The organism is Rhizobium sp. UBA1881 (assembly GCF_002338015.1).
GTDB lineage: Bacteria > Pseudomonadota > Alphaproteobacteria > Rhizobiales > Rhizobiaceae > Rhizobium.
In genome coordinates this window covers 1-54158 of the sequence record NZ_DDHH01000092.1, presented here as the reverse complement: position 1 = coordinate 54158, position 54158 = coordinate 1, and the positions used below count along the sequence as shown (strand labels likewise).

Here is a 54158-nt window from a genome sequence, read left to right as displayed (position 1 = left end):
TACTTTAATGCGTGGATGGGTAGAGCGTGGCCAGGGCGGTGCCGATCAGTTCCTCGGCATAGGCCTGCGCGGTCGATGAGGCGTTGTCGGACAGACCCATCTCGTCGCATTTGTTGCCTACGGCCTCGCGGATGAGGTGCAGGATACCCCGCCCCATTTTCCCGCCATCCTCGCCGGATGTGTCCAGAACCAGCGCCAGCGAGGTCATCGCCACCACTTCAAGCACGAGCATGCGTCCTCTTATGTCGGACAGGCCTGGATCGGCCGGCCCTTTGTCCTTGGCATCTGGCATGGGGTTCCCTTCCTCTCAACGGAAAGTTTACCTAGTGCTAATATGCTCGAGGAGAAGACCCAAAGTTGAACAAAACCAAATCTCTTTCCTGATCTGTGGTTGGGCCCGCCCCGCTGATCTCGCAGGGGCGGCCCAACCTGTCAGAGGTTGTTCTCTCAGAGATTGGTCATCGCCAGCGATGCCTCGGAGTAGCGCTTGCCGGCGATCTCATCGAGCGGCATGATTGCGCTAAGCTGCGCGAGTTCCCTGGCCGAGAGCGCGATATCGGCGGCGGCCGCGTTCTGCTCGAGATGATTGACCTTGCGGGCGCCGGGGATCGGCACGATGTCCTCGCCCTGATGCAGAACCCAGGCGAGCGCCAGCTGCGCCGTGGTCACGCCCTTGTCCTTCGCCAGCGCCTCAAGCTTGGCCACAAGGGCGGCATTGGCATCGAAATTGTCGGCCTGGAAGCGTGGCAGCTGGCTGCGGAAATCGTCGGCGCCGAGATCATCAGGCTTGCGGATCGCCCCCGTCAGGAAGCCGCGGCCGAGCGGGCTGTATGGCACGAAGCCGATCGAAAGCTCCCGGCAAGTGGCGAGCACGTCATGCTCGGGATCGCGCGACCAGAGCGAATATTCGCTCTGCACCGCCGCGATCGGATGCACAGCATGCGCCCGACGGATCGTGGCGCTGCCGGCCTCCGAAAGCCCCAGCGCCCGCACCTTGCCCTCGCGCACCAGCTCGGCCATGGCGCCGACGGTCTCCTCGATCGGAACATTGGGATCGACGCGGTGCTGGTAATAGAGGTCGATGACATCGGTGCCGAGCCGCTTCAGCGACGCTTCCGCCACGCGCTTCACATTCTCCGGCCGGCTGTCGACGCCCGTCAGCGCCGCCGCGCCGGATTTCGAAGGATCGAACTTGAAGCCGAACTTGGTGGCGATGACGACGCGGTCGCGCACCGGCTTCAAGGCGCGGCCAAGCAGCTCCTCGTTGGTGTAGGGGCCGTACATTTCGGCCGTGTCGAAGAAGGTGATGCCGAGATCGACGGCGCGGTGAAGTGTGCGGATCGATTCATTTTCGTCGCTGGCGCCATAGGCGAAACTCATGCCCATGCAGCCGAGGCCGACGGCGGAGACTGCAAGGTCCTGTCCGAGTGTGCGGGTTTTCATGTCTGGCTCCCTTCGAGCAAATGGTGAGGCCGCGATTTGAGCGGCACGAGGCAAACCTAGCGCGCCGAGAGCTTTCAAAAAATACGTGCAATGCGGCACAGGCTGTTCTAACAAATAGATCAATGAACAGAACCCAGCTCGCCCAACTCGCCGTTCTCGCCACTGTCGCCGAGCACCGCAGCTTCCGCGCCGCCGCCAAGGAGCTGGAGATCGCGCCCTCGGCCGTCAGCCACGCCGTCTCCAGCCTTGAGGAGAGCCTGGGCATCCGGCTTCTGGCGCGCACGACGCGCAGCGTGGCGCCGACGGAGGAGGGGAGGCTGCTCTTGCAGCGGCTGAAGCCGGCGCTGGACGAGATCGGCATCGCGCTCGAAGCCGTCAGCGAGGCGGGAGGACGGCCGGCCGGCACGCTGCGGGTGACCGCACCGCGCTTTGCCTCCGATATCCTGCTCGCGCCGCGCCTAGGCGAATTCCTCAACCGCTATCCCGATATCACGCTCGAAATCGCCAACGAGGATGGCTTCATCGACATCGTCCGCGAGGGCTTTGACGCCGGCATCCGGCTGGAGGAAAGCCTCGAGGCTGACATGATCGCGGTGCGTGCCTCGCCGAACCTCACGACCGTGATCGCCGGCTCGCCAGATTATTTCAAACGCCACCCCAAACCGCTGCATCCCTCCGACCTCGTCGACCACCGCTGCATCAAGCGGCGCTTCACCAATGGCACGATCTACCGCTGGGAGTTCGAGAAGGACGGCCGCGAACTGGTGGTGCCCGTGGATGGCCCGCTGATCGTCAGCGAGGACAGGCTGGCGCTGATCGCGGCGCTGAACGGCGTCGGCCTCGCCTATCTCTTCGACCTGCGCGTCGAAGACGAGCTTGCAAGCGGCAATCTGGTGCGGGTCCTGGAGGATTGGTGCGCGCCCTATCCGGGCCCGTTCATCTACTATCCAAGCCGCCGCCAGATGCGCCCGGCCTTGCGCGCCTTCATCGATTTCTTCCGTTACACGGGGTGAGGCGGGAGCGGCCGATCATGGCGCTCCCGCCTGCGCCGCCGGTCAGGCCGCGGCCTTCTGGTTGGCCGCCGAGGTTGCGAGCTTCGACAAGGTCTTGTCGGTTGCGGCTTCTTCCTGCAGCGTCTGGTCGAGCAGCGTCACCACGTCCTTCTTGCCGAGCGTCTGCGCCCAGGTCTTCAGCGTGCCGTAGCGGGCCATCTCGTAATGCTCGACGGCCTGCGCCGAGGAGATCAGCCCGGCATCGATAGCCGGCGAACCCTTGAATTCCTCGATGATCTCTTCGCCTTCCGCGATGATCCCCTGGATCGCCTCGCAGGTCTTGCCCTGCGCCCGCTTGCCGATCAGCTCAAACACCTGCTGCAGCCGGTCGACATGGCCTTCCGTCTGTTCCTTGTGCGTCATGAATCCGGCTTTCAGCTCTTCCGATTGCGCCGCACGCGCCATTTTCGGCAGCGCCTTGAGGATCTGTTTTTCCGCGTAGTAGATGTCCTTGAGCGTATCGTAGAACAGATCGTCGAGGTTCTTTTCCTTTGCCATGTCCCTTGTCCTTTGTCCCTGGCTCGTGGAAGCCGCGTCATGCGGCTTCGCAGGGAGAAGCTGGACGAAGGCTAATGGTTCCGATCATTTCGGGTGGCCATTTGCGGCCGATGCTGCAAACTTGCCGTCAGCAGGGCAGGGAGGTCGCTTATGAAAAAGCCGGGATCAATGAAAGCATTGGAGGATTTGGGTCGGGCGAGGCTGTCGAAGAATTTCTTCCTGCGCGATTTCCTGCATTCCGAGATCGCCGATTTCTATCGCATCCCGAATATCCCCGACGATCCGGACCTTGCCATAGAGACCGGCAGAAGGCTGTGCGAGGAGCTGCTGGAACCCCTGCAGGAGACCTTCGGCCGCCTGCACATCCGCTCCGGCTACCGCTCGCCCGAGGTCAATCGCTTCGGTAACCAGAACAAGCTCAACTGCTCCACCAACGCCGCTACAGCAGCCCACCACATCTGGGACATGCGCGATGCCGATGGCTACATGGGGGCTGCCGCCTGCGTCGTCGTTCCCTGGGTGGTCGATCGCTATCACGCGCTGGAAGACTGGCAGCGGCTCGCCTGGTGGATCCACGACCACCTGCCCTATGCCTCGCTCTGCTTCTTCCCGAAATTATGGGCCTTCAACATCCAGTGGCATGAGCGCCCGCGCCGGGTGATCCAGAGCTACATCAGCCCGCGCGGAATCTTGACAAAGCCGGGGATGGAGAATTGGGAGGGTGATCATTCGCAGTGGTATGAGGGTTTTCCGCCGTTGCGGGGTGTTTGAGGGTGAATTGTCCGCGGGAGGGCGATCCACCCACGTTGAGCGAGTCGAGGCGTGCTTAGATGCTCGGGACGAGCCCGAGCATGACGTCGAGAATGGGGCGCTCGCCCACCAACCATAAGGGCGTGCCTCCGATTCTCCCCTCAGGCACCGGCCTTGTCGAGCAGCGCCATCGCCTCGTCGCTGAGCGCAAGCGTCGCCGATTTCGTCAGGCTGTCGAGCTGCGACAGGCTGGTGGCGCTGGCGATCGGGGCGGTGACGCCCTTCTTGCGCAGCAGCCAGGCAAGCGCGATCTCGGCGGGCTTGGCGCCGGTCTCGGTGGCCACCGTGTCGAGCGCCGCGAGGATCTTCAGGCCCTTGTCGTCGAGATAGCCGGCTGCCTTGCCGCCGCGTGCCTTGCCTTCGGTGTCGGCCTTGCTGCGGTACTTGCCCGACAGGAAGCCAGCCGCGAGGCTGAAATAGGTGATGACGCCGATATCCTCTTTCACGCAGAGATCGGCCAACGGTCCCTCGAAGGGGGCACGGTCGTAGAGGTTATATTCCGGCTGGATCACGTCATAGCGCGGCAGGCCGGCCTTTTCGGCGGCGTCGAAGGAGGCCTGCAGCTGCGTGGCGTCGAGGTTGGAGCATCCGATGGCGCGGATCTTGCCCTGCTGCTTCAGCTTGGCGAAGGCGCCCAGCGTTTCCTCGTAGGGCGTCTCTGCATCCGGCCAGTGCGAGAGGTAGAGGTCGATATAATCGGTCTGCAGCCGCTTCAGCGACGCCTCGACGGCCTCGAGGATATACTGCTCCTTCAGCCCCTTCTTGCCGGGACCCATTTCCGAGCCGACCTTGGTGATGATCACGGCCTTGTCGCGGGCGACCTTGTTCTGCTTCAGCCACTTGCCGATGATCTCTTCGCTATCGCCGCCCTTGTTGCCCGGCACCCAGGCCGAATAGACATCCGCCGTGTCGATGGTGTTGAAGCCGGCGTCGAAGAAGGCGTCGAGGATGTTGAAAGAGGTTTTCTCGTCGGCCGTCCAGCCAAACACATTGCCGCCGAACACGATCGGCGCGACCGAAAGGCCGGTTTTTCCAAGGCGACGCAATTCCATGAGATACTCCTGAAATCTTCAATCTATTGAAATTCGGACCGCGGCAGGACGCCGCTGCGATGTAACCTAGTGCGCATCCGGGCGGATGAAAACCTGCGCCGCGGCCAGCGCCGCGAATTGTGATCGCGCCATTGCGCCGCAGCCCGGCCGTCTCTAATCTCCCCTCAAAATCAGTAGAGGAGAGGAAATGACCATGCTGCGCTTCGGTATCATGTCGACCGCCAAGATCGGCCGCGAGCTCGTGGTTCCGGCCATCCAGGATGCGGAAAACTGCGTCGTCACGGCAATTGCCAGCCGCGATTTGTCCAAGGCGAGAGAGATGGCAGACCGTTTCTCGGTGCCGCACGCCTTCGGCTCCTACGAGGAAATGCTGGCCTCCGACAAGATCGACGCCGTCTATATCCCGCTGCCGACCGCCCAGCATGTCGAGTGGACGATCAAGGCGGCCGATGCCGGCAAGCACGTGCTTTGCGAAAAGCCGATCGCGCTGAAGGCAGACGAGATCGACAGCCTGATCGCCGCCCGCGACCGCAACAAGGTGCTGGTGACCGAGGCCTACATGGTCACCTACGCCCCGGTCTGGCTGAAGGTGCGCCAGCTGATCAAGGACGGCGCCATCGGTACGCTGCTGCATGTGCAGGGCGCCTTCACCTACTTCAACCGCGACCCCGGCAACATGCGCAATATTCCCGCACTCGGCGGCGGCGCTCTGCCCGATATCGGCGTCTACCCGACCATCACCACCCGCTTCGTCACCGGTGAGGAGCCGCGCCGCGTGCAGGCCGTCACCCGCCGCGATCCTGATTTCGGCACCGACATCTATTCCAGCGTCAAGGCGGATTTCGGCGGCTTCGAGCTCAGCTTCTACATCTCCACTCAAATGGCGAACCGCCAGGTCATGGTGTTCCACGGCTCCGAAGGCTTCATCGAGGTGAAGTCGCCCTTCAATGCAGATCGCTGGGGTGCGGAAGAGATCGAGCTCAGCAACCGCAGCCACAACGAATCCACGGTGTTCCGCTTCCCCGACAGCCGCCAGTACAAGCGCGAGGCCGAAGCTTTCGCGCGCGCCGCCAAAGGCGAGGAGCAGGAGATCGTGTCGCTGGAGAGCTCCAGGCTCAGCCAGGCGTTCATCGACGCGATCTATCGCGCCAGCGAGAAGGACGGCTGGGAGACGGTGTGATTATTTCTCGCGGAAGACGAAGCGCGAGTAGCCGAAAAAGCTGAAGACGGTTGCCGCGGCGGTGGCAAACACCATCGCCGCCAGCGGCTGCAGGTCGGGCATCGAGAGAAGCAACGCTGAATAGAGCCCGTAATTGACCAATGCGGCGGTGATCCCGACCGAGCCGTAGCGGAACCCTTCGGCGGCGAGAGAATCTCCCGAGCGTTCGAAGGTGAAGGTTCGGTTGAAGACGAATGTCGTCACCATGGCGAGCGCGATGGCGATCACCCGGGCGATGAAAGGCCCGATCGGCGTCGTGTGCAGCAGAAGCATGAGCACGCCGGCATCGACGATGAAGCCCAGCCCGCCGGCAATGCCGAAGCGCAGCAGTTTCTTCACGCCGCACCTGCTTGAGAGGTCTGCCGGCGAATGTCGATCTCTTCGAGCTCGGAGGCAAAGCCGTTGCCGAGAAGATGTGATGCCTCGAGCCGCATATATTCGATCCGCAGGTGCTCGGCGCGCGAGCGTGCGACCGAATCCAGGATCACGCCGGCGGTAAACATCATGAACGAGATCATCATCAGCGCCATCGACATGACCCAGGTCGGCATGCGGCTGACGAGGCCGGTCGCGAAATATTCCGCCAGAACCGGCGCCATGAAGCCGAGGCTCAGCGCCATGAACAGGCCGGTGATGATGCCGAAGAAGGCGAAGGGACGTGTTTCCTTCATCAGCATGGCGAACATCCAGAGGATCTTGGCGCCATCCTTGAAGGTCGAGAGCTTGGAATGCGAGCCCTCGGGTCGGCGGCCGTAGTCGAGCTCGAGCTCGCTGACAGGTAGCTTCAGCCGCGAGGCATGCACGGACATTTCCGTCTCGATCTCGAAGCCGGCCGAGACCGCGGGGAAGCTTTTCACGAAGCGGCGCGAAAACACCCGGTAGCCGGAGAAGATGTCGGTGAAATCCGGGCCGAAGATCGTGCGGTACAAGATGTTGAAGATGCGGTTGCCGAAGGCGTGGCCCTGGCGGCCAGCGTCGTCGTGCACGCCGCGGCGTGTGCCGACAACCATGTCGGCGCGCTCCGAGAGCAGCGTGCGGATGAGCTCCTCGGCGTCTTCAGGCGCATAGGTGCCGTCGCCATCGGCCATGATGTAGATGTCGGCGTCGATATCGGCAAACATGCGGCGCACCACATGGCCCTTGCCCTGGCGCCTTTCGCGCACGACATGGGCGCCCGCCAGCATGGCGTGGAGCGCAGTGCCGTCGGTGGAGTTGTTGTCGTAGACATGGATTGCCGCATCCGGCAGCGTCGCCTTGAAGCCGCGCACGACAGCGCCGATCGTCGCCGCCTCGTTGTAGCAGGGAAGCAAAACGGCAACGCCCAGATTGTCGACACGCGATCCGGTCATGATCACACCCATCAGGAGAAACTTGCGGCAAGTCTAAAGCAGGGCCGTTAACAAGTGCCTATGACGAGAGCGAAGGTCACTGATGGGGCCGCGAAGATACGTCCGCGCCGCTACTTTACGCTTTCTTGATACGCGCATCGTAAAGTCGCGCCGCAATCAATGACGAGATCTGCTTCATGGCGACTGTTGCCCCGATGACTGGTGAACCAACATCCATGTCCCTCCGCGAAAGGCTGCAATTGCAGGCGGCGCGGCTCTGGCCTTCCGTTTTCTTCTACAGCGTGCTGCTGATCATCGCGATCGTCGCGCTCCGTCTGCCGAACGCCAAGGACTATGTCGGCGCCGACAATGACGATGTCATGCGCCTCGTCGAGGTTCGCGATTTCCTGAACGGACAGGGCTGGTTCGATCTCATGCAGTACCGCATGGGCCTGGGCAACGGCACGCTGATGCACTGGTCCCGGCTGATCGACCTTCCGATCGCCACGCTGATCAAGTTCTTCTCGCTCTTCCTGCCGGAGCAGCGGGCAGAAGCTGCCGCATTGCTCGTCTGGCCGCTCTCGCTCGTCATTCCGAGCCTCTGGGGCATGGGCCTTGCCGGCCGGCGCGTCGGCGGCGTGTTCGGCATGCATATCGCGCTGGGGTTCACGGTCTTCCTGCTGCTTGCCAGCAACCGCTTCCTGCCTGGCTCCATCGATCATCACAATGTCCAGTTTGCCCTGGTCGCGATCATGACGGCCATGCTGCTCGATGAAGACTATCGGCCGCTGAGCTACGCGATCGCTGGCTTTTCCGCCGCGCTGGCGATTGCGATTGGCGCCGAGACCACGCCCTTCGTCGCCGGCGTCTGCCTCGTCGTTTCGCTGGCCTGGGCCTGGGAAGGAAAGCCCTTCGCGCCCGCCGCCAAGGCATTTGGCCTGACGCTCGCTCTGTCGATCAGCCTGTTCTTCTTCGGCACGGTACCGCCGAGGCTTTACCCGGCCGTCACCTGCGACAACCTCTCGCTCGGCTATTACAGCCTGGCGACCATCGGCGGCGGTCTGCTCCTGTTTGCCGCCGCTTTTGCCAGCGGCCTCGGCCGCGGCTTGCGCTTCGTGGTCCTTGCGGGCGTGGGGGCCGGCGTGCTCGCATCGGCGCTGATCATCGCGCCGCAATGCCTGCGCAATCCGCTCGCCGATCTCGACCCGATGCTGATCGATCTCTGGCTCAACAATGTCCAGGAAGCGCAGTCGATCTTTGGCGCAATGCGGCAGGATCCGTATACGCTCGGCTTCTTCTACGCGACGGGCCTGTTTGGCATCGCCGTCTGCGTCTTCCGGCTTTTCCATGCCGATCGTGTTCGTATCCATCTCATCCTGCTCTGCCTGCTCGGCATCAGCTTCGGGATTTCGCTTGTCCAGGTTCGCGGCTCGACCTTCGCCAACCAGCTGGCTGTTTTCCCGCTGGCGCTGCTGATCATCGACATGCGCCGCGTCTCAAATGCCGACAGCGAAAATGGCGCCGCCGCGCTGAGCTATATCCTGACCGTACTCCTGAGCGTTGCCTCGGTCTGGGGGCTGGTCGGCGGCTTCATCGGCTCGCGTCTGGACAACAACCAGGCCGAATTGGCCGAGGCCAAGGAGAAGCTCACCTGCGCCTCGCCCGAGGTGGTCGCGCCGCTGGCGTCGATCCCGCCGGGCCTCGTCTCAGCACCGTCGGACATGGGCGTCCATATCCTGCGCTTCACGCAGAACCGTATCCTCTCCGCGCCGTACCACCGCAACCAGGGCGGCATGCTCACCGAGCTGCATATCGGTCTCGCGACGCCTGCGGATGCGGAAGCCTTCATCCGCGGCACCGGCGTAACGACGCTCGCCTTCTGCCCCGATTTCGCGCAGACGCGCGAGATCGCCAAGATGAAGCCGGATGGTCTCTACGCACAGCTGGAAAAGGGTAACGTGCCGTCATACCTGCAGCCGCTGCCGAAGCAGGAGGGCTCGCCGGTGCAGTTCTTCCGCTACGTGCCTAGCGGATCGTGACTATCGGTGGATCGTGACGGAAGTTAAACGAGGCGCGCTCTCTTGCGGGCGCGCCCGATCAGGTGCAGCCCGACGAGGCAGGCGAGCAGGCTGATATTGTAGAAGAGGATGGCGACGGCGAGATCGATGATCGAGGTCGGCGCGAAAAGCGCCGCACAGATATAGCTTCCGCAGATGAGCAAGCCCACGAGAACCATGGAAAAGATGTTGCGCATCGGCGCTGTTGCGATGCCAATTGCTGTTGCGGTCAGAGCAATCATCAGGGTCTCCCGAATCACCTCACTATACGTCCGCTGGCTTTGACGAACAATTAACGCATCGGCAACATTCGCGGTTCCGTATGTATCGCCGTTCGACATTCAGACGAGACCGATGAGGCCGCTTGCCGTGGTGCCCGATGCACGCACGCGCGACACCCGCAGCGGCAAAAGCATGCCGTCGGCTACGCCCTCGAAGGTCAGCAATGCGCCGGACGCCATCTCCACCACAAGGCTGCCGCCGCCGCCTACATAGAGCGCGCGCGTGGTTTCGGGCAGCGCCAGCGTGTCGTCGGGCGTGATCGGAAAGCCGGTGCTGGCCGGGCCTGTGAGCGAGGGTGTGTGGGATGCAAAGCGATCGGACATGGGGAGCTCCTTGGTTTCCTGCCGCAATGATGGTGCCGCCATGCAAAACGGGGAAAATCGCGCGCTGGCTTCAGACGTCGTGCTGTCTTGCCGATCCATCAAGCTATTGAAACAGCGCGCTTGTTTTCGTTGAGACGCAGCATCGAACAGCGCCGACGAACGAAAAACCTCCCCGCGCACGGGGCTGCCTTTGCGCTCTTCTTCGGCTAGAACAGCCTTATGAGCAGCTTCTTCGACAATGATTCGCCGAGCAATCTCACCGAATATTCGGTGTCGGAACTCTCGGGTTCGATCAAGCGGACCGTCGAGACGGCTTTCGATCAGGTGCGCGTGCGCGGCGAGATCTCCGGCTATCGCGGCCCGCACTCGTCGGGACACGCCTATTTCTCGCTGAAGGACGATCGCGCCCGCATTGACGCCGTGGTCTGGAAGACGAGCTTTTCGCGCCTCAAAGTCCGCCCCGAAGAGGGAATGGAAGTGATCGCAACAGGCAAGATCACCACTTTCCCGGGCTCTTCCAAATATCAGATCGTCATCGAGACGCTGGAGCCGGCCGGCGCCGGCGCGCTGATGGCGCTGATCGAGGAGCGCAAGCGCAAGCTTGGCGCCGAGGGTCTGTTCGATCCCGCCCGCAAGCGGCCGCTGCCCTTCATGCCCCGGGTGATCGGTGTGGTAACCTCGCCGACAGGCGCCGTCATCCGCGATATCCTGCATCGCATATCCGATCGATTCCCCGTGCATGTCGTCGTCTGGCCGGTGAAGGTGCAGGGCGAGGGTTCGGGCGAGGAGGTGGCGAACGCCATTCGCGGCTTCAACGCTTTCGAGCCCAATGGGCCGACGCCGCGTCCCGACGTGCTGATCGTCGCGCGCGGCGGCGGCAGTCTTGAGGATCTCTGGAGCTTCAACGACGAGATCGTGGTGCGCGCCGCCGCCGAAAGCCGGATCCCGCTGATCTCGGCCGTCGGCCACGAGACCGACTGGACGCTCATCGACTACGCCGCCGACGTTCGCGCCCCGACGCCGACGGGGGCCGCCGAAATGGCCGTGCCGGTCAAGGCGGAGCTTCAGGCGCAGCTCTCGGGTCTTTCCGCCCGCCTGCAGGGCAGTACGCTGAGGCAGATGGACCAGCGCCGGCAGCAGGTGCGGGCGTTGATGCGCGCACTGCCCTCGCTCGACCAGCTTCTCGCCCTCCCACGCCGCCGCTTCGACGAGGCGGCATCGGGCCTTGGCCGTGGCCTCGAGCTCAACACCTTGAACAAGCGCCGCAGCTTCGAGCGTACGGCGGCGCATCTGCGCCCCGACATGCTGTCGAACCGGATCGCCGAGCGCCGCCAGATGCTGGCTGAACGCATGACGCGGGCCGAGCGCACCGTCGAGCGGCTGATCGACCGCTCGAAATCGCGCATCGGCCGCGCCGACGCAGCACTCGCCTCTCTGCCATCGCGGCTGAAGAGCCAGACATCGCGCATGCGCGACCGTCTTGCCAATCTTTCGCGCAGCGCCGACACGGCGGTGCGCCACCAGCTGGTGCGGGCGCGCGGCGAGCTCTCGGCGCAGGAGCGCATGCTGCAATCGCTCTCCTACAAGAATGTCCTGAAGCGCGGCTATGCCGTCATTCGCGACGAGGACAATCGCCCGGTCTCAGAGGCGGCGATGTTGCACGCCGGCGCAGGCATCTCGATCGAATTCTCCGATGGCCGCATCGGCGCGATCACCACCGAGGGCGGCGAACCGCCGGCAGGCGCCAGAAAGCGCGGCAGCAAAACCTCGGAGCCGAAGGCAGCCGATCCCGCAGCACCGCCGAAGCAGGGCAGCCTGTTCTGATCCTGCGAGGCTTCTTTGCGGGCCGCGTGGGGCGATCACCAAATCGTGGTCGTGCCCTGTTTCCGGGCGTTTAAAAATTGCCGCAAAGTGCTTATCTGGATGCTGAGGCGACCACCTTTCGGTGCGTCGCGCGTTTGATATGGCCAGCCTGTCGCGGCCGCTCTGATATTTGAGACTGGAGAAATACCTTGAAAAGAATGTTGCCCGCTCTTCTGATGGTCGGCGCCCTTGCCGGTGCGCTCTCCGGCGCATTGCCTGCCGCGCCGGCGCTGGCGGGCCAGTCGAAAGTGTCCGAGTTCATCTTCGGCAAGGCTTACAACGACAGCGTCACCGCCATCCGCATCACCTCGCTCTCACAGCGCGAGCAATCCCTGCCGCTCTCGCTGCGCCACCCCATGCCATCAGGCATCCGCGAGGCGCAGGCAACCGTCAGCGCCGACAGGCACCTGATGCAGGCGGTCGCCGATCGCGGCATCGCGCTGAAGAATGTCATCCAGGTGCAGCGGGCGCTGAACGGCGGCCACGTGATCTACTACCGCTGATCACCAAGCGAGGGCGGCGTTTTATTCGAACGCCGCCAGAAACTTCCGAAGCAGCGCATCGAGCGCTGCCTTCTCGTCGTGATCGAGCGTCTCCGTCAGCCGTTGCTGGTTGGCGACATGCGCGCCGACAGCCTCGTCGACGAGATCGAGCCCCTTGCCGGTCAGCGCGATCAGGACGCTACGCCGGTCATGCGGATTGACAACGCGCTCCACCAGGCCAGATTTTTCCAGCTGGTCGATGCGGTTGGTCATCGTGCCCGAGCTCACCATCGTCATTTCAAGCAGATCGCCCGGCGACATCTGGTAGGGCGCGCCGCAGCGGCGCAGCGTCGCCAGCACGTCGAAGGAAGACGACGACAGGCCGTGGCTCTGCAGCACCTGCTCAACCTCGCGCCCGAGATGGGTCGCCAGCCGCTTCATGCGCCCGAGCAGGCCCATCGCCTGTGTGTCGAGATCAGGCCGCTCGTGGGCCCATTGCTGCAATATCCTGTCGACGCGGTCCATCGGCTCACTCCATGCTGAACGAGCTCTACCGCAATATGTCTTGACGTCAAGATAAATCAGCGTAGGATTACTTTATCTTGAGGTAGAGATACTTGATATGAAGAAAGATACGACATACGCCGCCGATGTGTTGGCCACCGCGCTTGCTCCCGCCATCTGGGGCAGCACTTATTTCGTCACCACCTCCTATCTTCCGCACGGCTATCCGCTGACAACAGCCATGCTCCGCGCCCTGCCGGCAGGGCTGTTGTTGCTCGCGGTCGTTCGCAGGCTGCCTCAGGGTATCTGGTGGTTTCGTGCCTTCGTGCTCGGCGCGCTGAACTTCTCGTTCTTCTGGGCAATGCTCTTCGTTTCGGCCTATCGGCTGCCCGGCGGCGTCGCCGCAACGGTCGGCGCCATCCAGCCGCTGATCGTCATCGTGCTCTCGCGCCTCGTGCTTGGCCGGCCGATCAAGGCGCTGGCGGTCGCAGCCGGTCTTGTCGGCATGGCGGGTGTTGGGCTGCTGGTGCTGACGCCGGGCGCGGCGCTTGATCCGATCGGGGTTCTCGCGGGTCTTGCCGGCGCCGTTTCCATGGCCTGCGGCACGGTGCTTACCCGCCGCTGGACGCCACCGGTATCAAGCCTCACCTTCACCGCCTGGCAGCTGACGGCGGGCGGCCTGCTGTTGGTGCCGCTGGCGCTGATCGCCGAGCCCGCTCTGCCGCCGCCGACGCTCGAAAACGTGCTCGGCATGGCCTGGCTCGGCCTGATCGGCGCGGCGCTGACATATATTCTGTGGTTTCGCGGCCTCGCCCGCATCGAGCCGTCTGCAGCATCCTCGCTGGGCTTCTTGAGCCCCGTCGTTGCCACTCTTCTAGGCTGGCTGGCGCTCGGCCAGGTGCTGACGCCCGCCCAGCTTTGCGGTTTCGCAATGGTGCTGGCGAGCGTCTGGTTCAGTCAGCGGGTTTCGATGCCCGCCAGATTGGACGCCAAATCGGCTATCGAGTCGGCTGTTACGCCCACTCGCCCTGCCGCATGACGGGAACCTTCGAGCCATCGGCTCTGATACCGTCGATATCGACCTTGTCGGAGCCGATCATCCAGTCGATGTGGATCAGGCTGGAATTGCCGCCCTGCGCCTTGATCTGATCCTGGCTGAGGTTGGCGCCATCGAGGAAGCACTTGGAATAGCACTGGCCGAGCGCGATGTGGCACGAGGCGTTTTCGTCGAACAGCGTGTTGTAGAACAGGATGCCGCTGGCCGAGATCGGCGAGGAATGCGGCACCAGCGCCACTTCGCCGAGCCGGCGCGCGCCTTCGTCCGTATCTAGCACCTTGTTCAGCACCTCTTCACCGCGCGACGCCTTCGCCTCGACGATCCGGCCGCCCTCGAATTTCACGCGGATATTGTCGATCAGCGTGCCCTGGTGCGACAGCGGCTTGGTGCTCGACACGTAACCCTCGACACGCAACGCATGTGGCGTCGTGAACACCTCTTCGGTCGGGATGTTCGGGTTGCAGGTGATGCCGTTCTTGGCGGTCGACGCGCCGCCGTGCCACTCGTGGCCATCGGCAAGCCCGACCGTCAGGTCCGTGCCCGGGCCGGTGAAATGCAGGGCCGAAAAACGCTCGCCGTTCAGCCAGCTGGAGCGCTTGCGGAGGTTGGCATTATGCTCCGCCCAGGCCGCGATCGGGTCTTCGACGTCGACGCGCGAGGCGGCGAAGATCGCCTTGGCGAGCCTGGCGACCGCGATCGGCTCGGGATCATTGGGGAACACCAGCTTTGCCCAGGCCGGGTTCGGATAGGAGACGATGTTCCAGTTGATGTCGAAATTGGAGATCTTCTCGAGCGCCGGCTTGTAGGCCGTCGACATCGCCCGGTTGGCGCGGCCGACCTTGGCGGGGTCCTGCTCGGAAAGCATCATCGGATTGTCGCCGGCAACAGCAAGCCGCGCCGCCCCGTTCGCATAGGCCTTCGCCATGCCCTCGTAGAGCCAGCTGGACGCCCGGTCGAAGCTCGCATCATTGGCATATTGATAGCGCGCCAGCGTCGATTCCTCGTCGGAATAAAAGGCGCTGACCAGGCCCGCACCCGCCATATAGGCATGCTTGGTGATCTGCCGCACCAGCGGCAGCGCCACGACAGGCGCGGTGATCACGAGATCCTGGCCGCTCTGAAGCTGCAGCCCGACCTTGACGGCGACTTCAGCGAGCTTGTCGAGCTTGATGGGGTCCACGGCGTTATCGCCCTGCGGCATGTAGTTCATGATCGATCACCTTCTGAAACGAACGGACAGGTCATCAGACTTAGATCCCTTTGCGGCGAAATTGAAGCTTGCGGCCCTTGCCAATTTCAACCGTGCATATTCAGATGTCCCAAGGGGACATCGGGCAAGTGGGGAGCGGATGAGACAGCTGATGGGGATACTGGCCGCGGCGGGCCTCGCCCTGCCGGCAGCGGCAGTCGCTGGCGAACTCGGCATGACCATGTTCGGCCACAAGGTCGAGGTCGTGAAGCAGGATGACGAGCTTGCCTTGACGGTCGATGGCAGCAGGCTGCTGGCCAATGCCTATCTGATGATCGAGGAAATGGCGGTCGTCGGCAATGTCCCGGTTGCCATCGGCTCCTCGTCCAATGGCGGCAATGCCTGCCCGGGCGATCGTTTCGTGCTGTCCTTTTCACCGGGCGCCGTTCCGCGTCTCGACGGGCAGCCGGACGATTGCGTCGGACTGGAGGTCGAAAACAAGGGCGATCATCTGCTGTTTTTCTCGCAGCCGATCCCCGGCCGCGCCGGCGTGCAGTGGTCCTGGACTGCGCCGGACGGCTTCAAGCCATTGGCCGACGTCGCCTTCACGCCCAATGCCGCAACGGGCTGGGACGCGCTGCGCGATCACAAGGCGGCGCATCCGGCGGAACTCTTCTCCAACGCGGCGGTGGCAAAGGAAATATACGCTCTTCTGGGTGCCGACAAGGAACAGTATGAGCGCAGCATCACCGGCGTCGGCAGCGGCAGTTTCGATGGCGACGTCTTCACCGGCATGGCCTGCACGCCGCATATGTGCACCGAAGAGGAGGCGATCCTCGTCGCTGATATCGACAGCCGCACCGTCTATCTGGCCTGGAAGCCTTTCAACAAGAAGATCATCGTTCGCCCGCCGGTCAAGCAGTGGCCGGACAAGGCGCGGGCGGCGCTGAAGGACTGGGCCGCCAAATGGAAGGGTTGAGGCTGGAACTCGCTCACGCCACCAGCGCAGCCGCCGTCGCCTTCAACACGTCGAGCGCATCCTTCGGGGCAAGCCGCACCTGCAATCCGCGCTGCCCGCCATTCATGTAGACGAGGGCCTCGCTCATCGCCGCTTCCTCGATTGCCGTCGGAACCAGCTTCTTCTGGCCGAAGGGGCTGATGCCGCCCACATGATAGCCGGTCAGGCGCTCGGCATCCGCCGGCTTCATCATGTTGGCCGACTTGCCCTTGAAGGCGGCGGCGAGCTTCTTCATGCTGACCTCGCGGTCGGAGGGGACGACGACGCAGACAGGCTTGCCGTCCACCTCGGCCATCAGCGTCTTCAACACGCGATGCGGCTCCTCGCCGATCGCTTCGGCCGCCTGTAGCCCGATGCGTTCGGCGTTCGGATCGTACTCATAGGTGTGGACGGAAAAGGCGACCTTCGCCTTTTCCAGAACCTGCGTCGCCCGCGTCGTCTTCGACATCCGATTAGCCCTTGAAGAATCCGCCATAGATCTCCGGCTTGAAGCCGACCAGAAGCTTGCCGTCAGCCTCGACAACCGGCCGCTTGATCATCGACGGTTGCTCCAGCATCAGCGCGATCGCCTTCTCGCGATCGAGGTTTTCGCGGGCGTCATCCGACAGCTTGCGGAAGGTCGTTCCGGCGCGGTTGAGCACCGTTTCCCAGCCCGCTTCCTGCGTCCACTTCTCCAGATGCGCCCGGTCGATACCGGAAGCCTTGTAGTCGTGGAAATCATAGGCGACGTCGTGCTCTTCCAGCCAGCTGCGGGCCTTCTTCATCGTGTCGCAGTTCTTGATGCCATAGATGGTGACGGTCATTCGGTTCTTCCCAATCGGTTCTAAGGCGCTCAGTTTTCCAGCGCGCCGGGCTTGCGCGCAACTTTGCTGGCCGCCCCGCAGGCGATCTTCATCAGGTCGGCGCGGCGGCGCACGAGGCGCGACGAGGTGCGGGTGACGATCAGCCCCGCCTGCGGTGCGCGCACTTCGATCGCGCCGTCGGCCACGCCCGGCCGGGTGAGGATGGTCGCGAGCAGCTCGCCTTCCTTGATCTCCTCGCCGATGTTGCGGTGGAACAGGACAGTGCCGGCCTCAGGCGCGCGGATCATCTCGATATTGTCGAGCGGCACGGCAGGGCCGGTGAAGGGCGCAAGCGTAACCTGACGGGCGATGGCGCCGCGCGCGGCGAGGAAATTGAACAGCCCCTCGGCATCCTTCTTGGCCATCTCTGGGTAGACGTCGCGCATGCCGCGGAGCTCGACGGTGACCGAGAGCTTGCCCGGCAGCCGCGTCTTCTTTTCCTGCGTTTCGTGCTTCCAGGCATAGCCGATCGCCTCTTCGAAGGCCGAGCTTTCGCCATCCGACAGGAGCACCGCTTCCATGTCGAGTGCTGCTGCGAGATCGGCCGCTTCCGGCCAGAAGGCCTCGTCGATATAGGCATATTGCAGCGATTCATCGTCGCAATGCAGGTCGATCACCAGATCCGCTTCGAGCGCCATATGCATCAGCTGCCGCTTTAGCCGGTCGACGGCATTGTAGCGGTCGAGCTCCGCCACCAGCCCGTCGCGATCCTTGACCGAGATCAGCGGGAATTCGCGGTTGAAATTGGTGCGCGTACCGAGATCGAACCGGCCCTGCAGCTCGCCGAAATGCGATTGCGCCGCACCGATGGGGTTGGCATGTGGAACGATCGTGATGTCGCTGCGGATCTCGCCGACGCTGTCGGCCGCGCGCAGTTTCTCGCAGAGGAAATGCACCAGCGCCGTTCCCGGCAGCTCGTTGGCATGCAGCGCCGCCTGGATATAGATCTTCGGCGCCTTCGGGTCGCTGCCCTTGAAGCGCAGCACCGGCAGCCGCCACTCCATTCCCGCCGTATCGCCTGAAATGATGATCTCCGGCCTATCCATCTTTGTCTCCGCTGCTGCTGTCATTGCTGCAGCAGCTTTAAGCGCGTTCCGATGCATGAGGCAAGGTGTCAGCCGCGTTCGCTGAGCGGCCAGCTTTCCACATGCTCGTAGTTCGGCTCACCCGGCCGCTTGTGCAAGAGCACGAACTCCCGCGCGGGCATGACAACAGGCGCGGCAAGCGTGGTCTTTGCCACCGTCTCGTCGGCGTAAAACAGCGTCGCATGCGGCTGAAAATCGGCTTTCACATGCGGGTCGCAGCCGATCGCATGCATCTCGATACCGATCTGGATATGCAACTGTCGCAACAGTTCCCGACCGCCATTGCCCGAGAGCACGATGGCGTTGCGCGACGCCGTTTTGAACGTCGCGACATGATCGAAGCTGAGATCGAAACGGCAGGCATCGACTTCAGATGCTGCCTGGCAGGCCGCGAAGATCATCTCGTCCTTGATCTTCTCCGCGCTGGCGACGCCATAGAGCGAAACGTGCAACCGCTCGGGCGTCATGGGCGAGAGCAGCCCGTCATGTTCCCTCTGCAAGCGCGTCTGGATCTCCAGGCACGCCTGGCGCGCGTCGGGATCCGGCAGAATCGCGAAAAACAGGGTTTCTTTGCCAAATCTTGACGATTTCGGGTGCATCGTGCGGCTTGCGAAATCGAAGGACGATTGCGTGTTCTGTTCGTGCATGACCAACCACCGGAGCATCCGCCCCGCCTCTGTCTATCCAGGGAACGCAGGGATGGTATCAGGTGAATTGAGGAAATCAAGAACAAAAGAAGAACATTCAGTATCGATGCCGGGAGTCTTGTTATGCGTATCCTGATGGCCTGCGCGGCCTTTCCGCCCTTCATCGATGGCGGCGGCCCGATTTCGGCGATGATGGTGGCCAAGCTCTTGATCGCGGCCGGTCACGAGTTGGAAGTCGTCAACGTCTCGGGCGAGGACAAGCACGAGGTCTATGACGGCGTCCCCGTGCACCGCCTGAAGACGCTGAACATTGACTGGAATTACCGCCTGCCGCGGCCGGGCTGGAAGAAGCTGATCTGGCACGCGCTGGAGAATTTCAATCCGCGCGCCTATCTCGTCATGCGCCGCGAAATCCGGCGCTTCAAGCCGGATATCGTGCTGACCGACAGCATCGAAAATATCAACGTCGCCACCTGGGCGGCGGCCAAGCGTTCAGGCGTGCCGGTCTGCCATATCCTGCGCAGTGCCTTTCTGCTCTGCTGGAAGGCCAGCATGCGGCGCGGCGACGACAATTGCGTGCGCGCCTGTTCCTCCTGCCAGGTCTCATCCTACGGCAAGAAATTCTTCTCGCGCTATGTCGATGCCGTGATCGGCGAAACCGATTTCATCATCGGCCGCCACACCGAGCATGATTATTTCCCCAATGCCAGCACCCACCGCGTGCCCGGCGCCGTCCCGCCGATTGCCCTGAGAGAACCGCGCAAGCCCCCCGAGGGACCGATGCGCTTCGGCTTCATCGGCGTGCATGATCCGGTGAAGGGCCTCGATACGCTCGCCCGCGCAGCCCATCGGCTGGTGAACGACCAGAACGTCCGCTTCGTCATCGCCGGCAGCGCCAAGAGCGATTATTCGAAGTCGCTGCCGCAGAAGTTTCCCTGCGAGAATACGAAGTTTCTAGGCTGGACCAAGCCCGAGGATTTCTTCCCTCAGATCGACGTGCTCGTGGTGCCCTCGCTCTTTCGCGAGCCCTTCGGCCGCGTGGTGATCGAGGCCTTCGCGCAAGGCGTCCCCGTCATCGGCGCCCGCTCTGGCGGCATTCCTGAATCGATCGACCCGGGCAAGGACGGCTATCTCTTCGACCCCGGCGACGACAAGGCGCTGGCCGCCGAGATCGCCTCCATGGCGGCAAAACCAGAGGCCATTCCGGCGCTGTCGCGCGCAGCGTTAGAGGCCGCACGTCGCTACGAGCCACAAAAGATCGCCGCCGGCTTCGACGCCGTCTTCGCCAAGCTGCGCCCCGATCTCGCAAAGCCGGCGCAGGAAGAAACCGAGCCCCTCCAGGCGCGCGGCTGACCGCAAATTCTCTACGCGCAAGAAACGGGTTGAATTCGTAGCCGTCAGGTACGATTTTCGGGTGAGGCCGATCTTTAGGTCGGCAAGCTTCGATATCGGGAGGCGAGACCCATGGCCCAACAAGCACAGCATTACGCCATATTCGAAACCGCGGGCGGTTTTTGCGGCATCGCATGGAACGCCATCGGCATCACCCGCTTCCAGCTGCCGACGTCAAGCGCCGACGGAACCGAACGCCTGCTTCTGCGCCGCGTCCCCGATGCCGAGCCGGCCGCCCCGACGCCTGACATTGCGGAAGCCATCGCCGCCGTAAAGCGCTACTTCGCCGGCGAGCCGATCGACTTTTCCGATCTCGCGCTCGATCTCGCCGGCCAAGACGATTTCTTCCGCGACATCTACGCCGCCGCCCGCCGCCTGCGCTGGGGCGAAACCACCACCTACGGCGCGCTCGCCAAAGAGCTTGGCCACGGCCCCGAAGCCGCCCGCGACGTCGGCCAGGCCATGGCCAAGAATCCCGTCGCCCTCATCATCCCCTGCCACCGCGTTCTCGCCGCCGGCAACAAAATCGGCGGCTTCTCGGCCCCCGGGGGCTTGGTGTCGAAGGCAAGGATGCTGGAACTGGAGGGCGTGAAGCTCGCGCCGCCGAAGCCGGTGCAGCAGTCGTTGTTTTGAGGTCAGGGTTCGCGGACGAACGGGTGGCCCGCGGCATGTGCCGCCTTGATGAACTTGCGGTCAAACGTGACCAAGGCGTCGCAATGTTGGACGCGAAGCAGATGCAGCGCATCTGCAAAGTCCATGCCTTTTTCAACGAGATCGAACGCGGCAGCGACTAGGTCTGCATCTTCGATCGTGACACTCGGCATGCCCGCGAAGATGCGCAGCGAACTCACGATGTCAGTTCGAGAAAAACCGAAGGTCGTCCTGAGAACCCAGGCCACTTCCATAACGACCGTGGCGGCAACGAAAACGCTTTGTGTATCGATAATTTCACGAGCCCGAAGCGATTGGTCAGGATGGTCGCCTGTTATGTACCGTACGACAAGGTTCGTATCGACGGCGATCATGTTTCCGGATCGCGACTACGCGCGTAGCGCGCCCGCGCTTCGGCCGCCACACCCGCGTCCATCTCTTCAAGCGTCTTGGGGTTGCCTTTGTATGCCAGGATGCCGAATGCCGAGCCCTGAGGTGTCGGCGCAAATGCAGGCGCCTGCTTGAGCAGGACGCCCTCTGGCGTTTCCTCGACGATCAAACGCGTACCGGCTTCCCAATCGCGCCGTTGGCGGATTGCCTTGGGGAGAATAACCTGCCCCTTGGTAGAGACGGTCGTGATCAGGGTTTCACTCTGCGCCATGGCTTGAATTCCAGAGGTAAGACAGATGTAGGATAGCCGCGGCCAAACGGTTTCTCAAGCGACGTTGTAGTGCGCGCTTCACCGATGCGTCCGACTTCCTGACATGAGGCAGCTCAACGCGAGCCTATGAAGTAGGCGGCAGAAGCCACATTGCCGCACATCGGTTTCCAGTTGTTCAGCGTTAGAGATTTTGCATTTTCTAGATTTGTCACACACGAAACTAGCTACCTTCGTTTGCCTCTTCGTAATAATATGAAAGACGGAGGTGAATCATGACCAATGTGGATGACATAAATTGGCGGATTCAGAGAATATCTCCTAGTGATGCTGCCAAAATGCTCAAGATCGTGTCGATGAACGGTCACATTGACAAGCCGTCGCTTCAATCCTTTGAAAAGGATATGCGGGAGGGGCGGTGGGTGTTGAACGGGTCGCCGATTATACTCGGAGCAGACGCTTCTGTACTCGACGGGAGAGCGAGGCTGCATGCTTGCGTTCGCTCGGAAAATGTCTTCGAGACGCTTGTGGTGAGCGGAATCACGAAAGATGCTTTCGAGACCATAGATTCGATAAGGAAGCGAACGCTCGCTGATGTACTTTCTATACGCAAAGAGCTCCACGGTCGGTCTCTTGGAGCCGCGTTGAGAATTCTTTGGAGCTATGAATCGCGCGTTACCCCCGGCAAGGCGAAAACGCCTGGAATAACCGCACTTCTTGCCATCCTTGAGCAACGCCCGGAGATCCGAGAGAGCGTACTGCCGGCCTTGCGAGCGATACCCATTCTGCCGCACGGCTGCGGCATCGCGCTACATCACCTTGCCGCCCGTATTAATTTAGAAAAGGCTGATCGGTTCTTCGCGGAACTTGGGGAGCCAGTATCGTCTGAGCCAAATCATCCAGTCAATCAACTTCGAAATGCTTTGCTTGGGCTCCGAGGCCAAGGTGGAGTGCGGAAGCAGACCTATATTCTGGCAATTGCCATCAAGGCATGGAACGCATTTTTTCATGGGCGGAGAATAAAGCAGCTTCGCTTTGGAGCTGAGCGTGAAACATTTCCGCGCCTGGATGCGGATTCGGGTTGGGGTCCATTAGGAGACTCAGTTCATTCCTCGAATCTGTCGTCCGTCAAGGAACGCCAATTTAGTTTGAACGTGAGATCTGTAATGGTCACGCCGGAAATGGCTGAAACCCTGTTAGCTTCGCGAGGGCCAAACAGACATGTCTCCGCTCCGGTCATCAACAAATATGCTCGGGACATGCTCGCCGGACGCTGGCTGCTAAACGGTCAAACGATCAAAATAAGCGAGGAGGGTCGCCTGCTGGACGGGCAGCATAGGCTTGAGGCCGCAAAGAAAGCGCAAGTTTCATTCCCATCTCTTATCGTTGAGGGGCTTTCAGAAGACACCTTTGCCTCCTTGGACATCGGGAGAAAACGGGCGGTCAGTGACATTTTGCGGGAAAGAGGGGAAAGCAACACGACAAGTCTCGCGTCTGCTCTCAGGTGGCTCTGGATGATAGACAACGGCGTTGTGTTGTCTGCCAATTCCGCGCCTACCAATGGAGAATTGCTTGAGCTTCTTGAGCAAAATCCTGAGATTAGAGGCAGCTTGAAACATGTCGCTTCGATGCGTGATATGATGGGTGGCGGCATAGCCGCAGCGCTTCACCAAACCTTCTCTCGAAAAGACGTCGTAAAGGCGAATGAGTTTTTCGCTCGTCTAGTCGATGGCGTTCAACTCACCGAACAAAGTCCCATCAGGCACTTGAGAGAAAGGCTTATCCGCACGCGCGCCTCACACCGATTGCGTCTTGCTGAAGCCGAACGCGTCGCTATCAGCGTGAAGGCTTGGAATGCATATCGCGAGTCTCGTCCGATGCATCTGCTGGTCTGGCGCAACCGTGGAGCCGGACGCGAACCCCTCCCTGCCGTGATGTGAGGCTCCATGTCAAAAAAGAACGCGCACCAAAATACCCGCCTCGACGAGGAGAAACTGGCGTTCCTGTGCAGCGTGGCAGGAGCCATGAAAACCGACCGCTCCGACGTTACCCGAAAGATGATCGAGTTCTTGCAGCGGCTGGGAGTTGAAAAGGCGGTGGATTTCCTAAAGAACGGCAGGAAATCTGGTCCATCCTCATCATAACACCAAACAAAAATGCCGCCAGACGCATCACGCCGGCGGCATCCTTGTCAGCACGAGGCAATCAGCCTCAAACCCTCATTCCCACTCGATCGTGCCCGGCGGCTTGCTGGTCACGTCATACACCACGCGGTTGATCCCGCGCACTTCGTTGATGATGCGGGTGGCGGCGCGGCCGAGGAATTCCATGTCGTAGTGGTAGAAATCCGCCGTCATGCCGTCGACCGAGGTGACGGCGCGGAGCGCACAGACGAATTCGTAGGTGCGGCCGTCGCCCATGACGCCGACGGTCTGGACCGGGAGCAGCACGGCGAAAGCCTGCCAGATCGCGTCGTAGAGACCGGCCTTGCGGATTTCGTCGAGATAGATGGCGTCTGCTTCGCGCAGGATCTCCAGCTTTTCGCGGGTGATGCCACCCGGGCAGCGGATCGCGAGGCCGGGGCCTGGGAAGGGGTGGCGGCCGATGAAGCTATCGGGCAGGCCAAGCTCCTTGCCGAGCACGCGCACTTCGTCCTTGAAGAGCTCGCGCAGCGGCTCGACGAGCTGCATGTTCATACGTTCAGGCAGGCCGCCGACATTGTGGTGCGACTTGATCGTCACCGACGGGCCGCCGGTGAAGGAAACGCTTTCGATGACGTCGGGATAGAGCGTTCCCTGGCCGAGGAAGTCGGCGCCGCCGAGCTTCTTGGCCTCTTCCTCGAAGGTCTCGATGAACAGGCGGCCGATGATCTTGCGCTTGGTCTCCGGGTCGGAAACGCCTTCGAGCTCGCCGATGAACTTGTCGGCCGCATCGACGTGGATCAGGTGAAGATTGTAATGTTCGCGGAACATGGCGACGACATTGGCCGCCTCGTCCTTGCGCATCAGGCCGTGGTCGACGAGCACGCAGGTGAGCTTGTCGCCGATCGCTTCGTGGATCAGGAGTGCCGCAACCGAGCTGTCGACGCCGCCGGAGAGAGCGCAGAGCACGCGCTTGTCGCCGACCTGCTTGCGGATCTCTTCGACCGCCTTCTGGCGGTAGGCAGACATCGACCAGTCGCCCTTGATGCCGGCGATGTTGTGAATGAAGTTGCCGATCAGCTTGGCGCCATCGGGCGTGTGCACCACTTCGGGGTGGAACTGCACGCCGTAATATTTGCGCTTCTCGTCGGCGATGAAGGCGTAGGGCGCGTTCGGCGAGGTGGCGACGACCTTGAAGCCTTCGGGAAGGGCGGTGACGCGGTCGCCGTGGCTCATCCAGACCTGGTGGCGGGAGCCCTTAGACCAGAGGCCTTCGAACAATGCGCTGTCTTCGTCGACCTCGAGGAAGGCGCGGCCGAATTCGCGGTGATGGCCGCTCTCGACCTTGCCGCCGAGCTGCATGCACATCGTCTGCTGGCCGTAGCAGATGCCGAAAACGGGCAGGCCGCTGTCGAAGATGATCTGGGGCGCGCGGGGCGATCCCTCATCGACCGTCGAGGCCGGGCTGCCGGACAGGATCACGGCTTTCGGCTTCAGGCTCTTGAAGCCTTCTTCGGCGGACTGGAAGGGAACGATCTCGCAGTAGACGCCCGCTTCGCGCACGCGGCGCGCGATCAGCTGGGTTACCTGGCTGCCGAAATCGACGATGAGAACGCTGTCGGGATGTGCTGTCTGGGTCATGGCGAGCCTTTAATGAAAAGCACCCGGTCTTGCAATGCGGGAAATCCGCCGCCGCGGGATTTTATTGCATCGATTGTCCCGCTTTCGCAGGGCCTGGAGGCGTTTCTTGGGCATCGAAAGCGCTAGAACCAGAATACCCCATCTTCCAGCGCGGTGAACAGGCTGTCGGTGGCATCCGATAGCTTGCGGTCGATCACATGCAGATATTCGGTCCAGCCGGAGATGTGCTGCAGCTCCTCGACCCCGTCGGAAATTCCGCGCAAGCCGATCAAGGGCAGATTGTAGGCCTGGCAGGCGCGCAGGATGGCGAAGGTCTCCATGTCCACCATGTCGGCATCGATGGAAGAATAGGCCGCGCCCGAGACCACATTGCCACCGGTCGACAGGGTCGCTTCCGCGACGCCGGGGATGCGCAGCGGCAGGTCGATCACGGCAGGCAGGTCGAGAAACGGCGTGCGTCCCTTCTCGAAGCCGAGCGGCGAGGCGTCCATGTCGCGATAGGAAACCGACGTCACCTGGTAGACCGCCGTCTGCTCGAGCTTTGCCGAGCCGGCCGAACCGAGCGAGACCACGAGTTGCGGCAGCTCTCCCTGGTGCTCGAGGGCTGAAAGCGTGCGCGTCAGCACCACGGCGGCCTCGACCGGGCCGACGCCCGTCATCAAAGGCTCGAAGCGCGAGCGCAGGAAGGGGCCGTACTCGGCCTCGGCTGCCATCACGAACAGGATGGATTTTCCCGCGACCGATTTCAGTTCGAACGTCATCCGGTAATGCCCTCTCTGCCGCGTATGATCATCATGGTGCTGGTCATCGAGGCGATCAGCTTGGCCGGGCCGTCGCTGATCGCGTAGCCGCGCCCGTCGGCGACGATGATATTGGTGCCGGGCTTGGTGATCTCGCCGCGAAACAGGAAGCGCTCGCCGCGCCCGGGCGAAAGCAGGTTCACCTTGAATTCGATCGTCAGCACCGAGGCGTCGGGGTCGATGACGCTGTAGGCGGCAAAGCCGCAGGCCGAATCCAGCACCGCCGAAATGATGCCGGCATGCAGGATGCCGTGCTGCTGCGTCAGCTTCACGTCGAACGGCAGCTCGATCTCCACCATCGCCCGCTCCACGCGGGTGAGTTCGGCGCCGATCGTGTGCAGCGCCGCCTGGCGCGAAAAATTGGTCTGGATGCGATCGCGGAAATCGCCGCTATCGGTGTTGGTCATCTGTCTGCCCTCGTGCGAGCCGGAAAGTGCCATGCGTCGCCGCGCCACACAAGCGCAATGGCGGAATGGCCGGTACGATTGTGCACTCAACGCTGACGGCGTGGCGTGCTAGATCGGGCAGGCGAGTGCAGAGACGAGGAGGGAATGGCATGCTGCAGGTGAGGCGTTACACGGCGGATGATTGCGACGACACGATCGCGATTTTTCTGGCGGCGATCCGCGAGGTGGCATCGCGCGATTACAGCCCGGCGGAAATCGAGGCCTGGGCGAAGGTCGAGGATCGCACCGCCTGGGCGGAGCGCCGCGCCAGCCGGCCAACCTTCATCGCCGAGCGTGCGGGGCACTTCATCGGCTTTTCCGATCTGGAACCCGATGGTCACCTCGACATGATGTTTGTCCATCCCGCCCATCAGGGCATCGGCGTCGCCAGCCTGCTTCTTGCGACGGTCGAGGAGGAAGCTAAAAAACAGGGCATCGGCCGCATCTTCACCGAGGCAAGCCTCACCGCGCGGCCCTTCTTCGAGCGTCGAGGCTTCAGCGTCATCGCCCGCCAGAGCGTCGAGAAACGCGGCCAGCGCCTCACCAATTTCCGAATGGCGAAATTTCTCTAGAGCCGGTCCCGCCAGGCATGGCCGGGGTGCGCTTGTCCCAGCGTGGCCTTCAGCCAGTCGCGCTCGGAAGGAGCAAGCTTCGGCAGCGCCTTGGCAAAGTCTATCTCGTCCTTGTCGCGCAGGTATTTCGCCTTGAACAACAGCACGCCCGCCGGCCTGAGATAGGGTATGCCGTCGGCGGTGGTCGCGATCATCTCGGCGCGCGGCAGCGCAATCGAGGGATCGCGCTTGTAGACCCAGCGATCCGCCGTTCCCTCCTCGATCATCATGTCGACGCGCCAGCGGCCGGCGGCGCGATCGTGGCACCATATCTGCGCGATCCCGGCGGGCGGCGCTGTATCTCCAGGCAGAGGCGAGACCACGCCGCTCCCGACAGCGTAAAAGTCCATGTCGCGGAGCGCCGCGCGAAACATCGCGACGTCGTCGCGCAGCACCGCGAACTCCAGGTCCTCGTGATCGCGTGTCTTGTCTCCATGCCATAGATCGAGCGCCCAGCCGCCGACCACGCACCATGGCTTCGCAATCCCGCCGAGTCGCAAGGCGAGTTCCGTAGGCTGCCAGGCGTCCCATGCGCCGTGATCGGGGGTCGGTCGTGTCTCCATGCGGCCCGTGTTAGCGGCGTGCGGCATCAAGGGCAATCTCAGTTGAGATAGACGATAGAGGCGTTGAGCAGCGTCGCGAAGGAAACCCAGGCGAGGTAGGGCAGGAAGAGCAGCGCCGCGATCCGGTCGGCATTCCAGCGGTTGAGGATGAAGGCGATGATCAGTGCCAGAAGGGCAAGGATCACCACCAGTGCTACCGCCGGCACCTGCAGGCCGAAGAAGAACGGCGACCAGAGAAAATTCGCCACCATCTGTCCCGCCCAGATCAGCATCCCCACCGAGAGATGCCCGCGCATCCAGGTGCGCGCGCCGGCAAGCCCGATCAACACGTAGAGAATGGCCCAGGCAGGGCCGAATACCCAGTTCGGTGGGTTGAAGGGCGGCTTGGCAAGCGATTGATACCATTCGCCCGGAAGATTGTTGACGCCGATCACGAGACCGCCGCCAAGCACGATCGCAACGAAAATGATGTAGGTCAGGGCTTTGCTCATGCGGCGGAGATAGGGCGCGACGGTCGCCTCGCCAGAGCCATATCGCATACGATTCAAATGATCGTGCAATGATCCCGATTGCCCGCTACGCGCTTCGGGATATGCTCGGCGAAGCAGGAAATTGGAGTGCTTCGAAATGGCCGGTATCGTGCAGTCCACACAGGCCTACGAAAGCTGGCTTCGCGGCCAACTCGGGGCCGATCTGGTCGAAGGCGACCTCCTGCGCAAGCACATGAAGATGCGATCAAGCAGCTTCTCCTTCCTGCGCGCCACCTATTGGCGCTTTTCAGAAACGATCCTCGATATCTGCCCCGACGCTGCCGCCGCGCCAAAGGTTCTGGCGATCGGTGACACGCATCTGGAAAACTTCGGCACTTGGCGCGACGTCGAGGGACGCCTCGTCTGGGGCGCCAATGATTTCGACGACGCAGCCGTCATGCCTTACGCGCTCGATCTCATCCGGCTGACGGCAAGCGCGCTCCTGGCGGTCACCGAGGGCGGCCCGCCGGCCCAGACGATCGCGGCCTCGGTGCTGGGGGGATATCTGAGGGCGTTGCAGACGCCCGCGCCCATCATTCTCGAGCGCGATCACAAATGGCTGCGCAAGGCGCTGACCCTGCCCGATAGCGAACGCCGCGCCTTCTGGGATAAATTCGCGAGCCTTGCGCCAGGCGAAAAGCCGGCGTCGTCGGCCTATGCCGAAGCGCTCGACGCGTCCTTGCCACCAGGCCATGCCGCTTACGTTCCGAAGCCGCGCACGGCGGGCACCGGTAGCCTCGGGCGTCCGCGTTTCATCGCTTACACGGATTGGCGGGGCGGGCCGGTGCTGCGCGAGGCAAAGGCCATGCTGCAATCGGCCTGGTCGCTCGCCCACGCGCCCGATGATCGCGCCATCCACGCCGTCGAGATCGCGACAGGTCAGATGCGGTCTCCCGATCCGCACTATCGGCTGATCGGCTCGGTTCTGGTGCGGCGGCTGTCGCCGAGCAGCACCAAGATCGAGATCGACGGCAATTCCGATCTGCTGCTCTCGCCGGATATGCTTGATCTGATGGGCTTCGAGATCGGCAACTGCCACGCCAATGATCCTGCGGCCGTTGACGCTATCCTGCGCGACCTCAAGGCTCGTAAGCCGGGCTGGCTGGTGGAAGACGCCAAGGCTGCGGCAGCGCAGATCGGCGCCGAGCAGAAAACATGGTCACACGCGTCGTGAGGGCGCGATCCTGACGATGTGCTGGTCCCAGGCAACGTCGCTGCGCTGACCAAGAAAATCGCCGTCATAGGAGGAAACGGCAAAGCCGCTCTTTGCAGGCGCGATGCCGGCCGCCTCGGGCACGATCTCCTCGCGCAGCACCCGGCCGCTTATGGCATCGATCGTCACCGAGGCCCCGCCCTTGGGAGACGTCACGCCCACCAGTCCGTCCTTGCGGTTGACGGCAATGGCGCCGACATAGTTGGCGAGCCTTCGGGTGGTCTCTTCGGGCAGATCGACGAAGCGCAAATCCTCGCCCTTGGCGAAGGAGCCGACCAGCGGCGGCAGATCGTTGCGGCGGCCTTCATACTGGCAGGCAAACCAGATGCGGCCGCTGTCGTCGACATCGACATGGCGCGTCGAAACCTGCGCCCATTCGGCGGGTAGCGTGTGCTTCTCGATCAGCGCGCCGGTTGTGGCATCCACGAGCGTCAGCGATGGCTGCATGTTGCCGAGGTTGAGCTTGGTGCGGCCGAAATCTGGATGCGTCTCGATCCCGCCATTGGCAATGATGAGCATGCGCCCGTCGTCGCTGACGGTCATGTCGTGCGGGCCGACGCCGTAGGTCTCGAATTCGCCGATCCGCTCGAAGCGATGGGTGGCGTCGTAGAGCCCGATCATGCCGCGATTGCCGTCGAAATCGTTCTCGCTGGCGTAAAGGATGCGCCCATCGGGCGAAAACGCGCCGTGGCCATAGAAATGCCGGTTCGCGGCGGCCGTGATCACGATCGGCTTGGCTTTTCCGTGCGGGTCGAAGATCATCGCATAGGTGCCCGGCCGCCGCGCAAAGGCGACGGTCTTGCCCGTGGCGGCGCTGAAGGCCATGCCGTGCGAGCGTGCCGGCAGAGCCACCTGATCGATGATCTCGCCGCGCTCGGAAACGGTCGCGATCGCGAAGGACCCATTGGCCTGACGCATGCCTGAGGCATAGACGGCGTCGGCGCGCTCGAGCGCCATCAGCGCGCGCGGCTGCAAGGCCGCCAGGAACGTCAGCCCGGCCGCCTTGACGAAGCTGCGCCGGTCGATTGCGGCACTCCTGATCATCGGCTCAATCGCCGTCGGAGAAGGAGAAGCCGGCCGAAAGGCCGATCGCGGCGCCATAATTGTCGCTGATCATGGTCACCAGGTCGCGGGTATCGACCAGGAGCTGATCGAGCTTTGCCTTTTCGGCATCGCTGGTCGCGACCTCGATATCGGGGTTGAGCTTCGGCACGGTCTCAAGCAGCGACTTCAGCTTGGCGTCGATCGCGTCGGCGACCGGCTTCTTGTCTGCTGGAAGCAGGTCGGCCATCTCGGCTTTCTGCCAAAGGTTGCGCAGCCCCTCCAGATTGGATGCCATCGACTTCCAGGTGTTTTTGGAGCGCCAGTAGATCGCCATCTTCGGGCGCGGCGTCGCGTCCTTGCCCTTGTAGAACTGCTCGAGGCGCTGATCGCGGACATTCTCGGCGCCGTGCACGAGAGTGCCGAGAAGCGCGGTCACGGCTTCCTTGTTGTCCATGAAATCGGCGCTCTGCGGACCCGGATGCTTCCAGCTCGCCTGGATGCCGTCAGGCTTCTCCCAGGCGGCGACGACTTCGGCGGCCTCGCGCTGGATGTTGCCCGCGACGGCCGCGCCATAGAGGCAGCGGAAACCGCTCTTCTGGTTGGTGAGGTCTTCCGATCCTGTGCCGTAGAGCACGTATTCGAGCGCCGTCAGGCCCTGCAGGGCAACGCTCTTGGAGGCGATCGCGTCGACCGTCGTATCCTTGGGATCGGCCTTGGCGATCAGCGTCTGCACCTGCCTCAGGCCCACGCCCTTGCGGTCCGGATAGAACAGGATGTGCTCGAAGAGATTGTCCTGGATGACGGGACCGACCTGCACCATTTCGATCGCCGACCAGTAGCGGATGATGTCGTCGAAGGCCGACTTCGCCTTGTCGAGGCTGCCGGGCGTGCCCTTGTCGCAGAGATCCTTCATCGCCGTGGTCAGCCGCGCCGCCGATTGCTGGGCATTGCGGTATCCCGGGCGGATCACCTCGTCGACCGCGCGCTGCATGACGGCGGGCACGGCCTCCTCGTTCAACCCGGCCGGAGCGGCAGCCTGTCCCGCCGGTGCTGGGGTCTCGCCCGCCTGCGGAGCGGCCGTCTGCGCCACGGCATTGGAGGCAAGGGCAAGCGAGAGAACCAGAGGGTACCAAAGGCGCATCAAAGAGACTCCAAAAACGTAATCAGTGCCTGCCTGTTATCCGCAGGCAGGGAGGCAAATGCGTCGCGCGACTTTTGTGCTTCGCCGCCATGCCAGAGAATGGCCTCGGTGAGGTTTCTGGCCCGGCCGTCATGAAGGAAAAAGCTATGTCCGCTGACAGTCTTGGTGAGACCTATACCCCATAGCGGCGGCGTGCGCCATTCACGTCCGCTTGCAAGTCCAACCTGTTGTCCGTCCGCCAGCCCGTCGCCCATGTCATGCAGCAGGAAGTCGGAATAGGGCCAGATCAGCTGGAAGGACTGCGCCTTGTCGAGGCTGTCGCGCCGCGTCACATACTTCGGAACATGGCAGGCCGTGCAGCCGCTTTCGTAGAAAACCTGCTTGCCCTTCAGCGTCTCGGGAAAGCTCGCCTTGCGCCGCGCCGGCACGGCCAGATTGGCGGAATAGAAGGTCACGAGGTCGAGGATCGGCCCCGGCGCTTCCTCATTTCCAAGCCGCTTCTGCACGCCTGTGGCCATCGCCTTGCACTTGGCCTGCGCCTCCGTGCAATCGCCATGCGGGTCGGGCTGGTCAGGGGTGGAGATGCCGATGTCGTTCAGGAAGGCATCGGCGCTCTGGTCGCGCACGCTGGCGTTCTGCGCCTTCCAGCCGAAGCGGCCAAGCGCGGGTTTTCCAGTGCGGTGGTCGCGCACGATCGCCGCCTTGCCTCGAATGCCGTCGCCGTCCTTGTCGTCCGGATCGGCATGCGCGAGGATGTCGGCCTCGGGAATGGCCTCGATCAGCCCCAGCCCGATCATCGCCGGCGCCACGCGTGGCGAGATCGTCGTTGACGGGTCGAGCGGCCCATAGCCGAGGTCGTCGATCGCGTAGCGCGGCCGCCGCAGCAACACGGTCTCGCCGCCGGCAAGCGTCACCGGCTCTTCGGTGTAGCTGACCGCCATCTTCCCCTCGGCGGGAAGGCCAGATACCGCGCGGTCCTGCAATTGGTGGCCGTAGACGGGATCTGGGAAGTTGATGGTCTCGGCATTGGCGACGGCGCGCTCCTCGTCGGGCGTCTTGGCCGTCCGCGCCAGTCGGAGAAACATCGAGCTGGTGCTGGCGTCGGGCTCCGGCTTGCCGCGCCCGTCGTTGAGGTGGCAGTTCATGCAGGAGCGCGCGTTGAACAGCGGCCCCAGCCCGTCGGAGGCCTGCGTCGAGGAGGGGGCGGAGACCCAGAGCTTCTTGAAGAGCGCATTGCCGAGCTTGAACGGCTGCTCCTCCTCGAAAGGGATGTTCGCGGAGATATGCGAGAAGGAATTGCGCGTCACCGGATCGATCGACGTCGCACCGCCCGCCTGCATGGCCTCGTATGGCTCGGCCTTGGAGAAGTCGGTGGTCGGCCGCGTCACGTCGGCAACGCGCTTGGCGTCGGCTTCCGTGAGATCGGTGCGCTTGGTGGGAAGGTCGAAATTATCCGCAAGGGCGGCGGATAGGCCGGCGATCGTGGCGCAGATGGTTGCGCTGAAGAGAAGACGACGGGCCGAGAAAGGCGACATTTCGGAGTTCGGGCCGCCTCGACAGCGAAGCGGCCCGCCTTTTTACTTATTTGAAGACCGCGCCAGGATTATCCAAGCTGTCGGAACCTTCAAGCTTGACCGTGCCGAGATCAAGGGCTGCGATCACGCGCTGCACCGATTTCGTCTGGTCGACGAGGCCGTCGATGGCAGCCTGGACAACAGCGTTGCCCTTCTTGTTGCCCTCGGCGATCATCTGGTCGTACTTCTCGACGTTCTGGCCGCGCTTGGCCATGATCGCCATCGCCTTCAGCGTCGCGTCGAGCTTGCCCTGCATTTCCTTGTCGAGCTTCTTGTCCTTGGCGGCGACGAGATCGTGCAGCGACGGACCCTTCATCTTCGTACCGTCGACGCGGGTGTAGTTGCCCGTGTAGGCGGCAGCGATGCCGACAGCGTCGTTGAGGTGCGAGTTGTAGGTGTTGTCGGAGAAGCAATCATGCTCTTCTTCCGGATCGTGCAGGATCAGGCCGAGCTTCATGCGCTCGCCGGCCAGTTCGCCGTAGGAGAGCGAGCCCATGCCGGTCAGGATGGCGACGAGGCCGGCCTTCGGATCGGCTTCGACATGCTTGGTGGCTTCGCCATCCGGCTTCCAGTTGTCGGTCATTTCCTGCAGGTCGGAGACCAGCAGCGTCGATGCCGACTTCAGATATTCGGCGCGGCGGTCGCAATTGCCGTGCGTGCAATTCTTCAGGTCGTAATCGGTGGCCGGGCGGTTGCCGGCGCCTGGGCCGGTGCCGTTCAGGTCCTGGCCCCAGAGCAGGAATTCGATGGCGTGATAGCCGGTCGCGACGTTGGCTTCGACGCCGCCGGCTTCAGCCAGCGTACCGGACAGGAATTCGGGCGTCAGCTTCGAAGCGTCGACATCCTTGCCGTCGATCTTGATCGTCTTGTTGGCGATCACGTTGGCGACGTAAAGCGAGTTCTCGTCGCTCTCGGTGCCGTAGGAAGCGTCGACATAGTCGATCAGGCCTTCATCGAGCGGCCAGGCGTTGACCTTGCCTTCCCAGTCATCGACGATCGGGTTGCCGAAGCGATAGACTTCCGTCTGCTGATAGGGAACGCGAGCCTTGATCCAGGCGGCGCGGGCAGCTTCAAGCGTCTTGTCCGTCGGCTCCTTCAAGAAGGCGTCGATCGCGGCGTCGAGAGCCTTCGCCGTGGTCAGCGCGTCCTCATACTTCGCGTGGCCGACTTCGGTGTAATATTTCACAACGGCAGCAGCATCCGGGGCCGCGTAAGCGGGGATGGCGGACAAAGCGGTTGGGGCCACCGCCAGCGCCAGGGCTGCGCAGAAATTCCTGTTGAGTTTCATGGGATCCTCTCCTGTGACGGGCGTGCTTTATAAGGCCCGGCGAAAATGTCTTCGCCCAAAAGCAAACTGGTGTCAAACACTCTAGTTTGGAATGGTTTTAAGGAACGAAATCCGCCGAAAGGCCGTCAAATCGAAATCGAATTGCTTGGAAAATGGGCGATATGTGAGTAATCACTGTGCAACTGCATAAACATTGTCCGGATAGACCGCGTATGCGCCGACATCTCAAGCATTTCACCCATCGCCACGAGCCGAAGGGTACCGTCCATCTCCATCTGAAATCCGGCATCGGCGCCATGATCGGCATGGCCTCGGTTGGCGCGCTCACCGTTTTCACCGGTATTCCGCTGCTGATCGCGCCCTTCGGCGCCACGGCTGTCCTGATCTTCGGCCAGCCGAAGAGCCCGCTCGCGCAGCCGGCCAATGTCATCGGCGGCTACCTTCTGGCGGCGCTGATCGGCGGCCTGGCGGTCTTCCTGTTTCCGGGGCTCTGGTGGGTCGGCGCGATTGCCGTCGGGCTGACGATTGCCGGCATGCTGATGCTGCGCGTCACCCATCCGCCGGCGGGCGCCGTGCCGCTGGTGGCCTTCGGCTCGCATATGGGCGGGCCAATGCTGTTCCTGATCGTCGGTTTCGGCAGCGCGCTGTTGATCGCGATCGCCGTGCTGCATCACCTGATCCCGCCGCGGCATCAATATCCGCTGCGGGCCCCGCACTGATTTGGGCTCCTCTTGGAGCCCTCCATCAGCCCTTGCGCTTCATCCGGCAGAAGAAGAAGCCGTCCGTGTCGGTCGACGCGGGCGTCAGCGTAATCGTCTGGCCGTCGGACGAGCGCGGATGCGGGCTGTCCTTGCCGAACAGCTGATCCCAGCCCTCGAGCGCGCCCGCAATCTCGAATTCCGGATTGGCGGCTGTAAACGCGCGTACCTGTTCCTCGTTCTCCTGCGGCAGCACCGAGCAGGTTACGTAGATCAGTTCGCCGCCGGGGCGCACATAGGCGCTCGCTTGGCTCAGCGCGTCCTGCTGCTGGGAGGTGCGCTCGTCGAGATTCTTGGGCGTCAGGCGCCATTTCGTATCCGGGCGTCGGCGCCATGTGCCGGTTCCCGTGCAGGGCGCGTCGACCAGCACCTTGTCGCAGCGATCCTCGAGGTTCTTCAGCGCCTTCGGATTGTCGTGCACCTGGACGTTTCGGGTGCCGGCGCGCTTCAGCCGCTCGATGATCGGCGCCAGCCGCTTGCGATCGGCGTCATAGGCGTGAACCTGGCCCTTGTTGTGCATCGCCGCCGACATGGCGAGCGTCTTGCCGCCGCCGCCGGCGCAGTAGTCGAGCACCTGCTCGCTATCCTGGGGCAGCACGAGATCGGCCACGATCTGCGATCCCTCGTCCTGAACCTCGAACCAGCCTTTTTGGAACGAAAGCTCCGCTGTCACGTTGGGAAGACGGGAGGCTCCTTCGCCCGCGGCAATCCGGATGCCGTAGCGTGCGATGCTGGCCTCCTGCGCGCCTGATCTTTCGAGCGCCTTGACGGCCTTTTCGCGGGTGGCCTTCAGGATGTTCGCACGGAGATCGAGCGTCGGTCGGTCGGCGAGCGCCTGTGCTTCGCGAAGCCAGGTGTCGCCGAAGGATTTTTCGAAGGTGGGCTGTATCCACTCCGGGATATCGCCCTGGATATGGGAAGGAGCATCCTTGAGATCACGGGAGTGAAAGGCCGAAAGCGTTGCCTCGGAGAGTGCTGCCGGCGCGAACTTGTCATCGGCAAGCTCGGCGGCAAGCGTCTCGGGTGTAAAGCCCCACTGGCGGAACATGACGGCATGGGCAATCGCCGATGCGCTGTCGTCGTCCATCAGCCAGGCGTGCGAGAGGCGCATGCGAAGCGCGTCGTAGACGATGTTGCCGATCGCGGCGCGGTCGCCGGAACCGGCGAACCGATGCGCGAGCCCCCAATCCTTGAGGGCATCGGCGACAGGCCGTCTGCGGGCATCGATGTCTTCAAGAACCGAAATCGCCCCTTCGAGCCTACCGCCCAATCGCATTCACAACGCTCCTATTGCCTGGATCAATGCCGGACCCTTCAAGGGCCGGCGGCTTGTGAACGATCCGCAGGAAGCGCGACAGACGCAGCGGATGGTACACAAGTCTCAACCGCGTGGTATCCGCGATTGGCGGCAAGAGCAAGCGGTGGCTTATATCAGGCGTTAGCCGATGACTTCGTAGCAGACCTTGGCAGTGCCGGTGCTGACCATGCCGATGTTGCTGGCGGCTGCACGGGAAAGATCGAGAACGCGGCCGCGGATGAAAGGACCGCGATCGTTGATGCGGACGACGACGCTGCGGCCGTTGTTGCGGTTGGTGACCTTGACCTTGGTGCCGAAAGCGAGCGAGCGGTGCGCGGCAGTATTGATGGTCGGGTTCATGCGTTCGCCGGAAGCGGTTTTGGAGTGAAGTGCGTACCACGACGCGCCACCGCAACCATTTGCAGCAAAACCTTCCATCGGAAGGATCGTAGAACAGGCTGCTATAGTTGTGACGGCGATAATAGAACGACAAATTTTCTTCAAAACGGGGTGTCCCTCAACTGTTAAACCTACGCCTTGTGGGCGGCGGGGGCTTAAACCGGTCGAAAAGTGGCAGAAAAGTGCCCCGAGTGATCACGGAATGTTACGTTTTGAAATATATGTGATGAGCCGGCAAAATGATTCGACCCGTCGTCAAGCGGTTTCGAATGAAAAAAGCGCAATTGAATCAAGTAAAATTAGAACTTTTTTTGCGGGAAGCCGTTCACGACTCCCGCGATCACAAAAGTCACGAAAATAATTTTGCGCGGGCGTCATAATTCCCGCCCCATTTGGGCAATTTCCAAGGCTTCCGCCCAAATTTTGCGCCAAATTTTAACGAAATCTGCCTGGAGTAGGAATTTCCTACCAATTCATCTGATGCAATTTAGCGATATCAGGGGCGTCTAAGTCAGCCGCGCCAGCGCTCGTTTTGCAACAACTGCGCGAGTGATTGCGGGTAGGTGGGGAAGGCGAAGGAGAAGCCGGCGGCCTTCAGCTTGGCGTTCGAAACGCGCTTGTTCTCGCCATAGAAGGAGCGCGCCATCGGCGTCAGTTCGGCGGTCTCGAAGGCCTGTTCCGGCGGCGGCTCGACGCCCATGAGGCGGGCCGCCTCGACGATGACATCCTGCGGCGGGCCGGGGCGGTCGTCGGTCACATTATAGATGCCGCCAAGTTTGTGGTCCGAGAGAAACCGCGCGCTGGCGCCGATATCCTCGACGCGGATGCGGTTGAAAACCTGATCCTTCTTGATCAGCCGCCGCGCCGTGCCACGCGCCAGATTGACGAAGGCATTGCGGCCCGGCCCGTAGATGCCCGATAGGCGCAGCACCGCCGCGGGAATGCCGATCCGCTCGCCGATCGCAATCCACGCCGCCTCCGCCTCCAAGCGCTCCTTGGAGCGGCCCGAGACCGGAACGCACGGCGTCTCCTCGCTCACCCATTCGCCCTTGTGGTCGCCATAGACGCCGACGGTCGAGAGATAACCGATCCAGCAGAGTTCAGGCATGAGCGTCTCGATGCGCTCGCCAGCAAGCTTCAGCAGCGGATCGCCTGCCTCGCGCGGCGCGATCGATTGCACCAGATGCGTGGCCGAGCGCATGGCGTCGATAAGCGTCGCATCGAGCGTCTCGCCGTCGAAGACGAAGGCCTCGATACCCTGCGCTCTCAGCGCGGCTGCCTTCTCTACGGAGCGCGTCGTGCCGGAAACGCGAAAACCCTCGGCCATGAATGCCTTGGCGATGGCCGTGCCGGAGAAGCCGCAACCGAAAATCACAAGATGCATCACGCCGCTCCCGCCAGTCTCCATTCGTTCAGCACATCGCTGTCCGACTCATCCTGAGGCCTTTGTGCAGCAAAGCGCTTAAATTCGCCAGCCTCCATCAGCCGTGACAGCGCCCATATCGCCATGGCGCGGACGACAGGCGATGCGTCGGCGGAAAGCGAAAGGCAGGCATCGACGAACTGGCGATCGCCGGAATTGCCGGCCGCGATCAGAACGTTGCGCACGAAGCGGTCGCGGCCAATGCGCTTGACCGGAGAGCCGCTGAAGAAGCTGCGGAATGTGGGATCGTCGAGCGAAAGCAGCGTGGCGATGTCAGGCTCCTGCAAATCCTCGCGCGCCTTCAGCTTCATTTCGGAAGCAGCGCTGGCGAACTTGTTCCAGGGACAGGCGGCCAGACAGTCGTCGCAGCCATAGATGCGATTGCCGATCAGCGGCCGGATGGCGGGATCGATTGGACCCTTGTGTTCGATCGTCAGATAGGAAATGCAGCGCCGCGCGTCGATCTGGTAGGGCGCAGGAAAGGCATTCGTCGGGCAGGCGTCGAGGCAGGCCCGGCACGAGCCGCAATGATCGATCTCGGGCGGATCTATCAAGAGATCGGCCGTCGTGAACATCGAGCCGAGAAACAGCCAGGAGCCGTGCGCGCGGCTGACGAGATTGGTGTGCTTGCCCTGCCAGCCGAGCCCGGCCGCGGCCGCCAGCGGCTTCTCCATCACGGGGGCGGTATCGACAAACACTTTCACATCTTCGCCGGCGCGCGCCGCAAACCGCGTGGCGATCTCTTTCAGCCGGCCCTTGATGATGTCGTGATAATCGCGGTTGCGCGCATAGACCGAGATCGCCGCCTTGTCCGGCTTCTCAAGAATGCCGCGCGGGTCTTCCTCGGGCCCGTAGTTCATCGCGAAGACGACGACCGATTTCACGTCGCTCCACAACGTGCGTGGATCGCCGCGCCGCTCCCGCGTCTCGGCCATCCACTCCATCGTTCCGTGCCTGCCGGCATCGATGAACTCACCGAGGCGATCCTTCGCCTCGGGAATGCTGTCCGGCCGCGTGATCCGACAGAGATCGAAGCCGAGCGCCTGCGCTTCCGCCTTGACGAAGGCGGTCAAAGTCTCGCGGCGTTTGTCTTCCTTAGTCAGTGCGGATCGTTCGGGCATGAGAGGCCCCGTCAGAAATCCAGGTCGGCGTAGTGCGAAACAGGGGTCAGGCCGCGCACGCGCTCGGTGAGCAGCGGGCGGAAGGACGGGCGCGACTTGATGCGCTGGTACCATTCCTTGACGAGCGGCGATTCCGTCCAGTCGATCTCGCCGAGATAGTCGAGAATGGAGACGGAAGACGCGGCCGCCAGATCGGCATAGCTCATGCGGTCGCCCGCGAGCCACTGGCGCGAGCCGGAGAGCCACGTCAGGTACTTCATGTGCTGGCGGATATTGGCGCGCGCCGTACGCAGGATCTTCGAATCCGGTGCGCCACCGCCCTGGTCAGCCGTCATCTGCAGCTTGTAGACGCGCTCGCGCGCCAGCGGCCGGGTCACGTCGGTTTCCATCTTGACCATGAACCACTCGGTCAGCCGCCGGATTTCGGCGCGCTGGAACGGGTCTTCGGCCAAGAGCCGGCGGTCACGCTTCAGCACACCGTGCGTCTCGTCGAGATATTCGGAGATCACGGTCGACCCACAGAGCGCGCGCATGCTGTCGTCGACATAGACGGGCAGGGTGCCGGCCGGGTTGAGCGCCAGGAAATCCCGGCGCTTCTCCCAGGTCTGCTCTTCGATCAGGTCTGCCTGATAGCCATACTCCGTCAGGATCAACCGGACGAAGCGTGATGCGGATGACATGGGGTGATGATAGAGCGTGGGCATCGAGACTCGGATTTTTGGATGGCTGGGGGTGCACGTCGCATGGACGCGATGATTATAGCGCCCTAGTCATGACTCATTCGTTGAAGCTATAGAAGTTTGGCCCCTCCAACACAAGCGAGTCGGGCCGCCCGAAACCCTGACGAAGGAAATCGACCTCGCCCAAAAATCGCCGACAACCGATCAGAGGTTCTCGTCGCATCCTCGTCTGGTGAAAATTGGTGTCGTTCCCCCAGCGGCACAGCACAATTCCCGTCTGACCGAACCCCGAAACGGAGACAATTGATGGATTACATAAACGCGATAATCCTAGGCATAGTCGAAGGCATTACCGAGTTTCTACCGATTTCAAGCACCGGCCACCTCATCATTGCGGAGCAATGGCTCGGCCACCGGTCTGATCTTTTCAACATCGTCATTCAGGCGGGCGCCATCCTCGCCGTCACCATCATCTATTGGCGCCGTATCATGACGCTCCTGCTCGGCTGGCAGGATCCCGAAAACCGCTCCTATCTCTTCAAGCTCATCCTCGCCTTCCTGATCACCGCCGTCCTCGGCCTGATCGTCAAGAAGCTCGGCTTCGAGCTGCCGAGCACGGCCACCCCGATCGCCTGGGCGCTGATCATCGGCGGTATCTGGATGATGGTTGCAGAATGGCTCGCCGCCCGCCGTCCGCCGCACAAGGAGATCACCTGGCTGGTCGCCATCCTTGTCGGTATCGCGCAGGTCGTCGCCGGCGTGTTTCCGGGCACCTCGCGTTCCGCGTCCACGATCTTCGTCGCCATGCTCGCCGGCACCGGCAACCGCGCGGCCGCCACGGAATTCGCGTTCCTCGTCGGTATCCCGACGATGTATGCGGCAAGCGCCTATGAATTGCTGAAGACGTTCAAGGATGGTGGCGCGGCCAATGAAGACTGGACCGCTCTCGGCATTGCCTTCGTCGTGTCGACGATCGTTGCCTTCGTTGCCGTCAAATGGCTGCTCTCTTATATCCAGAGCAACAAGTTCACGGCCTTCGCGATCTACCGCATCATTCTCGGCGCCATCCTGCTGGGCATGGCATCGGTCGGTATGATCGCCTGATCGGGAAGCAAAGCTCCCCAACCAAAAAAGAAACCGGCGTCTTGGGGCGCCGGTTTTTCTTTTACCTGAGAGCTGCGGTTTCGCAGGGATCGACGCCGTAGGCCGGCGAGCATTCGCCCTTCACGGCAGCGACCGAACCAGGCGCCACGAAAGAACCAGCCAGAATCACCAGCGCCGCGGAAGCAAAAAGCAGCGCAATTGACCTACCCATCGAAGTAACCTTTCAAGTCGTTTGAGCGCGCCTGTTTGAGGCGCTGAGTCCAAGCACAGACGCGCGGGGTGTGTAGTCAGAGGAATGGGAAATAGCAATAAATGTTCCTGCTAAATTTCCTGTTAATTCCGCTAAACTTTTCATGCGACTTTTATGCAACGCCCGGCGGTGCATAAACCCGCAAAAGCCGATGGTTCAGCCTGTTTTTTAACCCCTGCCTCAAAACGCGCAACGCCGCCCGCGGGGTCCGCGAGCGGCGTTGTCGTTAAGAAAATCGGCGTGGATCAGGCAGCCTTGCCGGTGTTCGTATACTGGCCCTGCGGGCGGAACTGCACGAGGTAGCCATCGATGACGGAGCTTACCATGGTCGGCGCAATGCCGAGATCCCTCAGCGTCCGTCCCTCGGCTTCTGCTTCCTTGGAAACGACGTTGTCCTTCTTCAGGAGCTTCACCTGGTCGGCGGTGATCGGCGGGGCGATCAGCGGGATCATGGAGGCAACGCTGCCGATCAGCGAGGCAACGCCGAAGGGAAGCGAGACCAGCGGGTTGGTGCGCGCCGTCGACTTCAGCACCGCTTCGAGACACTGGCGGAAGGTCAGCACTTCCGGGCCGCCGAGTTCATAGATCTTGCCGCCGGCAACCTTGCCTTCGACAGCTTTGGCCACAGCCTCTGCAACATCCATGACGTAGACCGGCTGCAGCTTCGTCTTGCCGCCGCCGATCAGCGGCAGAAACGGCGCCGAGCGCGCCATGCCGGCGAACTTGTTGAAGAAGCCGTCTTCCGGACCGAACACGATCGACGGACGGTAGATGATGGCATCAGGTGCGACCGAGTGGATCGCGGCTTCCGCGCGGCCCTTGGTGCGGGCGTAGGACGAATCGGAGTTGGCGTTGGCGCCGATCGCCGAGATGTGGACGAGCTTGGCGCCGGCGCCGCGTGCGGCTTCGGCCACGGCGCGACCGCCGAACTCCTGGACGGCCTCAAACGAGTTGCGGCCGCTTTCAAACAGGATGCCGACACAGTTGACGACGTAGGACGCACCCTCGACGGCGCGATCGACCGACTGGCGGTAGCGCAGGTTGGCCTGCACGAAGGAGATCTGGCCGACATTGCCGAGCGGCTGCAGGAAGCCGGCGAGATCCGGGCGGCGCACAGCAACCCGGATGCGGTAGCCGCGCTTGGCCAGCGCGCGTACGACGTGCCTGCCAACGAAGCCGGAGCCTCCGAACACGGTGACGAGTGGCGGCAGGTTGGCAAGGGTCATGGCAGGTTCCTCGGAAGGCTGATGTGATTGGCGGGTGATCTCGTCTTAGCCCAATCAGGGTGCGACGAAAAGACCTATCGCACCACGCTTGCCACGACTTTGATCTGCCTCAAACGCCTTCGACGACAACCATTTCCGCGTCGGCCACTTCCTGGCGGATCTTGGCGGCGATCTGGTATTCAGGCGAGTTGTAGCAATCCACCGCGTGCTGCATCGAGGGGAACTCGATTACGACATTGCGCGCCCGCGCCTTGCCCTCGAGCTCGGTCAACGCGCCGCCGCGCGCGAGGAAATTGGCGCCGTATTTCTCGAAGGCCGGCTTGGCGGCGGCGACATAATCCTTGTATCGCTCGGTATCGCGCACATCCACGCGAGCGATCCAGTATCCCTTGGCCATGGTGTCTCCTCCTGGTTTATGTCGTAGGATCAGCGGTTGGCGGGCCAGAGCGCAAGCACCATCTCGTCGAGAATGGCCTTGGCCGCCTGCTCAGGTTCCGGCGCCTTGACGATCGGGCGGCCGACGACGAGGTGCGTCGAGCCGGCGCGCAGCGCATCATAGGGCGTCATCACCCGCTTCTGATCGCCGCGCTCGCTGCCGCTCGGGCGAATGCCGGGGGTAACGATCGCAATGTCGGGGCCGACGACTTCGCGCACGACAGCAGATTCTTCTGCCGAGCAGACGATGCCGCCCATGCCGGCTTCGCGCGCCTGTTCGGCGCGGCGCAGCACCAGCGAACGCGGATCGCCGCTGTAGCCGGCCTCGGTGAGGTCGGCTTCGTCCATCGAGGTCAGAACGGTGACGCCGAGCAGGCAGAGCCCCGAGCCCTTGGCGGCCTCGACGGCGGCGCGCATCGCTTTCGGATAGGCGTGCAGCGTCAGCATCGACATGCCCATCTTGGCGATGTTTTCGACGCCTGAGGCGACCGTGTTGTCGATGTCGAGCAGCTTCATGTCGAGGAAGACTTTCTTGCCGTCCCTGGCAAGATCGCGGGCGAATTCCAGACCGCCGGCAAACACCAACTGGTAGCCGATCTTGTAGAAGGAGACGGTGTCGCCGAGCGTCGCGACCATCTTCTCGGCTTCACCGAGTGTTGGAACATCCAGTCCCACGATCAACCGTTCGCGCGCGTCCATCTCACATCCATCCCTGCCAGTCTTCGATAGGCGTCCAGTCGCATGATAGGCGCCGATCCGCAAGACGGAAACAATAGAGATTGCCGCCGCCACCGGGCTGGTCGCGATCCCGCCCGATCGGCCGGCCCTCAAGGTGAAATTTCAGAAGCGTGCCGACGCCGCCGTGGCCGACGAATGCGATCGGCAGGCTGGTATCGTGCGTGGCGAGAATGCGCTCGACGTTAGCGACGATCCGCCGCTGCGCATCGATCGCCCGCTCCCATCCGTTGAAGCTCTGCTGCGGATTGGCGAAGAACCAGTCCGCCGCCTTCTCGAACTCGGGCGGAGGCAGGAAGCCGGTCGCGGACCGGTCGTTCTCGTGCATGTCCTCGACGATCTCGACGGAAACGCCGGAGGGTGCGGCCAGAATTGCGGCGGTCTCGATCGCCTTGGTCTCGTCGCTGCTGACGATACGTCGCAATTGCGACGCCCAGGGGGTATCCGCCGCCAGCCGCGCGCGTGCGGCGCCGACATCCGACAAGCCCCATTTGGGCACCGGAACGGCGGCGTCGATCTTCACTTGCGGGTGGGTGACGTAGAGACCGAACACGTCAGCCTCGGCGGTAGATCCAGAGCTGCGCCGGCGGAATGTTGCGGACGATGAAGTCGAAGTGCTGGATGTGGTAGCGCTCCGGCCGTGCGATGATCGGTGAAACCGGGCCGTAGGAAATCTGCACGAAGGGGCGTCCAGCCGGCAGCCGGTCCAGCACGCTTTCCAGCATGGCGATGCGCGCCTGCATGGGGAAGTTCAAAAGCGGCACGGCGGAAACGACGCTGTCGAATTTCTGCCCGTCCATATGGGCGAGTGTCTTGTCGAGGTTGAAGGCGTCGCCATTGATGACGTTCACGCCGGGATAGAGCCGCACCAGATGTTCGTAGAAATCGGTCGAATATTCGATGGCGACGAGGTTTTCAGGCTTCACGCCACGCTGCAGGATGGCCTTGGTGATGGCGCCGGTGCCGGGCCCGAGTTCGAGAACCGGAAGGCTGGAGTTCGGGTTGATGACGCTTGCCATCTTCTTCGCCGTGATCGACGACGTCGGCACGATCGAGCCGACTGTTTTCGGCCCTTGCATCATCCCCTTGAAAAACCGGATCTCCTCGTCGAATTTCTTGCCCAGCCGTTCCTTGAGGCGCAAGCCACCCATGCCGTTCTCCTTCGTGCAGCACATGCTGCATGCTTATGTGCAGGCAATACGGCGCTAAAACAAGGCAGAGCGTCGCAATTGACAAAGTTTGAGCGGCAAATGCGACGCGCTACACGCGCATCGGCATCAGCACGTAGAGGGCATCGTCACCGGCGGTGTCGCGAATGAGCGTCGGAGAGCCGGCATCGGCCAGAAGGAAGATCGCCTGATCACCGGAAAGCTGCGCGGTGATATCGAGCAGGTACTTGGCGTTGAAGCCGATTTCCATGGCATCGGTGTCGTATCCGACCGCCACTTCTTCCGTGGCGCTGCCCGAATCCGGGTTGTTGACGGTCAGCAGCAGTTGTCCGTCCGAAAGCGCCAGCTTCACGGCGCGGCCGCGTTCCGAAGAGATGGTCGAGACGCGGTCGACGGCCTGGGCGAAGCTCGTGCAATCGACGCGCATTTCCTTGTCGTTGCCGGTCGGGATAACGCGCTGGTAATCCGGGAAAGTGCCGTCGATCAGCTTCGAGGTCATGACGATCGAGCCGATGGAAAGACGGATCTTGGCGTCGGAAACTTCGACAGTGACCATCGCTTCCGGGTTATCGACCAGCTTCTGCAACTCGCCGACCGTCTTGCGCGGAATGATGATGCCAGGCATGCCCTCGGAGCCCGAGGGAGCGTTGACGTCGGCGCGCGCCAGGCGGTGGCCGTCGGTGGCGACCGCGCGCAGCTTCAGGTCGCCTTCGCTTTCGATCGTGTGGAAGAAGATGCCGTTCAGATAGTAGCGGGTCTCTTCCGTCGAGATCGCGAACTGGGTGCGATCGATCAACATCTTCAGATCCGTCGCCTTCAGCTTGAAGGTGTGCGTGAAGGTGCCGGCCGTCAGGTCGGGGAAGTCGGATTCCGGCAGGCACTGCAGCGAGAACTTCGAGCGGCCGGACTGAACCGTCATCGAGCCGCCATCCTGGCTGGTGGCGAGCAGAACTTCCGAGCCGTCGGAGAGCTTGCGCACGATGTCGTAGAGAAGATGGGCGGGAACCGTGGTGGCGCCGGGCTGCTCGACGTTGGCGGGCGTCGCTTCCGTCACTTCCAGATCGAGGTCGGTCGCCTTCATGTCGAGGTTCTGGCCATCGGCGCGCAGCAGGATGTTCGACAGGATCGGGATCGTGTTGCGGCGTTCAACCACGCGGTGAACGTGGTTCAGCGACTTCAAAAGGTTGGACCGCTCAATAGTAATACGCATGGGATGCTACCGCTTTCGACCGTTACTGCCCGGGCGCGCTTGAACGCGCCTGAATAATGCCTTTCCCAAAAGCTGGGATCGGAGGATTGGACGCGCAAAATGGCAGAATTTTGCGGACGAATGCAAGAGGCGCAAAGGTCGCTGCCCCAGCAATTGCCATTTTCGCTGCGGATGCTCACAGAAATCACCGTTACCGGCGAAGTCCTGCCCCTTGCCGAAGAGAAAGGTGTCGCCCATAAAGGCCGGAAGCCAGAAAGGGCAGACATATCTTGAGCAATGACGACGCGACGACAGAGGGCGGCAGGCAGCGCAGCTTCCGCCTGCACAACATGGCCGTTCCCGCCCGCCCGCAGGAGCCCGGCCTCTATCTCGTCGCGACGCCGATCGGCAATCTCGGCGACATAACGCTGCGCGCGCTGGAAACGCTGGCCGGCGCTGATGTGCTCGCCTGCGAGGACACCCGCGTCACCCGCGTGCTGCTCGATCGCTACGGCATCCAGAACCGCCCCTACGCCTATCACGAGCACAATGCCGACGAAGCTGGCCCCCGCCTGCTTGCGGCGCTCGAAGCGGGCAAGTCCGTGGCGCTGGTCTCCGATGCCGGCACGCCGCTGGTCTCCGACCCCGGTTACCGCCTCGCGCAATCGGCGATCGAAGCCGGCTATCGGGTGATCCCGATCCCTGGCGCATCGGCGCCGCTGGCGGCCCTTGTCGGCTCCGGCCTTCCGAACGATGCCTTCCTGTTCGCCGGATTTCTTCCGACCAAGGACAAGGCCCGCCGCGACCGCCTGTCTGAATTCGCCGCCACGCCGGCGACACTGATGTTCTTCGAATCCCCGCACCGCATCGGCGCCACGCTCATTGCCGCCGCCGACGTTCTCGGCGGCGATCGCCCGGCATCCGTCTGCCGCGAGCTCACCAAGAGCTACGAGGAATTCCGTCGGGGCACGCTCGCCGAACTCGCCGCTCACTATGCCGATGTCGATAATGTCAAAGGCGAGATCGTCCTCGTCATCGGCCCGGCGCCGGAGCGCGCGATCGAGGAAACGGATATCGACGCCATCCTCGCCGATCTCTCGCAGACGCTGCCGACCGCCAAGGCCGCCGCCGAGGCCGCCCGCATCACCGGCCTCCCGCGCAAGGAGCTCTACCAGCGCCTTCTCGACCGAAAGGCGGGCGATGTCAGGTAACGACGCTACGGACCCGCATCAAAAGGGTCTTCGCCGCAAGGCACTGCGTCGGGGTCATGTCTCCGAATACATCGCCGCTTTCTATCTCATCCTCAAAGGCTACCGCATCGTCGCGCTGCGCTATCGCACGCGGCTTGGCGAGATCGACATCATCGCCCGCAAGGGCGATCTGGCCGTCTTCGTCGAGGTGAAGGCGCGCCGCGACCAAGGCGCGGCCGTCGATGCCGTCTCGCATCTCGCGCAAACCCGCATCCGTGGTGCCAGCGATCTCTGGCTCTCCCGCCAGCGCGACCATGCCCGCTTGTCTCAACGCTACGACATCGTCGCCATCTTGCCCGGTCGGTGGCCGGTCCATTTGCGCGATGCGTTCTGATCGCTTTCGTTAGCTGAGTAAATTCTTCGGAATTTGTAATCGGCCCGTCACAAAACTGTTAAGGAGGTGTCACAATAGGCCTCTATTGCGTCCTCACGCCAACAACGGTGGAGAGGGTTTTTCATGTTTAAGTCGATTTCATTGGCCGCTGCTGCGGTTGCTTTGTCCGCTTCCGCGTCCTTTGCTGCAACCGAAGTGACCTGGTGGCACGCCATGGGTGGCGAGCTTGGCAAGAAGCTCGAGGAAGTTGCCCAGAAGTTCAACGACAGCCAGAGCGAATACAAGATCGTTCCCGTCTACAAGGGCACCTATCCCGAGACGCTGACGGCCGCTATCGCCGCTTTCCGCGCCGGCCAGCAGCCCGCCATCGTTCAGGTTTTCGAAGTCGGCACCGGCACGATGATGGCTGCCAAGGGCGCCGTCTACCCGGTCTACCAGCTGATGAAGGACGAGGGTGAGCCTTGGGATCCGTCGAAGTTCCTGGCGCCTGTTGTCGGCTACTATTCCGACGCTGAGGGCAACATCCTGTCGATGCCGTTCAACTCGTCGACCCCGATCCTCTACTACAACAAGGACGTCTTCAAGAAGGCCGGCCTCGATCCTGAAGTCGCCCCGAAGACCTGGGCCGAGCTTGCCGAAATGGGCAAGAAGATCGTCTCTTCCGGCGCTGCCAAGTGCGGCTTCACCATGTCCTACGGCGCGACCTGGGTTGGCCTGGAAAACTACTCCGCCATCCAGAACCTGCCTTACGGCACCCAGCAGAACGGCTTCGGCGGCATGAACGCCGAGTTCACCTTCAACGGCCCGAACCAGGCCAAGTTCTGGGATCACCTCAAGACCTGGCAGGATGAAGGCGTCTACAAGTATGGCGGCCCGAGCGCCGGTGCTGACGCTGCTCCGCTCTTCTACTCGCAGCAGTGCGCAGCCTACATGAACTCGTCCGCTTCGCGCGCCGGCGTCATCAACAATGCCAAGGACTTCAAGGTCGGCTTCGCGCCGATGCCTTACGACGACACGGTCACGAAAGACCCGAAGAACTCGATCATCGGCGGCGCAACGCTGTGGGTTCTGAACGGTCAGAAGGACAAGGCTGTCTACAAGGGCGCCGCCAAGTTCTTCACCTACCTGTCGCAGCCTGAAGTCCAGGCCGATTGGCACCAGTTCACCGGCTACCTGCCGATCACCAATGCTGCTTACGAGCTTGGTCAGAAGCAGGGCTACTACGAAAAGAACGCCGGTTCTGACATCGCCATCAAGCAGATCATGCGCGGCACGCCGTCCGAAAACTCCAAGGGCGTTCGCTTCGGCAACCTGACGCAGATCCGCGACGTCATCGACCAGCAGTTCGAAGCCGTTCTCAACGGCAAGAAGACCGGTCAGGAAGCGCTCGACGAAGCCGCAAAGCAGGGCAATGCCAAGCTGCGCGAATTCGAAGCCGCGAATTCCAACTAAGGGTCGCTCCCTCCGTCAGCCCTCTCCGGCCCGTCCGGGGAGGGCATTTTCCTTGAGGGGTCATGCATGCAAACCAAACGCACCGTCTTCCAAAGCCGTCTCCTGCCTTATTTCCTGATCGCGCCGCAGCTGCTCATCACGATCGTCTTCTTCGTGTGGCCGGCGGTTCAGGCCGTATGGCAGTCCTTCCTGCGCCAGGATCCCTTCGGTCTGAAGGACACCTTCGTCGGTTTGGCGAACTACACGCGCTTGCTGCAAGATCCGGATTATCTGAATTCGCTGACCGTCACCTTCGTCTTCTCGATCGGTGTCACCGTGCTGTCGATGGGGTTGTCGCTGCTCTTCGCGATCTGCGTCAACCGCGTGATCCGCTCGCAGCGCTTCTATACGACGCTTCTGGTCTGGCCCTATGCCGTGGCCCCGGCCGCATCCGGCCTGCTCTGGTGGTTCATGTTCAACCCCAGCGTCGGTATCATTCCCTATGTGCTGGAACATTTCGGCTACAGCTGGAACCACCGCCTGAACCCGAACAACGCGATGATCCTGATCATCATCGCCGCCGCCTGGAAGCAGATCTCGTACAATTTCCTGTTCTTCGTCGCCGGCCTGCAGTCGGTCCCGCATTCGCTGACCGAAGCCGCCGCGATCGATGGCGCCGGTCCCATCAAGCGCTTCTGGACGGTGGTCTTCCCGCTGCTGTCGCCGACCACCTTCTTCCTGGCTGTCATCAACATCACCTACGCGATGTTCGACACCTTCCCGATCATCGACGCGGCCACCTCGGGCGGTCCGTCGCAATCGACCAACATCCTTGTCTACAAGGTCTATGCCGATGGTTTCGTCGGTCTCAATCTCGGCCCGTCGGCCGCGCAGTCGGTCGTGCTGATGCTGATCGTGGTCGTCCTGACCGTCGTCCAGTTCCGCTGGATCGAGCGCAAAGTGCAGTATTGAAGCGAGAGCCAGCCATGGTCGAGAACCGTCCCTTCCTCAATTTCCTCACCCACTTCGTGCTGATCATCGGGATCGGCATGGTGGTGTTTCCCGTCTATCTCGCCTTCATCGCCTCGACGCGCGGTCCCTCGGACTTCTTGACCGGCGTCGTGCCGATGACGCCGGGCCACCAGATGCTCGAGAACTACGGCGTGCTGCTCGGCACCGGCGCCTCCAACGCCGGCGCACCGCCATTCCTCCTGATGCTCGGCAACAGCCTGGCGATGGCCATCCTGGTCGCGATCGGCAAGATCGCGATTTCGATCATATCGGCCTTCGCCATCGTCTATTTCCGCTTTCCCTTCCGCACGGTCGCCTTCTGGATCATCTTCATGACGCTGATGCTCCCCATCGAGGTGCGCATCCTGCCGACCTACAAGGTCGTTGCCGATCTCGGCATGTTGAACTCCTATTCCGGCCTCGTCATTCCCGTCATTGCGTCGGCGACCGCCACCTTCCTGTTCCGGCAGTTCTTCCTGACGGTTCCCGAAGAGATGATGGAAGCGGCGCGCGTCGATGGCGCCGGCCCGATGAAGTTCTTCTGGGATATCCTGCTGCCGCTGTCGCGCACCAATATCGCGGCACTTTTCATCATCATGTTCATCTACGGCTGGAACCAGTATCTCTGGCCGATGCTGATCACCACCGAACCCGGCTACTACACCGTCGTCATGGGCATCAAGCGCCTGGCCGCGGTGCTGGATGGCGATACACAATGGAACCTTGTGATGGCAGGCGTCATCCTCGCGGCCCTGCCGCCGGTTCTGGTCATCATTTTCATGCAGCGCCTTTTCGTCAAAGGCCTGGTTGAGACGGAGAAGTAACAATGGCCTCCATCGACGTCGATAATGTCGGCAAGATCTATCACGGCGGCGTGCGCGCCGTTTCCGGCATCGAACTCAAGATTGCCGATGGCGAGTTCATCGTGCTCGTCGGTCCCTCCGGCTGCGGCAAGTCCACTCTGCTGCGCATGATTGCAGGGCTTGAGACCATCTCCGAAGGCGAGGTTAAGATCGGCGCGCGCGTCGTCAACAATGTCGAGCCCGCCGATCGCGACATCGCCATGGTCTTCCAGAACTACGCGCTCTATCCGCATATGAGCGTGCGCCAGAACCTGGAATACGGCCTGAAGAACCGCAAGACGCCGAAGGCCGAGATCGATGCGCGCGTGGCCGAGGCCGCCCGCATGCTGGAGATCAACCAGTATCTCGAGCGCAAGCCGAAGGCGCTCTCCGGCGGCCAGCGCCAGCGCGTCGCCATGGGCCGCGCCATCGTCCGCAAGCCGGCCGTCTTCCTCTTCGACGAGCCGCTGTCCAACCTCGATGCCAAGCTGCGCGTTTCCATGCGCGGCGAGATCAAGCGCCTGCAGCGCCGCCTCGGCACCACCTCCATCTACGTCACCCACGACCAGCTGGAAGCGATGACGCTCGCCGACCGCCTCGTCGTCTTGAACGGCGGCAAGATCGAGCAGGTCGGTTCGCCGCTCGATGTCTACCACCGCCCGGCCTCCACCTTCGTCGCCTCCTTCATCGGCTCTCCGGCCATGAACCTCCTGAAGGGCGAGCTGCACGGCGACAAGCTGGCGCTTGGGCCCAGCCTGATCGACCTTTCCGGCTGCGCTCCGACCTCGGGCGCCGTCACCGTCGGCATCCGCGCCGAGGATCTCTGCCTTGCAAGCGCTGACCAGCACGCCATGCCCGTCACCGTCGAGTACGTCGAGGAACTCGGCGCCCAGCGGCTGGTCCACGGCCTGCTCGGCGATCAGCCGATTACCGCGGTGCTGGCGCCCGATATCGACATTCCCGCCGAACTGCGCCTGACCATCGCGCCCGAAAAGCTGCACTTCTTCGCGGCCGACACAGGCAAGCGCATCGTCGCCGCCGACACTGATGGCGCATCCGCGCCCGCCATGGCTGCCCAGCCCGCTTGAAGATAGCGCCCGCTCTTTGGCGGGCGTGCATTATCATGATACTCGTTACAACTTTAGCGAATGTCTGAACGGCTCCGTCAGAACTCCCTGATATTCCCCTTCTTGGGGATAGTGTACTCAGGGGGTTCTGGTGGCATCACTGCATCTTATGTTCGCGAGCGCGATGGCCTTGGCCGCCCGCTCCATGCCCGACATCGTGGCATTTCCGCGCGGCAAGTCTTTCGTCGCGCATTCCAGCGATCTCATCGCCATGAAATCGACGCCGATCAATCCGGACTGGATTGTCGCCGGCGATCCGCAGGCCCGCACCGGTGAACACTCGCGCGGCCACGACGACGCCGCGCTGACGGCGATCTGGGACTGCACGGCGGGAGAATTCCGCTGGTTCTTCGGCTGGGACGAAACGGTGATGATCCTCGAGGGCGAGGTGCATATCACCGCCGATGACGGCACCGAGCGCGTGCTGCGCGCCGGCGACGTCGCCTTCTTCGCCGGCGGCACCTGGGCCAGCTGGCGCGTCGACAATTACGTCCGCAAGGTCGCCTTCCTGCGCAAGCCCTTCCCGAAGCCGGTGGCGCTCGCCTATCGCCTGCGCAACCTGCTGCGCGGCAGCGGCCAGCAGGGCATCGCGGCCTGAAACACGGCTTGAATTGAAGCCTGAAGGGAACGCCGGCCAATTGCGCCGGCGCACCGCACAAAAGCCGTGCGTCGACCGTTGCGTTCGCGCCCTCTGCGGCCTACATCTGTCCGGCAATCGCTAAGGGACAGAAATGGCCAAGATCAAGAACGTAGCGGTCCAGATGGACCATGTCGCCTCCATCAATATCGCGGGCGACTCCACCTTCGCCATGAGCCTCGAGGCGCAGACCCGCGGCTACAAGCTCTTTCATTACACGCCCGACCGCCTGAGCTTCCTCGACGGCAAGCTTTACGCCTCCGTCGAGCCGATGACGCTGCGCGACATCAAGGGCGACCATTTCGATCTCGGCGCGCCTGAGCGCGTCGACCTGTCGACCATGGATGTGATCCTGCTCCGCCAGGACCCGCCCTTCGACATGTCCTACATCACCTCGACGCATCTGCTCGAACGCATCCACCCGAAGACGCTGGTCGTCAACGACCCGGCCTGGGTGCGCAACTCGCCGGAGAAGATCTTCGTCACCGAATTCTCGGACCTGATGCCGCGGACGCTGATCACCAAGGATCCCGCCGAAATCCGCCGCTTCCGCGACGAGATGGGCGACATCATCCTGAAGCCGCTCTACGGCAATGGCGGCGCCGGCGTCTTCCATTCGACCAAGGACGACCGCAACCTCTCCTCGCTGCTCGAAATGTTCGGCCAGCTCTTCCGCGAACCCTACATCGCCCAACAGTATCTGCCTGACGTGCGCAAGGGCGACAAGCGCATCATCCTCGTCGACGGCGAACCTGTGGGCGCCATCAACCGCGTTCCGGCCGAGCACGACAGCCGCTCCAACATGCATGTCGGCGGCCGCGCCGAGGCGACCGAGCTCACTGCCCGCGAAAAGGAAATCTGCGCCCGCATCGGCCCGGCGCTCCGCGAACGCGGCTTCCTCCTCGTCGGCATCGACGTCATCGGCGACTACATGACCGAGATCAACGTCACGTCACCAACCGGCATCCGCGAAGTCAAGAAATTCGGCGGCGCCGATATCGCCAGCCTGTTGTGGGATGCGATCGAGCGCAAGCGCGCGTAAGGTGGGAGTGGCCGGATGGGCGGCGACGTCTGACGTCCCCGTCCACGCATTGCCGGCAACGCCAGCTATTGTAAGCGCGGCGGCCCCACTCTCTACCGTCATCCTCGGGCTCGTCCCGAGGATCTGCTAAGCAACCAACTTGCTCGACGTGAGTGGATAGCTTGCACCATGGTGGCTGCAAGCGAGACCCATCTGCACCCTTGTATCCGTGGAGACGTGCTTAGATCCTCGGGACGAGTGTAAAGCCCGGAGAC

General features: G+C 62.6%; 61 protein-coding genes. 24 read left to right on the top strand and 37 right to left on the bottom strand.

Features of this window, described 5'->3' with window-relative positions:
• Positions 1-4: 4 nt before the first annotated feature.
• Positions 5-292 (bottom strand): hypothetical protein, encoded by a 288-nt coding sequence (locus B3605_RS11390; protein WP_018899281.1) that lies wholly within the window; start codon positions 290-292, stop codon positions 5-7.
• A 155-nt stretch (positions 293-447) separates the two neighbouring features.
• Positions 448-1443, bottom strand: a complete 996-nt coding sequence (locus B3605_RS11385; protein WP_112944812.1) for an aldo/keto reductase — start codon at positions 1441-1443, stop codon at positions 448-450.
• 122 nt (positions 1444-1565) lie between these two features.
• Between B3605_RS11385 and B3605_RS11380 the strand changes: the two genes are divergently transcribed.
• Complete coding sequence (locus tag B3605_RS11380) at positions 1566-2456, top strand: LysR family transcriptional regulator (RefSeq protein WP_112944813.1); 891 nt, start codon at positions 1566-1568, stop codon at positions 2454-2456.
• Between the two features lie 42 nt (positions 2457-2498).
• On the opposite strand, the gene B3605_RS11375 is transcribed toward B3605_RS11380, so the two are convergent.
• Positions 2499-2993, bottom strand: a complete 495-nt coding sequence (locus B3605_RS11375) for a ferritin-like domain-containing protein (protein WP_047506830.1) — start codon at positions 2991-2993, stop codon at positions 2499-2501.
• Positions 2994-3143: 150 nt separating this feature from the next.
• Between B3605_RS11375 and B3605_RS11370 the strand changes: the two genes are divergently transcribed.
• Positions 3144-3764: a hypothetical protein gene (locus B3605_RS11370; RefSeq protein WP_112944815.1), complete on the top strand. Its 621-nt coding sequence runs from the start codon at positions 3144-3146 to the stop codon at positions 3762-3764.
• A 140-nt stretch (positions 3765-3904) separates the two neighbouring features.
• On the opposite strand, the gene B3605_RS11365 is transcribed toward B3605_RS11370, so the two are convergent.
• Entirely contained in the window at positions 3905-4855 is a 951-nt protein-coding gene (locus tag B3605_RS11365) for an aldo/keto reductase (RefSeq protein ID WP_112944816.1), read from the bottom strand.
• Positions 4856-5048: 193 nt separating this feature from the next.
• Between B3605_RS11365 and B3605_RS11360 the strand changes: the two genes are divergently transcribed.
• Entirely contained in the window at positions 5049-6035 is a 987-nt protein-coding gene (locus tag B3605_RS11360; protein ID WP_112944860.1) for a Gfo/Idh/MocA family protein, read from the top strand.
• Here the strand turns inward: B3605_RS11360 and B3605_RS11355 are convergent, their stop codons facing one another.
• Both B3605_RS11355 and B3605_RS11350 read right to left on the bottom strand, forming a co-directional pair.
• Positions 6036-6413 (bottom strand): GtrA family protein, encoded by a 378-nt coding sequence (locus B3605_RS11355; protein WP_018899289.1) that lies wholly within the window; start codon positions 6411-6413, stop codon positions 6036-6038.
• The gene (locus tag B3605_RS11350; RefSeq protein ID WP_112944861.1) at positions 6410-7423 is read right to left on the bottom strand and encodes a glycosyltransferase; all 1014 of its coding nucleotides are present in this window, start codon (positions 7421-7423) and stop codon (positions 6410-6412) included. The genes B3605_RS11355 and B3605_RS11350 overlap by 4 nt, the downstream gene beginning before the upstream one ends.
• Before the next feature lie 215 nt (positions 7424-7638).
• On the opposite strand from B3605_RS11350, the gene B3605_RS11345 reads away from it, so the two are divergent.
• Positions 7639-9441: a hypothetical protein gene (locus B3605_RS11345; protein ID WP_112944818.1), complete on the top strand. Its 1803-nt coding sequence runs from the start codon at positions 7639-7641 to the stop codon at positions 9439-9441.
• Positions 9442-9464: 23 nt separating this feature from the next.
• Here B3605_RS11345 and B3605_RS11340 read toward each other — a convergent pair whose 3' ends face one another.
• Positions 9465-9701 carry a hypothetical protein gene (locus tag B3605_RS11340; RefSeq protein ID WP_112944819.1) on the bottom strand — a complete coding sequence of 79 codons (237 nt, stop codon included), beginning with the start codon at positions 9699-9701 and terminating at the stop codon, positions 9465-9467.
• Positions 9702-9800: 99 nt separating this feature from the next.
• Positions 9801-10064 (bottom strand): spike base protein, RCAP_Rcc01079 family, encoded by a 264-nt coding sequence (locus B3605_RS11335; protein WP_112944820.1) that lies wholly within the window; start codon positions 10062-10064, stop codon positions 9801-9803.
• 219 nt (positions 10065-10283) lie between these two features.
• Between B3605_RS11335 and xseA the strand changes: the two genes are divergently transcribed.
• Positions 10284-11888 (top strand): exodeoxyribonuclease VII large subunit, encoded by a 1605-nt coding sequence (gene xseA, locus B3605_RS11330; protein ID WP_112944821.1) that lies wholly within the window; start codon positions 10284-10286, stop codon positions 11886-11888.
• Positions 11889-12076: 188 nt separating this feature from the next.
• Positions 12077-12430 carry a hypothetical protein gene (locus B3605_RS11325; RefSeq protein WP_162725130.1) on the top strand — a complete coding sequence of 118 codons (354 nt, stop codon included), beginning with the start codon at positions 12077-12079 and terminating at the stop codon, positions 12428-12430.
• A gap of 21 nt (positions 12431-12451) precedes the next feature.
• On the opposite strand, the gene B3605_RS11320 is transcribed toward B3605_RS11325, so the two are convergent.
• A complete protein-coding gene (locus tag B3605_RS11320; protein WP_112944823.1) occupies positions 12452-12934 on the bottom strand; it encodes a MarR family winged helix-turn-helix transcriptional regulator in 483 nt (160 codons plus the stop codon).
• A gap of 97 nt (positions 12935-13031) precedes the next feature.
• On the opposite strand from B3605_RS11320, the gene B3605_RS11315 reads away from it, so the two are divergent.
• Complete coding sequence (locus B3605_RS11315; protein ID WP_112944824.1) at positions 13032-13952, top strand: EamA family transporter; 921 nt, start codon at positions 13032-13034, stop codon at positions 13950-13952.
• Here the strand turns inward: B3605_RS11315 and B3605_RS11310 are convergent.
• Positions 13927-15180, bottom strand: a complete 1254-nt coding sequence (locus B3605_RS11310; RefSeq protein WP_112944825.1) for an aminopeptidase — start codon at positions 15178-15180, stop codon at positions 13927-13929. The two genes, B3605_RS11315 and B3605_RS11310, sit on opposite strands and share 26 nt — an antisense overlap.
• Positions 15181-15331: 151 nt before the next feature.
• On the opposite strand from B3605_RS11310, the gene B3605_RS11305 reads away from it, so the two are divergent.
• Positions 15332-16138: a hypothetical protein gene (locus B3605_RS11305; RefSeq protein ID WP_112944826.1), complete on the top strand. Its 807-nt coding sequence runs from the start codon at positions 15332-15334 to the stop codon at positions 16136-16138.
• Positions 16139-16151: 13 nt separating this feature from the next.
• Here the strand turns inward: B3605_RS11305 and ybaK are convergent, their stop codons facing one another.
• The 4 genes from ybaK to B3605_RS11285 form a co-directional block, all read right to left on the bottom strand.
• Positions 16152-16625, bottom strand: coding sequence for a Cys-tRNA(Pro) deacylase (gene ybaK / locus B3605_RS11300; protein WP_112944827.1), 474 nt, complete (start codon positions 16623-16625; stop codon positions 16152-16154).
• Positions 16626-16629: 4 nt separating this feature from the next.
• Complete coding sequence (locus tag B3605_RS11295; protein WP_112944828.1) at positions 16630-16980, bottom strand: ArsC family reductase; 351 nt, start codon at positions 16978-16980, stop codon at positions 16630-16632.
• A 29-nt stretch (positions 16981-17009) separates the two neighbouring features.
• The gene (locus B3605_RS11290; protein WP_112944829.1) at positions 17010-18065 is read right to left on the bottom strand and encodes a M14 family zinc carboxypeptidase; all 1056 of its coding nucleotides are present in this window, start codon (positions 18063-18065) and stop codon (positions 17010-17012) included.
• Positions 18066-18133: 68 nt separating this feature from the next.
• A complete protein-coding gene (locus tag B3605_RS11285) occupies positions 18134-18751 on the bottom strand; it encodes a 2'-5' RNA ligase family protein (protein ID WP_112944830.1) in 618 nt (205 codons plus the stop codon).
• A 123-nt stretch (positions 18752-18874) separates the two neighbouring features.
• Between B3605_RS11285 and B3605_RS11280 the strand changes: the two genes are divergently transcribed.
• Together B3605_RS11280 and B3605_RS11275 are read left to right on the top strand one after the other, a co-directional pair.
• The gene (locus tag B3605_RS11280) at positions 18875-20104 is read left to right on the top strand and encodes a glycosyltransferase (protein ID WP_112944831.1); all 1230 of its coding nucleotides are present in this window, start codon (positions 18875-18877) and stop codon (positions 20102-20104) included.
• A 111-nt stretch (positions 20105-20215) separates the two neighbouring features.
• Positions 20216-20776, top strand: a complete 561-nt coding sequence (locus B3605_RS11275; protein ID WP_112944832.1) for a methylated-DNA--[protein]-cysteine S-methyltransferase — start codon at positions 20216-20218, stop codon at positions 20774-20776.
• Between the two features lie 2 nt (positions 20777-20778).
• On the opposite strand, the gene B3605_RS11270 is transcribed toward B3605_RS11275, so the two are convergent.
• Positions 20779-21168 (bottom strand): type II toxin-antitoxin system VapC family toxin, encoded by a 390-nt coding sequence (locus B3605_RS11270; RefSeq protein ID WP_112944833.1) that lies wholly within the window; start codon positions 21166-21168, stop codon positions 20779-20781.
• The gene (locus tag B3605_RS11265) at positions 21165-21455 is read right to left on the bottom strand and encodes an AbrB/MazE/SpoVT family DNA-binding domain-containing protein (protein WP_112944834.1); all 291 of its coding nucleotides are present in this window, start codon (positions 21453-21455) and stop codon (positions 21165-21167) included. The genes B3605_RS11270 and B3605_RS11265 overlap by 4 nt, the downstream gene beginning before the upstream one ends.
• Positions 21456-21727: 272 nt before the next feature.
• Here B3605_RS11265 and B3605_RS11260 point away from each other — a divergent pair, with 272 nt between their 5' ends.
• The gene (locus B3605_RS11260) at positions 21728-23392 is read left to right on the top strand and encodes a hypothetical protein (RefSeq protein ID WP_296433886.1); all 1665 of its coding nucleotides are present in this window, start codon (positions 21728-21730) and stop codon (positions 23390-23392) included.
• A 6-nt stretch (positions 23393-23398) separates the two neighbouring features.
• Positions 23399-23596, top strand: coding sequence for a hypothetical protein (locus B3605_RS11255; RefSeq protein WP_112944836.1), 198 nt, complete (start codon positions 23399-23401; stop codon positions 23594-23596).
• Positions 23597-23671: 75 nt separating this feature from the next.
• Here the strand turns inward: B3605_RS11255 and guaA are convergent, their stop codons facing one another.
• The 3 genes from guaA to B3605_RS11240 all read right to left on the bottom strand — a co-directional run bounded on the left by guaA (position 23672) and on the right by B3605_RS11240 (position 26441).
• Positions 23672-25234, bottom strand: coding sequence for a glutamine-hydrolyzing GMP synthase (gene guaA / locus B3605_RS11250; protein ID WP_112944837.1), 1563 nt, complete (start codon positions 25232-25234; stop codon positions 23672-23674).
• Positions 25235-25356: 122 nt separating this feature from the next.
• A complete protein-coding gene (locus tag B3605_RS11245) occupies positions 25357-25995 on the bottom strand; it encodes a 5'-methylthioadenosine/S-adenosylhomocysteine nucleosidase (RefSeq protein WP_112944838.1) in 639 nt (212 codons plus the stop codon).
• Entirely contained in the window at positions 25992-26441 is a 450-nt protein-coding gene (locus tag B3605_RS11240) for a PaaI family thioesterase (protein WP_026283151.1), read from the bottom strand. Before B3605_RS11240 ends, B3605_RS11245 begins: the two co-directional genes overlap by 4 nt.
• Positions 26442-26590: 149 nt before the next feature.
• Between B3605_RS11240 and B3605_RS11235 the strand changes: the two genes are divergently transcribed.
• Positions 26591-27052, top strand: a complete 462-nt coding sequence (locus tag B3605_RS11235) for a GNAT family N-acetyltransferase (RefSeq protein ID WP_112944839.1) — start codon at positions 26591-26593, stop codon at positions 27050-27052.
• Here B3605_RS11235 and B3605_RS11230 read toward each other — a convergent pair.
• Together B3605_RS11230 and B3605_RS11225 are read right to left on the bottom strand one after the other, a co-directional pair.
• Complete coding sequence (locus B3605_RS11230; RefSeq protein WP_112944840.1) at positions 27049-27681, bottom strand: nucleotidyltransferase domain-containing protein; 633 nt, start codon at positions 27679-27681, stop codon at positions 27049-27051. The two genes, B3605_RS11235 and B3605_RS11230, sit on opposite strands and share 4 nt — an antisense overlap.
• Before the next feature lie 11 nt (positions 27682-27692).
• On the bottom strand, positions 27693-28145 hold the full coding sequence (locus B3605_RS11225) for a TspO/MBR family protein (protein WP_112944862.1): 453 nt from the start codon (positions 28143-28145) through the stop codon (positions 27693-27695).
• 136 nt (positions 28146-28281) lie between these two features.
• Here B3605_RS11225 and B3605_RS11220 point away from each other — a divergent pair, with 136 nt between their 5' ends.
• The gene (locus B3605_RS11220; protein WP_112944841.1) at positions 28282-29358 is read left to right on the top strand and encodes a DUF2252 family protein; all 1077 of its coding nucleotides are present in this window, start codon (positions 28282-28284) and stop codon (positions 29356-29358) included.
• Here the strand turns inward: B3605_RS11220 and B3605_RS11215 are convergent.
• From B3605_RS11215 to B3605_RS11200, 4 genes are read right to left on the bottom strand one after another with little or no spacing between them, the layout of a single operon-like run.
• Positions 29344-30441 (bottom strand): DUF1513 domain-containing protein, encoded by a 1098-nt coding sequence (locus B3605_RS11215; protein WP_112944842.1) that lies wholly within the window; start codon positions 30439-30441, stop codon positions 29344-29346. The two genes, B3605_RS11220 and B3605_RS11215, sit on opposite strands and share 15 nt — an antisense overlap.
• Before the next feature lie 4 nt (positions 30442-30445).
• Positions 30446-31582, bottom strand: coding sequence for an imelysin family protein (locus tag B3605_RS11210; protein ID WP_112944843.1), 1137 nt, complete (start codon positions 31580-31582; stop codon positions 30446-30448).
• A complete protein-coding gene (locus B3605_RS11205) occupies positions 31582-33117 on the bottom strand; it encodes a di-heme oxidoredictase family protein (RefSeq protein WP_112944844.1) in 1536 nt (511 codons plus the stop codon). Before B3605_RS11205 ends, B3605_RS11210 begins: the two co-directional genes overlap by 1 nt.
• Positions 33118-33163: 46 nt before the next feature.
• Positions 33164-34444 carry an imelysin family protein gene (locus tag B3605_RS11200; protein WP_112944845.1) on the bottom strand — a complete coding sequence of 427 codons (1281 nt, stop codon included), beginning with the start codon at positions 34442-34444 and terminating at the stop codon, positions 33164-33166.
• A 212-nt stretch (positions 34445-34656) separates the two neighbouring features.
• Between B3605_RS11200 and B3605_RS11195 the strand changes: the two genes are divergently transcribed.
• Entirely contained in the window at positions 34657-35163 is a 507-nt protein-coding gene (locus B3605_RS11195) for an HPP family protein (protein ID WP_047506884.1), read from the top strand.
• Between the two features lie 25 nt (positions 35164-35188).
• Here the strand turns inward: B3605_RS11195 and B3605_RS11190 are convergent, their stop codons facing one another.
• The 5 genes from B3605_RS11190 to B3605_RS11170 form a co-directional block, all read right to left on the bottom strand.
• Positions 35189-36478 carry an RsmB/NOP family class I SAM-dependent RNA methyltransferase gene (locus B3605_RS11190; protein WP_112944846.1) on the bottom strand — a complete coding sequence of 430 codons (1290 nt, stop codon included), beginning with the start codon at positions 36476-36478 and terminating at the stop codon, positions 35189-35191.
• Between the two features lie 162 nt (positions 36479-36640).
• Positions 36641-37003 (bottom strand): septal ring lytic transglycosylase RlpA family protein, encoded by a 363-nt coding sequence (locus B3605_RS11185; protein WP_026283154.1) that lies wholly within the window; start codon positions 37001-37003, stop codon positions 36641-36643.
• 406 nt (positions 37004-37409) lie between these two features.
• A complete protein-coding gene (locus B3605_RS11180; RefSeq protein ID WP_112944847.1) occupies positions 37410-38282 on the bottom strand; it encodes an SDR family oxidoreductase in 873 nt (290 codons plus the stop codon).
• Positions 38282-39442, bottom strand: coding sequence for a tRNA epoxyqueuosine(34) reductase QueG (gene queG, locus B3605_RS11175; protein WP_112973934.1), 1161 nt, complete (start codon positions 39440-39442; stop codon positions 38282-38284). Before queG ends, B3605_RS11180 begins: the two co-directional genes overlap by 1 nt.
• A gap of 11 nt (positions 39443-39453) precedes the next feature.
• Positions 39454-40146 (bottom strand): glutathione S-transferase family protein, encoded by a 693-nt coding sequence (locus B3605_RS11170; protein ID WP_047506891.1) that lies wholly within the window; start codon positions 40144-40146, stop codon positions 39454-39456.
• Positions 40147-40428: 282 nt separating this feature from the next.
• Between B3605_RS11170 and B3605_RS11165 the strand changes: the two genes are divergently transcribed.
• The gene (locus B3605_RS11165) at positions 40429-41226 is read left to right on the top strand and encodes an undecaprenyl-diphosphate phosphatase (protein ID WP_047506892.1); all 798 of its coding nucleotides are present in this window, start codon (positions 40429-40431) and stop codon (positions 41224-41226) included.
• A gap of 61 nt (positions 41227-41287) precedes the next feature.
• On the opposite strand, the gene B3605_RS11160 is transcribed toward B3605_RS11165, so the two are convergent.
• From B3605_RS11160 to dnaN, 7 genes are all read right to left on the bottom strand, one after another.
• The gene (locus B3605_RS11160) at positions 41288-41437 is read right to left on the bottom strand and encodes a hypothetical protein (protein ID WP_018899325.1); all 150 of its coding nucleotides are present in this window, start codon (positions 41435-41437) and stop codon (positions 41288-41290) included.
• A 284-nt stretch (positions 41438-41721) separates the two neighbouring features.
• Positions 41722-42702: a complex I NDUFA9 subunit family protein gene (locus B3605_RS11155; RefSeq protein WP_112944849.1), complete on the bottom strand. Its 981-nt coding sequence runs from the start codon at positions 42700-42702 to the stop codon at positions 41722-41724.
• Between the two features lie 109 nt (positions 42703-42811).
• On the bottom strand, positions 42812-43099 hold the full coding sequence (locus tag B3605_RS11150) for a DUF1330 domain-containing protein (protein WP_112820396.1): 288 nt from the start codon (positions 43097-43099) through the stop codon (positions 42812-42814).
• 29 nt (positions 43100-43128) lie between these two features.
• On the bottom strand, positions 43129-43836 hold the full coding sequence (pyrF, locus tag B3605_RS11145) for an orotidine-5'-phosphate decarboxylase (RefSeq protein WP_112944850.1): 708 nt from the start codon (positions 43834-43836) through the stop codon (positions 43129-43131).
• Between the two features lies 1 nt (position 43837).
• Positions 43838-44425, bottom strand: coding sequence for a histidine phosphatase family protein (locus B3605_RS11140; protein WP_112944851.1), 588 nt, complete (start codon positions 44423-44425; stop codon positions 43838-43840).
• A gap of 1 nt (position 44426) precedes the next feature.
• The gene (pmtA, locus tag B3605_RS11135; protein WP_112944852.1) at positions 44427-45023 is read right to left on the bottom strand and encodes a phospholipid N-methyltransferase PmtA; all 597 of its coding nucleotides are present in this window, start codon (positions 45021-45023) and stop codon (positions 44427-44429) included.
• A 109-nt stretch (positions 45024-45132) separates the two neighbouring features.
• Positions 45133-46251 (bottom strand): DNA polymerase III subunit beta, encoded by a 1119-nt coding sequence (gene dnaN / locus B3605_RS11130; RefSeq protein ID WP_026283155.1) that lies wholly within the window; start codon positions 46249-46251, stop codon positions 45133-45135.
• A 329-nt stretch (positions 46252-46580) separates the two neighbouring features.
• On the opposite strand from dnaN, the gene rsmI reads away from it, so the two are divergent.
• The 8 genes from rsmI to gshB all read left to right on the top strand — a co-directional run bounded on the left by rsmI (position 46581) and on the right by gshB (position 53904).
• Positions 46581-47441, top strand: a complete 861-nt coding sequence (gene rsmI, locus B3605_RS11125; protein ID WP_051110797.1) for a 16S rRNA (cytidine(1402)-2'-O)-methyltransferase — start codon at positions 46581-46583, stop codon at positions 47439-47441.
• On the top strand, positions 47431-47814 hold the full coding sequence (locus B3605_RS11120; RefSeq protein ID WP_112944853.1) for a YraN family protein: 384 nt from the start codon (positions 47431-47433) through the stop codon (positions 47812-47814). The genes rsmI and B3605_RS11120 overlap by 11 nt, the downstream gene beginning before the upstream one ends.
• Before the next feature lie 123 nt (positions 47815-47937).
• Complete coding sequence (gene ugpB / locus B3605_RS11115; protein WP_112944854.1) at positions 47938-49266, top strand: sn-glycerol-3-phosphate ABC transporter substrate-binding protein UgpB; 1329 nt, start codon at positions 47938-47940, stop codon at positions 49264-49266.
• 66 nt (positions 49267-49332) lie between these two features.
• Entirely contained in the window at positions 49333-50217 is an 885-nt protein-coding gene (gene ugpA, locus B3605_RS11110) for a sn-glycerol-3-phosphate ABC transporter permease UgpA (protein WP_112944855.1), read from the top strand.
• A gap of 14 nt (positions 50218-50231) precedes the next feature.
• Complete coding sequence (ugpE, locus tag B3605_RS11105; RefSeq protein WP_018899335.1) at positions 50232-51080, top strand: sn-glycerol-3-phosphate ABC transporter permease UgpE; 849 nt, start codon at positions 50232-50234, stop codon at positions 51078-51080.
• 2 nt (positions 51081-51082) lie between these two features.
• Positions 51083-52186 (top strand): sn-glycerol-3-phosphate import ATP-binding protein UgpC, encoded by a 1104-nt coding sequence (locus tag B3605_RS11100; protein WP_112944856.1) that lies wholly within the window; start codon positions 51083-51085, stop codon positions 52184-52186.
• A gap of 148 nt (positions 52187-52334) precedes the next feature.
• Positions 52335-52823 carry a cupin domain-containing protein gene (locus tag B3605_RS11095; protein ID WP_111563205.1) on the top strand — a complete coding sequence of 163 codons (489 nt, stop codon included), beginning with the start codon at positions 52335-52337 and terminating at the stop codon, positions 52821-52823.
• Between the two features lie 133 nt (positions 52824-52956).
• Positions 52957-53904 (top strand): glutathione synthase, encoded by a 948-nt coding sequence (gene gshB, locus B3605_RS11090; RefSeq protein WP_018899338.1) that lies wholly within the window; start codon positions 52957-52959, stop codon positions 53902-53904.
• Positions 53905-54158: the final 254 nt, after the last annotated feature.

Bases quoted from the DNA above. Each gene is read 5' to 3' on its own strand.
- B3605_RS11390 (WP_018899281.1), bottom strand. From the start codon at position 292: ATGCCAGATGCCAAGGACAAAGGGCCGGCCGATCCAGGCCTGTCCGAC.
- B3605_RS11100 (WP_112944856.1), top strand. From the start codon at position 51,083: ATGGCCTCCATCGACGTCGATAATGTCGGCAAGATCTATCACGGCGGC.
- B3605_RS11120 (WP_112944853.1), top strand. From the start codon at position 47,431: ATGTCAGGTAACGACGCTACGGACCCGCATCAAAAGGGTCTTCGCCGC.
- ugpA (WP_112944855.1), top strand. From the start codon at position 49,333: ATGCAAACCAAACGCACCGTCTTCCAAAGCCGTCTCCTGCCTTATTTC.
- B3605_RS11265 (WP_112944834.1), bottom strand. From the start codon at position 21,455: ATGGCGCAGAGTGAAACCCTGATCACGACCGTCTCTACCAAGGGGCAG.
- B3605_RS11315 (WP_112944824.1), top strand. From the start codon at position 13,032: ATGAAGAAAGATACGACATACGCCGCCGATGTGTTGGCCACCGCGCTT.
- B3605_RS11165 (WP_047506892.1), top strand. From the start codon at position 40,429: ATGGATTACATAAACGCGATAATCCTAGGCATAGTCGAAGGCATTACC.
- B3605_RS11155 (WP_112944849.1), bottom strand. From the start codon at position 42,702: ATGACCCTTGCCAACCTGCCGCCACTCGTCACCGTGTTCGGAGGCTCC.
- ugpE (WP_018899335.1), top strand. From the start codon at position 50,232: ATGGTCGAGAACCGTCCCTTCCTCAATTTCCTCACCCACTTCGTGCTG.
- queG (WP_112973934.1), bottom strand. From the start codon at position 39,442: ATGCCCGAACGATCCGCACTGACTAAGGAAGACAAACGCCGCGAGACT.
- B3605_RS11270 (WP_112944833.1), bottom strand. From the start codon at position 21,168: ATGATCGCCGTCGATACGAACCTTGTCGTACGGTACATAACAGGCGAC.
- B3605_RS11285 (WP_112944830.1), bottom strand. From the start codon at position 18,751: ATGCACGAACAGAACACGCAATCGTCCTTCGATTTCGCAAGCCGCACG.
- B3605_RS11260 (WP_296433886.1), top strand. From the start codon at position 21,728: ATGACCAATGTGGATGACATAAATTGGCGGATTCAGAGAATATCTCCT.
- B3605_RS11150 (WP_112820396.1), bottom strand. From the start codon at position 43,099: ATGGCCAAGGGATACTGGATCGCTCGCGTGGATGTGCGCGATACCGAG.
- B3605_RS11095 (WP_111563205.1), top strand. From the start codon at position 52,335: ATGTTCGCGAGCGCGATGGCCTTGGCCGCCCGCTCCATGCCCGACATC.
- B3605_RS11305 (WP_112944826.1), top strand. From the start codon at position 15,332: ATGGGGATACTGGCCGCGGCGGGCCTCGCCCTGCCGGCAGCGGCAGTC.
- B3605_RS11240 (WP_026283151.1), bottom strand. From the start codon at position 26,441: ATGACCAACACCGATAGCGGCGATTTCCGCGATCGCATCCAGACCAAT.
- B3605_RS11180 (WP_112944847.1), bottom strand. From the start codon at position 38,282: ATGCATCTTGTGATTTTCGGTTGCGGCTTCTCCGGCACGGCCATCGCC.
- B3605_RS11230 (WP_112944840.1), bottom strand. From the start codon at position 27,681: ATGCCGCACGCCGCTAACACGGGCCGCATGGAGACACGACCGACCCCC.
- B3605_RS11220 (WP_112944841.1), top strand. From the start codon at position 28,282: ATGGCCGGTATCGTGCAGTCCACACAGGCCTACGAAAGCTGGCTTCGC.
- B3605_RS11190 (WP_112944846.1), bottom strand. From the start codon at position 36,478: ATGCGATTGGGCGGTAGGCTCGAAGGGGCGATTTCGGTTCTTGAAGAC.
- B3605_RS11205 (WP_112944844.1), bottom strand. From the start codon at position 33,117: ATGTCGCCTTTCTCGGCCCGTCGTCTTCTCTTCAGCGCAACCATCTGC.
- B3605_RS11210 (WP_112944843.1), bottom strand. From the start codon at position 31,582: ATGCGCCTTTGGTACCCTCTGGTTCTCTCGCTTGCCCTTGCCTCCAAT.
- ugpB (WP_112944854.1), top strand. From the start codon at position 47,938: ATGTTTAAGTCGATTTCATTGGCCGCTGCTGCGGTTGCTTTGTCCGCT.
- xseA (WP_112944821.1), top strand. From the start codon at position 10,284: ATGAGCAGCTTCTTCGACAATGATTCGCCGAGCAATCTCACCGAATAT.
- B3605_RS11195 (WP_047506884.1), top strand. From the start codon at position 34,657: ATGCGCCGACATCTCAAGCATTTCACCCATCGCCACGAGCCGAAGGGT.
- B3605_RS11200 (WP_112944845.1), bottom strand. From the start codon at position 34,444: ATGAAACTCAACAGGAATTTCTGCGCAGCCCTGGCGCTGGCGGTGGCC.
- B3605_RS11255 (WP_112944836.1), top strand. From the start codon at position 23,399: ATGTCAAAAAAGAACGCGCACCAAAATACCCGCCTCGACGAGGAGAAA.
- ybaK (WP_112944827.1), bottom strand. From the start codon at position 16,625: ATGTCGAAGACGACGCGGGCGACGCAGGTTCTGGAAAAGGCGAAGGTC.
- B3605_RS11280 (WP_112944831.1), top strand. From the start codon at position 18,875: ATGCGTATCCTGATGGCCTGCGCGGCCTTTCCGCCCTTCATCGATGGC.
- B3605_RS11320 (WP_112944823.1), bottom strand. From the start codon at position 12,934: ATGGACCGCGTCGACAGGATATTGCAGCAATGGGCCCACGAGCGGCCT.
- B3605_RS11370 (WP_112944815.1), top strand. From the start codon at position 3,144: ATGAAAAAGCCGGGATCAATGAAAGCATTGGAGGATTTGGGTCGGGCG.
- B3605_RS11360 (WP_112944860.1), top strand. From the start codon at position 5,049: ATGCTGCGCTTCGGTATCATGTCGACCGCCAAGATCGGCCGCGAGCTC.
- gshB (WP_018899338.1), top strand. From the start codon at position 52,957: ATGGCCAAGATCAAGAACGTAGCGGTCCAGATGGACCATGTCGCCTCC.
- B3605_RS11365 (WP_112944816.1), bottom strand. From the start codon at position 4,855: ATGGAATTGCGTCGCCTTGGAAAAACCGGCCTTTCGGTCGCGCCGATC.
- B3605_RS11235 (WP_112944839.1), top strand. From the start codon at position 26,591: ATGCTGCAGGTGAGGCGTTACACGGCGGATGATTGCGACGACACGATC.
- B3605_RS11350 (WP_112944861.1), bottom strand. From the start codon at position 7,423: ATGACCGGATCGCGTGTCGACAATCTGGGCGTTGCCGTTTTGCTTCCC.
- B3605_RS11340 (WP_112944819.1), bottom strand. From the start codon at position 9,701: ATGATTGCTCTGACCGCAACAGCAATTGGCATCGCAACAGCGCCGATG.
- B3605_RS11290 (WP_112944829.1), bottom strand. From the start codon at position 18,065: ATGGATAGGCCGGAGATCATCATTTCAGGCGATACGGCGGGAATGGAG.
- B3605_RS11275 (WP_112944832.1), top strand. From the start codon at position 20,216: ATGGCCCAACAAGCACAGCATTACGCCATATTCGAAACCGCGGGCGGT.
- B3605_RS11310 (WP_112944825.1), bottom strand. From the start codon at position 15,180: ATGAACTACATGCCGCAGGGCGATAACGCCGTGGACCCCATCAAGCTC.
- B3605_RS11215 (WP_112944842.1), bottom strand. From the start codon at position 30,441: ATGATCAGGAGTGCCGCAATCGACCGGCGCAGCTTCGTCAAGGCGGCC.
- rsmI (WP_051110797.1), top strand. From the start codon at position 46,581: ATGGCCGTTCCCGCCCGCCCGCAGGAGCCCGGCCTCTATCTCGTCGCG.
- B3605_RS11225 (WP_112944862.1), bottom strand. From the start codon at position 28,145: ATGAGCAAAGCCCTGACCTACATCATTTTCGTTGCGATCGTGCTTGGC.
- B3605_RS11335 (WP_112944820.1), bottom strand. From the start codon at position 10,064: ATGTCCGATCGCTTTGCATCCCACACACCCTCGCTCACAGGCCCGGCC.
- B3605_RS11295 (WP_112944828.1), bottom strand. From the start codon at position 16,980: ATGACCGTCACCATCTATGGCATCAAGAACTGCGACACGATGAAGAAG.
- B3605_RS11245 (WP_112944838.1), bottom strand. From the start codon at position 25,995: ATGACGTTCGAACTGAAATCGGTCGCGGGAAAATCCATCCTGTTCGTG.
- guaA (WP_112944837.1), bottom strand. From the start codon at position 25,234: ATGACCCAGACAGCACATCCCGACAGCGTTCTCATCGTCGATTTCGGC.
- B3605_RS11345 (WP_112944818.1), top strand. From the start codon at position 7,639: ATGTCCCTCCGCGAAAGGCTGCAATTGCAGGCGGCGCGGCTCTGGCCT.
- B3605_RS11160 (WP_018899325.1), bottom strand. From the start codon at position 41,437: ATGGGTAGGTCAATTGCGCTGCTTTTTGCTTCCGCGGCGCTGGTGATT.
- pmtA (WP_112944852.1), bottom strand. From the start codon at position 45,023: ATGGGTGGCTTGCGCCTCAAGGAACGGCTGGGCAAGAAATTCGACGAG.
- pyrF (WP_112944850.1), bottom strand. From the start codon at position 43,836: ATGGACGCGCGCGAACGGTTGATCGTGGGACTGGATGTTCCAACACTC.
- B3605_RS11375 (WP_047506830.1), bottom strand. From the start codon at position 2,993: ATGGCAAAGGAAAAGAACCTCGACGATCTGTTCTACGATACGCTCAAG.
- B3605_RS11380 (WP_112944813.1), top strand. From the start codon at position 1,566: ATGAACAGAACCCAGCTCGCCCAACTCGCCGTTCTCGCCACTGTCGCC.
- dnaN (WP_026283155.1), bottom strand. From the start codon at position 46,251: ATGCGTATTACTATTGAGCGGTCCAACCTTTTGAAGTCGCTGAACCAC.
- B3605_RS11385 (WP_112944812.1), bottom strand. From the start codon at position 1,443: ATGAAAACCCGCACACTCGGACAGGACCTTGCAGTCTCCGCCGTCGGC.
- B3605_RS11170 (WP_047506891.1), bottom strand. From the start codon at position 40,146: ATGCCCACGCTCTATCATCACCCCATGTCATCCGCATCACGCTTCGTC.